Origin of the sequence: Winogradskyella sp. SM1960 (genome assembly GCF_020179375.1) — a bacterium.
GTDB lineage: Bacteria > Bacteroidota > Bacteroidia > Flavobacteriales > Flavobacteriaceae > Winogradskyella > Winogradskyella marina.
In genome coordinates, this window is the sequence record NZ_JAICBG010000007.1 from 1 (window position 1) to 57,671 (window position 57,671).

The 57,671-nt window shown below is 33.7% G+C and carries 49 protein-coding genes (1 of these 49 running past the window's edge); 23 read left to right on the forward strand and 26 right to left on the reverse strand.

The genetic code is table 11. From position 1 onward, the window contains the following. Window positions 1–3,407 (reverse strand): PKD domain-containing protein (locus K1X16_RS14710; RefSeq protein ID WP_225036949.1); only part of this gene is annotated, 3,407 nt, incomplete at its 3' end. A 97-nt stretch (window positions 3,408–3,504) separates the two neighbouring features. Further along, a complete protein-coding gene (locus K1X16_RS14715) occupies window positions 3,505–3,960 on the reverse strand; it encodes a hypothetical protein (protein WP_195871716.1) in 456 nt (151 codons plus the stop codon). A 195-nt stretch (window positions 3,961–4,155) separates the two neighbouring features. Here K1X16_RS14715 and folE point away from each other — a divergent pair, with 195 nt between their 5' ends. The 7 genes from folE to K1X16_RS14750 all read left to right on the forward strand — a co-directional run bounded on the left by folE (window position 4,156) and on the right by K1X16_RS14750 (window position 8,999). Further along, window positions 4,156–4,833: a GTP cyclohydrolase I FolE gene (gene folE, locus K1X16_RS14720; RefSeq protein WP_225036950.1), complete on the forward strand. Its 678-nt coding sequence runs from the start codon at window positions 4,156–4,158 to the stop codon at window positions 4,831–4,833. A 52-nt stretch (window positions 4,834–4,885) separates the two neighbouring features. Continuing rightward, window positions 4,886–5,245 carry a four helix bundle protein gene (locus K1X16_RS14725; RefSeq protein WP_225036951.1) on the forward strand — a complete coding sequence of 120 codons (360 nt, stop codon included), beginning with the start codon at window positions 4,886–4,888 and terminating at the stop codon, window positions 5,243–5,245. 61 nt (window positions 5,246–5,306) lie between these two features. Beyond that, window positions 5,307–6,785, forward strand: a complete 1,479-nt coding sequence (gene cysS / locus K1X16_RS14730; RefSeq protein ID WP_225036952.1) for a cysteine--tRNA ligase — start codon at window positions 5,307–5,309, stop codon at window positions 6,783–6,785. 169 nt (window positions 6,786–6,954) lie between these two features. Continuing rightward, on the forward strand, window positions 6,955–7,323 hold the full coding sequence (locus tag K1X16_RS14735) for a four helix bundle protein (protein ID WP_195871712.1): 369 nt from the start codon (window positions 6,955–6,957) through the stop codon (window positions 7,321–7,323). 51 nt (window positions 7,324–7,374) lie between these two features. After that, window positions 7,375–7,608, forward strand: coding sequence for a membrane protein insertion efficiency factor YidD (gene yidD / locus K1X16_RS14740; RefSeq protein ID WP_195871724.1), 234 nt, complete (start codon window positions 7,375–7,377; stop codon window positions 7,606–7,608). 66 nt (window positions 7,609–7,674) lie between these two features. Beyond that, a complete protein-coding gene (gene lgt / locus K1X16_RS14745; RefSeq protein WP_195871711.1) occupies window positions 7,675–8,499 on the forward strand; it encodes a prolipoprotein diacylglyceryl transferase in 825 nt (274 codons plus the stop codon). Next, entirely contained in the window at window positions 8,499–8,999 is a 501-nt protein-coding gene (locus tag K1X16_RS14750; RefSeq protein WP_195871710.1) for a DUF192 domain-containing protein, read from the forward strand. Before lgt ends, K1X16_RS14750 begins: the two co-directional genes overlap by 1 nt. A 431-nt stretch (window positions 9,000–9,430) precedes the next feature. On the opposite strand, the gene secDF is transcribed toward K1X16_RS14750, so the two are convergent. The 8 genes from secDF to K1X16_RS14790 form a co-directional block, all read right to left on the reverse strand. Continuing rightward, window positions 9,431–12,481, reverse strand: coding sequence for a protein translocase subunit SecDF (gene secDF / locus K1X16_RS14755; RefSeq protein WP_225036953.1), 3,051 nt, complete (start codon window positions 12,479–12,481; stop codon window positions 9,431–9,433). A 156-nt stretch (window positions 12,482–12,637) separates the two neighbouring features. After that, the gene (locus K1X16_RS14760; RefSeq protein ID WP_225036954.1) at window positions 12,638–13,249 is read right to left on the reverse strand and encodes a hypothetical protein; all 612 of its coding nucleotides are present in this window, start codon (window positions 13,247–13,249) and stop codon (window positions 12,638–12,640) included. A gap of 87 nt (window positions 13,250–13,336) precedes the next feature. Further along, window positions 13,337–13,990, reverse strand: a complete 654-nt coding sequence (locus K1X16_RS14765) for a DUF4412 domain-containing protein (RefSeq protein ID WP_225036955.1) — start codon at window positions 13,988–13,990, stop codon at window positions 13,337–13,339. A gap of 94 nt (window positions 13,991–14,084) precedes the next feature. Then, window positions 14,085–15,011 (reverse strand): malate dehydrogenase, encoded by a 927-nt coding sequence (locus K1X16_RS14770; RefSeq protein WP_195871706.1) that lies wholly within the window; start codon window positions 15,009–15,011, stop codon window positions 14,085–14,087. A 222-nt stretch (window positions 15,012–15,233) separates the two neighbouring features. Continuing rightward, entirely contained in the window at window positions 15,234–16,250 is a 1,017-nt protein-coding gene (locus tag K1X16_RS14775; protein WP_225036956.1) for a DUF6588 family protein, read from the reverse strand. Window positions 16,251–16,326: 76 nt separating this feature from the next. After that, window positions 16,327–18,867 (reverse strand): TonB-dependent receptor, encoded by a 2,541-nt coding sequence (locus tag K1X16_RS14780; RefSeq protein WP_225036957.1) that lies wholly within the window; start codon window positions 18,865–18,867, stop codon window positions 16,327–16,329. Continuing rightward, a complete protein-coding gene (locus K1X16_RS14785; RefSeq protein ID WP_225036958.1) occupies window positions 18,854–19,768 on the reverse strand; it encodes a FecR family protein in 915 nt (304 codons plus the stop codon). The genes K1X16_RS14780 and K1X16_RS14785 overlap by 14 nt, the downstream gene beginning before the upstream one ends. A 68-nt stretch (window positions 19,769–19,836) precedes the next feature. Continuing rightward, a complete protein-coding gene (locus tag K1X16_RS14790; protein ID WP_195871702.1) occupies window positions 19,837–20,358 on the reverse strand; it encodes an RNA polymerase sigma factor in 522 nt (173 codons plus the stop codon). Window positions 20,359–20,561: 203 nt separating this feature from the next. On the opposite strand from K1X16_RS14790, the gene K1X16_RS14795 reads away from it, so the two are divergent. From K1X16_RS14795 to K1X16_RS14805, 3 genes are all read left to right on the forward strand, one after another. After that, entirely contained in the window at window positions 20,562–21,614 is a 1,053-nt protein-coding gene (locus tag K1X16_RS14795) for a hypothetical protein (protein ID WP_225036959.1), read from the forward strand. Between the two features lie 80 nt (window positions 21,615–21,694). Then, entirely contained in the window at window positions 21,695–22,474 is a 780-nt protein-coding gene (locus tag K1X16_RS14800; protein WP_225036960.1) for a membrane metalloprotease, read from the forward strand. Window positions 22,475–22,508: 34 nt separating this feature from the next. Continuing rightward, entirely contained in the window at window positions 22,509–23,108 is a 600-nt protein-coding gene (locus K1X16_RS14805; RefSeq protein WP_225036961.1) for a porin family protein, read from the forward strand. Window positions 23,109–23,163: 55 nt separating this feature from the next. Here K1X16_RS14805 and gyrB read toward each other — a convergent pair whose 3' ends face one another. The 6 genes from gyrB to asnB form a co-directional block, all read right to left on the reverse strand. Further along, the gene (gene gyrB / locus K1X16_RS14810; protein WP_195871698.1) at window positions 23,164–25,113 is read right to left on the reverse strand and encodes a DNA topoisomerase (ATP-hydrolyzing) subunit B; all 1,950 of its coding nucleotides are present in this window, start codon (window positions 25,111–25,113) and stop codon (window positions 23,164–23,166) included. 821 nt (window positions 25,114–25,934) lie between these two features. Continuing rightward, entirely contained in the window at window positions 25,935–26,822 is an 888-nt protein-coding gene (locus K1X16_RS14815; RefSeq protein WP_225036962.1) for a pirin family protein, read from the reverse strand. 334 nt (window positions 26,823–27,156) lie between these two features. Further along, complete coding sequence (locus K1X16_RS14820; protein WP_225036963.1) at window positions 27,157–28,038, reverse strand: pirin family protein; 882 nt, start codon at window positions 28,036–28,038, stop codon at window positions 27,157–27,159. A 13-nt stretch (window positions 28,039–28,051) separates the two neighbouring features. Continuing rightward, window positions 28,052–28,396 (reverse strand): hypothetical protein, encoded by a 345-nt coding sequence (locus K1X16_RS14825; RefSeq protein WP_225036964.1) that lies wholly within the window; start codon window positions 28,394–28,396, stop codon window positions 28,052–28,054. Between the two features lie 103 nt (window positions 28,397–28,499). Next, window positions 28,500–29,093 (reverse strand): Crp/Fnr family transcriptional regulator, encoded by a 594-nt coding sequence (locus K1X16_RS14830; protein ID WP_225036965.1) that lies wholly within the window; start codon window positions 29,091–29,093, stop codon window positions 28,500–28,502. Between the two features lie 98 nt (window positions 29,094–29,191). Next, window positions 29,192–30,862, reverse strand: a complete 1,671-nt coding sequence (asnB, locus tag K1X16_RS14835) for an asparagine synthase B (RefSeq protein WP_225036966.1) — start codon at window positions 30,860–30,862, stop codon at window positions 29,192–29,194. A 271-nt stretch (window positions 30,863–31,133) separates the two neighbouring features. Between asnB and K1X16_RS14840 the strand changes: the two genes are divergently transcribed. Then, entirely contained in the window at window positions 31,134–31,679 is a 546-nt protein-coding gene (locus K1X16_RS14840; protein WP_225036967.1) for a DUF2911 domain-containing protein, read from the forward strand. Between the two features lie 100 nt (window positions 31,680–31,779). Here the strand turns inward: K1X16_RS14840 and K1X16_RS14845 are convergent, their stop codons facing one another. Next, window positions 31,780–32,412, reverse strand: a complete 633-nt coding sequence (locus tag K1X16_RS14845) for a 7-carboxy-7-deazaguanine synthase QueE (RefSeq protein ID WP_195871691.1) — start codon at window positions 32,410–32,412, stop codon at window positions 31,780–31,782. A 190-nt stretch (window positions 32,413–32,602) separates the two neighbouring features. Here K1X16_RS14845 and K1X16_RS14850 point away from each other — a divergent pair, with 190 nt between their 5' ends. Genes K1X16_RS14850 through K1X16_RS14875 form a run of 6 tightly spaced genes read left to right on the forward strand, consistent with a single transcriptional unit; the run spans window position 32,603 to window position 37,178 of the window. Beyond that, window positions 32,603–34,141, forward strand: a complete 1,539-nt coding sequence (locus K1X16_RS14850; protein WP_225036968.1) for a helicase HerA-like domain-containing protein — start codon at window positions 32,603–32,605, stop codon at window positions 34,139–34,141. Window positions 34,142–34,157: 16 nt separating this feature from the next. Next, a complete protein-coding gene (locus tag K1X16_RS14855; RefSeq protein ID WP_225036969.1) occupies window positions 34,158–34,715 on the forward strand; it encodes a hypothetical protein in 558 nt (185 codons plus the stop codon). Between the two features lie 42 nt (window positions 34,716–34,757). Then, complete coding sequence (locus K1X16_RS14860; protein ID WP_225036970.1) at window positions 34,758–35,132, forward strand: cupin domain-containing protein; 375 nt, start codon at window positions 34,758–34,760, stop codon at window positions 35,130–35,132. Window position 35,133: 1 nt separating this feature from the next. After that, window positions 35,134–35,961, forward strand: a complete 828-nt coding sequence (locus K1X16_RS14865) for an alpha/beta fold hydrolase (protein WP_225036971.1) — start codon at window positions 35,134–35,136, stop codon at window positions 35,959–35,961. Window positions 35,962–35,982: 21 nt separating this feature from the next. Then, window positions 35,983–36,753 (forward strand): 23S rRNA pseudouridine(2604) synthase RluF, encoded by a 771-nt coding sequence (rluF, locus tag K1X16_RS14870; RefSeq protein WP_225036972.1) that lies wholly within the window; start codon window positions 35,983–35,985, stop codon window positions 36,751–36,753. 2 nt (window positions 36,754–36,755) lie between these two features. Next, window positions 36,756–37,178, forward strand: coding sequence for a VOC family protein (locus K1X16_RS14875; RefSeq protein ID WP_262902582.1), 423 nt, complete (start codon window positions 36,756–36,758; stop codon window positions 37,176–37,178). Window positions 37,179–37,466: 288 nt separating this feature from the next. On the opposite strand, the gene K1X16_RS14880 is transcribed toward K1X16_RS14875, so the two are convergent. From K1X16_RS14880 to K1X16_RS14900, 5 genes are all read right to left on the reverse strand, one after another. Beyond that, window positions 37,467–37,709: a type II toxin-antitoxin system ParD family antitoxin gene (locus tag K1X16_RS14880; protein ID WP_225036973.1), complete on the reverse strand. Its 243-nt coding sequence runs from the start codon at window positions 37,707–37,709 to the stop codon at window positions 37,467–37,469. 49 nt (window positions 37,710–37,758) lie between these two features. Further along, window positions 37,759–38,472, reverse strand: a complete 714-nt coding sequence (locus K1X16_RS14885; RefSeq protein WP_225036974.1) for a TIGR02206 family membrane protein — start codon at window positions 38,470–38,472, stop codon at window positions 37,759–37,761. 9 nt (window positions 38,473–38,481) lie between these two features. Next, the gene (locus K1X16_RS14890; protein ID WP_195871683.1) at window positions 38,482–39,366 is read right to left on the reverse strand and encodes a bifunctional 5,10-methylenetetrahydrofolate dehydrogenase/5,10-methenyltetrahydrofolate cyclohydrolase; all 885 of its coding nucleotides are present in this window, start codon (window positions 39,364–39,366) and stop codon (window positions 38,482–38,484) included. Between the two features lie 124 nt (window positions 39,367–39,490). Further along, window positions 39,491–40,822, reverse strand: coding sequence for a signal recognition particle protein (gene ffh, locus K1X16_RS14895; protein WP_225036975.1), 1,332 nt, complete (start codon window positions 40,820–40,822; stop codon window positions 39,491–39,493). Window positions 40,823–41,094: 272 nt separating this feature from the next. Then, entirely contained in the window at window positions 41,095–43,347 is a 2,253-nt protein-coding gene (locus K1X16_RS14900; protein WP_225036976.1) for a hypothetical protein, read from the reverse strand. A gap of 100 nt (window positions 43,348–43,447) precedes the next feature. Here K1X16_RS14900 and K1X16_RS14905 point away from each other — a divergent pair, with 100 nt between their 5' ends. The 3 genes from K1X16_RS14905 (at window position 43,448) to K1X16_RS14915 (ending at window position 47,229) form a co-directional block, all read left to right on the forward strand. Then, window positions 43,448–43,963 (forward strand): RNA polymerase sigma factor, encoded by a 516-nt coding sequence (locus K1X16_RS14905; protein WP_225036977.1) that lies wholly within the window; start codon window positions 43,448–43,450, stop codon window positions 43,961–43,963. Between the two features lie 61 nt (window positions 43,964–44,024). Next, a complete protein-coding gene (locus K1X16_RS14910) occupies window positions 44,025–44,921 on the forward strand; it encodes a FecR family protein (RefSeq protein WP_195871679.1) in 897 nt (298 codons plus the stop codon). Beyond that, window positions 44,914–47,229: a TonB-dependent receptor domain-containing protein gene (locus tag K1X16_RS14915; protein WP_225036978.1), complete on the forward strand. Its 2,316-nt coding sequence runs from the start codon at window positions 44,914–44,916 to the stop codon at window positions 47,227–47,229. Before K1X16_RS14910 ends, K1X16_RS14915 begins: the two co-directional genes overlap by 8 nt. 55 nt (window positions 47,230–47,284) lie before the next feature. Here the strand turns inward: K1X16_RS14915 and K1X16_RS14920 are convergent, their stop codons facing one another. Together K1X16_RS14920 and argS are read right to left on the reverse strand one after the other, a co-directional pair. After that, on the reverse strand, window positions 47,285–48,571 hold the full coding sequence (locus tag K1X16_RS14920; RefSeq protein WP_225036979.1) for a carboxypeptidase-like regulatory domain-containing protein: 1,287 nt from the start codon (window positions 48,569–48,571) through the stop codon (window positions 47,285–47,287). Between the two features lie 99 nt (window positions 48,572–48,670). Next, a complete protein-coding gene (gene argS, locus K1X16_RS14925; RefSeq protein WP_225036980.1) occupies window positions 48,671–50,452 on the reverse strand; it encodes an arginine--tRNA ligase in 1,782 nt (593 codons plus the stop codon). Between the two features lie 719 nt (window positions 50,453–51,171). Here argS and K1X16_RS14930 point away from each other — a divergent pair. Then, the gene (locus K1X16_RS14930) at window positions 51,172–53,232 is read left to right on the forward strand and encodes a tetratricopeptide repeat-containing sensor histidine kinase (protein ID WP_225036981.1); all 2,061 of its coding nucleotides are present in this window, start codon (window positions 51,172–51,174) and stop codon (window positions 53,230–53,232) included. A gap of 131 nt (window positions 53,233–53,363) precedes the next feature. Here K1X16_RS14930 and ctlX read toward each other — a convergent pair whose 3' ends face one another. Next, window positions 53,364–54,296 carry a citrulline utilization hydrolase CtlX gene (gene ctlX / locus K1X16_RS14935; RefSeq protein WP_225036982.1) on the reverse strand — a complete coding sequence of 311 codons (933 nt, stop codon included), beginning with the start codon at window positions 54,294–54,296 and terminating at the stop codon, window positions 53,364–53,366. Window positions 54,297–54,431: 135 nt separating this feature from the next. On the opposite strand from ctlX, the gene K1X16_RS14940 reads away from it, so the two are divergent. Together K1X16_RS14940 and K1X16_RS14945 are read left to right on the forward strand one after the other, a co-directional pair. Next, on the forward strand, window positions 54,432–56,189 hold the full coding sequence (locus tag K1X16_RS14940) for a M14 family metallopeptidase (RefSeq protein WP_225036983.1): 1,758 nt from the start codon (window positions 54,432–54,434) through the stop codon (window positions 56,187–56,189). Window positions 56,190–56,533: 344 nt separating this feature from the next. Further along, window positions 56,534–57,415: a bile acid:sodium symporter family protein gene (locus K1X16_RS14945; protein WP_225036984.1), complete on the forward strand. Its 882-nt coding sequence runs from the start codon at window positions 56,534–56,536 to the stop codon at window positions 57,413–57,415. Window positions 57,416–57,457: 42 nt separating this feature from the next. On the opposite strand, the gene K1X16_RS14950 is transcribed toward K1X16_RS14945, so the two are convergent. Next, window positions 57,458–57,671: the end of an NUDIX hydrolase gene (locus K1X16_RS14950; protein WP_195871671.1), read on the reverse strand. The gene runs 368 nt beyond the window's last position; 214 of the gene's 582 nt are visible here — the last part of the coding sequence; its start codon lies beyond the right edge, outside the window; the stop codon is at window positions 57,458–57,460.

Below are 57,671 nucleotides of genomic sequence, written 5' to 3' on the forward strand. Positions count from 1 at the left end.
TTAAGGCTTAAATCCATTTCTGTTATACCGTCTGGTGTGCCATCATCACAGACTTCTAATGCCGTTGGTGCGATTACTGTTGGTAAAGGGTTAACTACTAAATCAAAATTTAGACGTGATGTACAACCCGTTATAGTATTAGTAAGAACTGCTGTTATAGTTTGTGGATTGCTGGTATTAGAATAAGATCCTAATATTGGGTTAGTCCCAGTATTTGCATCTGCTGCATTGGCATAATAACTGACAGTAACATTGACTTGCGCTCCTAAAATCTCTGCTGTTTTTGTAGATAAATCGAAAGTCTCTTCTTCGTCTCCTGGTGTATTTTCATCACACAACTCATAGTTGGTGACATCTAAAACTAACGGTTTTGGATTTACAATTAACTGAAGTGGTGTTGTGGCATAACAGCCTGTTGTAGCATTTTCTATACGTGCTATTATTTCTTGAGCACCTGCTTGAGTATTGGTGTAATTGGTTGGTAATGGACTTCCTCCTGCTTCTGCATCGGCTTGGCTATCGTAGTAATTGACGATCATACCTGTCTGAGATCCTATTATTTCTGCATCTTTTACACTAAGGTCAAATTCGGCTATTCCATCTGTATTGTCATCACAAACCTCTAACGGTGTTGTGGTGTTAGCTATTGGGTTTTCTAAAACTTCGAGTATAAGACTATTAACATTATAACAGTTGGTAATGGTGTTTTCTAATCGTACATATATGGTTTGATTGGTTACCGTTGTGTTCATGTAACCATCAAATATCTCAACAGTATCTGTCTCTGCTCCTACTAAGCTTTCATGATAAGACACAGCTACATCTGTTTGTCCGTTTAACAGTTCTGCTTCTTTATCACTTAGTGGAAAGCCTACAAATCCATCAGTATCATCATCACATACTTGCAATGGTGTTACTGCCACAACATCTGGAAGGGCATTTACTATTAAATCGAAGCTTGTAGTGCTATAACAACTTGGGTACGCTGGGTCTTCTACTCTAACATAAATGGTTTCTAAATTAGCTGTTGCGTTTGTATAGTTGGTTGCTAAAGCATCTGCGTTGTCATCAGCGTCATCTTGCGAAATATGAAACGAAACATTATATATTGTAGAATCTTGACCGTTTAAAATAGCTCCTTCTTGACTACTTAAGTCGAAGGTTGCAAAACCATCATTACTCACATCATCACAAACTTCCATATTATCTGGTGTGGTAGCTAGTGCTCTGTCATTTACTACTAAGTTGAAAAGTGCCGTCGCTGAGGCATTGTAACAATCAGAATCTCCTGAACTCTCTACTCTCACGAATATCGGTTGCGGATTTTCTGTATTGGTAAAATCTGATGGTAAAGCTCCATCTCCTGAATCTGCTTCTGCAAAACTTAAATGGTAGGTTACCGTAAAGTCTGTTGATGGTTGAGATCCTAAAATTCCTAAGGTCTGTGAACTCAAATCAAAAGTTGCAGAATCGTCGTTACTTGTATCGTCGCATAACTCTAAGTCTGAAACTGGATTAATAGTAGGTTGACCGGCTACATTTAATGTAAAAGGGAATACTTCATAGCATCCAGTATTTAAATATTCAATTCTAACATAAATCGTTTCACCATCTGTTCCTGTATAATTTCCTGAATCTGCGATAGACGCTGCATCTGTATCTGCATCAGCCTGGGAATTATGATATGTCACCACGAGATTGGAGGCATTTGTGGCACTCGCAAGAACCACAGCTGTATTCGATTCTAAATTAAAAATATAAGGTGGAGTCCCTGTGTCACATACATATAAATCGTTTGGGCTTTCAGTAATAAACTCTGGCAACACATCTATACAAACCTCTTCTGTGTATTCACATCCAAAATCATCAGTAACTCTATAAGTATAGCAAAATTGACCTGCAGTTTGAGGCCGAACTGTAATAATGTTTCCTGCTGTATTTGTTATTGTTGGATCCGTATCCCATGCCTCAGAAGTAATTGTAGGTGTAAATGAAAGTTCTGGAGGTTGAAGATTTGGATCAAACTCAATACTCCATGCAAAAATATGACCGTTATCGGCACTAAGATTATCGATAATTCTAATTGTCCAGTCGCCATTTAAATCTGAACCAATTAAACCATCCAAAGGAGATACTGAACTGTAATTACCTGCAGGCACGAAAGAATCTGTATAAGTATCTGGACCATCTCCATCTACGAACACTCCTCCGCTTTGAATACCTCCAACCAAAGTTGGAAATCCTCCATCTGGCACAAAGCAATATTGATAACCTCTTCCCGGTGTTGTATTGCTACTCTCACCATCAACAGTACCTGTTGCCCAAGGCTCACCTAAATTAGCTGAAGTACCACCTTGGTCATGCAGTCTTACCACTTGTCCGGTAGGTGAAATTATTTCAATATCTAAATCTCCTAAATAGGAATGTTCCATCGTTACACAAATACTTTCTAGTTGACTAAGGTCTGTTAGTGTTTGATCAGAATCATAACAATCTACAGTTATAGACGTTTCATAGCTCACTCCGTTTCCGTCTGGTAAAAACGTTACACCACTCACAGGAGGTGTACAGTCATTAATAAACTCAACGGCTTCAACTTCCCCAATAATATCTGTACTTTCACCAAAACAAAGTATCGAATTGGCCGCTTGAGTACCAGTAAAATCTGGTTCGGTGGCAACTTGAATTACTTGGTTTATTAAATTATTGTTTTCACACCCTAACGGGTTTATTGATGTATTTGCATCGCGTATATTTAAATTCACGATATAAACTCCAGGATCTGGATACGAAAATGTTGCTGTTTGACCTGCTGCCGTAGTGCCATCACCTAAATCCCATTCATACGTCGCACCAGTTCCATCGATAGAAAAATCACCACTTCCCGTTAAAGTAATTTCTTCATTTGGACAAACCCAAATATAGTTATCTGAATTAGGGGTTGGACTCGCTGAATCTAACTGAGCATTAATGGTCTGACATGGTGTTAAACATGAAATATTTGCTTCCCATCCGTCTACACTTCCAGAATCACTTGAAATAAATTGAATTGTAATACAACCAGACGTATTGTCTGGTGTTGCCTGTACTAATCCAGGACTATTTGTACCTGAAAATTGACCAAAAGAATCTGCTGCGACAGAGTCTCCATCAAATATCTCCATTACATCTGGAGTCGCACCTAATTGGGTTGTAAATGTTATAAAGTCAATTTTGATTTTCTGACCTGCTGTTTCAGGACAAATCGTCAAAACAAAATCTTCATCATTGTCATAGTTACCAAATTCACCACCCGAATCATAAAAAACACCACCACATTGGTTAACTGTTGCTGTTTGCATATTTATATCTTGAGCCAATAGAAGCGATGAAAATAATAGAGGGATTAGGGTAAATAAATATTTCATAGGATTAATTTTATTGTTATAAAGGGACAAATGTTTTTCGCAATTAATCATTCCCCCTTTTAATAATAGATATATCACTCGAATTCAGAGTATATTTTTATTGATATTGAGACTTTACAATTATGTAATAATTTGTATCATCAACTTGATACATCGCTGCAGATCGTGAATAAAAATTTAATCCGTATTTTAAAGGATTAAAATTGTTAGGATTAAAAGCTTCTTCTTGACTATAATCTAAACCAACTGCCTCAGCCATCTCCGATAATTTAGGACAAGGCTTCTTTTCATTTTCATTAGTAATCAACTTAATTACGACCCTATTTCTAAGAATGTGTTTTATACTTTTAAGTCGATTTGGTTTACTAAAAACAAGTTTTTCCGCAGAATCCCCATAAGCTTCAATGATTTGAGCTCGCTCAATAGCAGTTAATGGCAATTTAACGTTATCCTCATATTTTGCTAATGGTAATGGATTTTTATGATTTGATTGTTGACTAAAAACACATAAAGGCATCAGTATCAACGCAGAAATAAAGAGTAATTTTTTCATAGGTTATTCAGAATATTAGAATTTCGAAAATTAAGAAAATTTTAGGAAATCGATAGTTAATTCGTCAAGGATATTGGCGTTTTAACGGTTTTACTTATATAACAGCTATAATTATAAAACTCCTACCTTAATGAAACTATTTTTATTGTTTATCTTTGCATCTCGTTTTTAAAAACCGGTAACAACAAATTTGCAATGAAAATCGAAAGTGATTTTAACGATATTGATGCTTTAGGAGATGACCACATAGGATCATCGAGCGAAACTCCTTTGAGACCTGACGCTTTTAAGCTTTCAAACACCCAAAAAATAGAAAGCATCAAAGGTGATGTTAAACATATATTAGAAACATTAGGTTTAGACTTAAATGACGATAGCCTTAAAGGCACGCCAAACCGAGTTGCTAAAATGTTTGTTAATGAGATTTTTGGTGGCTTAGATCCTAACAAAAAACCTAGTGCTTCAACATTTGACAATAAGTATAAATATGGTGAAATGCTTGTTGAAAAAAACATAACAGTGTATTCTACTTGTGAGCACCATTTACTTCCAATTGTAGGAAGAGCTCATATTGCGTATATTTCTAACGGAACCGTAGTAGGTCTTTCTAAAATGAATAGAATTGTAGATTATTACGCTAAACGCCCACAAGTTCAAGAACGATTAACCATTCAAATTGTAAAAGAACTTCAGGAGGTATTAGGGACAGAAGACGTTGCTTGTGTTATTGACGCTAAACACTTGTGTGTTAATTCTCGTGGTATTAGAGATATTGAAAGTAGCACTGTAACTTCAGAATTTGGTGGCCAATTCACAGCGAAAGAAACACGCCGAGAACTTTTAGACTATATTAAGCTGGAAACACATTTCTAACTAGTTTTGTATGACGTTAAGCCGTTTGTTGTTAAGTTGAAATACAATACTTATGCATTTATACTCATTTGAAAAATTAGAAGTTTGGAAAGAAGCTATTCAATTAGCAGTAAAAACGTACAAAACAACAGACCTATTTCCTAAAGAAGAAAAATTTGGATTAATTTCTCAAATGAGACGTAGTTTAGTTTCAGTTTCTTCAAATATAGCTGAAGGCACAGCTAGATTAACAAATAAAGACAAAGCTCATTTTATGACCATGGCATATAGTTCTACTTTAGAATTATTAAATCAGGCTATAATTTCAAAAGAACTAATATTTATTTCTGATGAAAATTATAAAAATATTAGATTAGATGTCGAATCTATAACCAATAAAATTAATGCGTTAAGAAATCATTTTTTAAAGTAATTTAATCAAATGTTCCGCCTATTCAATCGACTTAACACCTTTACATCAAACGACCCACGATATGCACCTATACAGTAATCAGCAAATAAAAATATACAATACACTTACCGGTGAAAAAGAAGTTTTTCAACCTATAACTGACGGTTATGTTGGCATGTACGTTTGTGGACCTACTGTTTACAGCAATGTTCATTTAGGAAATGTGAGAACATTTATGTCTTTTGATATGATTTTTCGCTACCTAAAACATCTCGGCTACAAAGTGCGTTACGTGCGTAATATTACAGATGCTGGACATTTAGAAAACGATGCAGATGTAGGTGAGGATAAAATCACAAAAAAAGCACGATTAGAAGCCATTGAACCTATGGAAATCGTTCAACGCTATACCGTAGATTTTCATAATGTATTAAATACTTTTAATTTTTTACCACCAAGTATTGAGCCAACAGCAACAGGACATATTATTGAGCAGATAGAATTAATACAATCTATTATAGATAATGGTTTTGCTTACGTTGTAAATGGTTCTGTTTATTTTGATGTTCATAAATACAATGAATCTAACGAATATGGTATTTTAAGCAAACGAAAATTAGAAGATTTAATTCATAACACGAGAGCACTTGACGGCCAAAGTGATAAAAGAAACCCACAAGATTTTGCACTTTGGAAAAAAGCGGAACCGACACATATTATGCGTTGGCCTTCTCCATGGAGTGATGGATTTCCTGGTTGGCACTTAGAATGTACAGCCATGAGCACAAAATATTTGGGCGAGTTTTTCGATATTCATGGTGGTGGAATGGATTTAAAATTCCCACATCACGAATGTGAGATTGCTCAAAATCAAGCAGCAAAAGGACAAGCACCAGTTAAATATTGGATGCATGCTAATATGTTAGAACTTAATGGCGCACGCATGAGTAAATCGACCGGAAATTATATTAATCCGGCAGAACTACTTTCTGGCCATAATGATATTATGTCTAAAGCGTATAATCCAAGTGTAGTGCGCTTTTTTATAATGCAAGCATCTTACAGAAGTGTTTTAGATTTAACAGACGATGGTTTAGCTGCTGCCGAAAAAGGGTTTCATAGACTTATGGATGCTATAGGTTTAATTGACAATCTAAAAACGAGTTCGTCATCTTCATTTAATGTATCTGATTGGAAGCAGAAATGCTATGATGCCATGAACGATGATTTTAATACTCCTATTTTAATTGCTTCACTCTTTGAAGCCGTGAAAATAATAAATCAAATTAAAGATGGTAGTGCTAGTATAACAGCAGAAGACTTGGCTACTTTAAAAGAAACCGTAGAAGCTTTTGTATTTGATATCCTCGGTTTGGTAAATATTTCAAAAGAAAGTACAGGTAGTGATAAATTGACTAGTGCTGTTGAAATTTTAATTGCGCTTAGAAAAGAAGCGCGATTAAACAAAGATTTTGCGCTGTCTGATAAAATTAGAGACGAATTAGCTGAAGCAGGAATTCAACTTAAAGATAGTAGGGAGGGAACTACTTTTACTTTTTAAACTGTTAAGTTGTTAAGTTGTTAAGTTGTTAAGTTGTTAAGTTGAAGGTTTACATAAAAACTCAATTCACATATTGAACGGAACAACTTAATACTTAAACAACTAACAGTAGGACTTCTCTCTAAAAAATAATGATTAAATTGATGTTTCTAACCTAAAACCTGAAACCATGCATGTTTATTCATTCGAAAAATTAAAAGTTTGGCAAGAGTCAATTCAATTAGCAATCAAAACCTATAAAACAACTGATTTATTTCCAAAAGAAGAAAAATTTGGATTGACCTCACAAATGAGAAGATGCTCAGTTTCCGTATCTTCAAATTTAGCAGAAGGAACTTCTAGATTAACAAAAAAAGACAAAGCACACTTTATGACTATTTCTTATAGTTCGGCCATTGAACTCTTAAATCAATCTATAATTTCAAAGGAATTAGGATTTATTTCTGAAGATTCATATAAGACTATGAGAAAAGATATCGAATCGATAACAAATAAAATCAATGCACTCCGCAAAAGCTTTTTTACAACTAAACCGTAACCTGTTTTTGCAACAAACGACTCAACAACAAACAAATTAACATACTTTCACATCAAAAAAATCCTAACATATCCTTTCTTATTACTGATTAAAATCTATCAGACCGTAATTTCACCGTTTACACCTGCGACGTGCAGATATCAACCCACTTGTTCTCATTACGCTAAAGAAGCATTAGAAGTTCATGGTTTCTTTAAAGGAGGTTGGTTAGCTGTAAAGCGGATTTTTAGTTGTCATCCATTTGGCGGCAAAGGTTTTGATCCTGTTCCTCCAAAAGAAGATTAATATTACGTTAATCTCATTTTCAATCGGTATCAAAATATTATATTTACGGCATAAAGAGAATTAACTATGTTTTTATTACAGATGGATTGGGATCCTATAAAGTTTATTGATTTAGGATTTTTTAAACTTCACTTTTACAGTCTAATGTGGATAGCAGCCTTTATTTTAGGCTTCTACATTACAAAGCGCATTTATAGAAATGAAGGGGAAACTGATGAATCTTTAGACTCCTTATTTATCTATTCGGTTTTAGGTATTATGCTTGGAGCAAGATTAGGTCATGTAATTTTCTACCAACCAGAATTAATTTCCGAAGACTTTTTTAGCATCTTTTTACCATTCAAGTTTACTGGCGGATTTGAATTTACCGGTTTTCAAGGTTTAGCAAGTCATGGCGCTGCAATAGGAATGATAATTTCTATGTTTCTTTACAATAAAAAGGTATTACACAAAACAGTACTCTGGATTTTAGATCGTGTTGTAATTCCTGTTGCATTAGGTGCTGTATTTGTAAGAATCGGAAATTTCATTAATTCTGAAATTATAGGAAAATATACAGGAAGTGATTTTGGTGTTGTATTTAAACAATTAGGCGAAACTGCACCAAGACATCCGGCGCAATTATATGAAGCCTTTTGCTATGTTTTTGTCTTTTTAATCCTCTTTTATTTCTATTGGAAAACTAAAAAATCGGAACAACAAGGATTTTTATTCGGACTGTTTTTAGTATTGCTTTGGACCGTAAGATTCTTTGTGGAATTTGTAAAAGAAGCACAGAATATAGAGCGTGCGGATTGGGTATTGAATACAGGTCAATGGTTGAGTATTCCGTTTATATTAATAGGATTATACTTTATGTTTATCTATAAACCTAAAACAAAATTGAACTAATGCGTACTCAACTCGTTTTAAAATCTTTATGTATTGTTTTTGCACTAGTGATGTTTTCATCTTGTAAAGAGGAAAAGAAAACAATCTCTACAGACAAAGTTGTTGTTACCTTTAAAAAGGAAGGCACACTGACGTTAAAAAAAGCAGATTCTGATTCTATAATAAAAACTATAGATATTGAAATTGCAGATGACGAATATTCAACCCAAACAGGGTTAATGTATAGAGATAAACTTGAAACTAACCACGGTATGTTGTTTATATTTCCTAATGTACAAATGCGTAGTTTTTATATGAAAAATACTAAAATACCTTTAGACATTATTTATATAGACGAAGCTAAAACCATAGTGAGCTTTCAAAAAAATGCAAAGCCTATGGATGAAACATCACTACCTTCTGAGGCTCCTGCGAAATATGTTTTAGAGATTAACGGAGGATTGTCTGATGCTTGGCAATTGGCAGTTGGTGACAAGATTTCTTTTGAAACTATAGAGTAACGCTCTATTGCACTTTCCTTATTTATTCAATAATTAAGGTATAGAATCTTTTTAATAGTTCTAATTATACAATTTTGTGATACTATTCCTTAACTAGAGGCCTATTCTAGCACATAAGATTAGGACTTATAATTGAATCAAACCGACATTAGAATAGCGACTTACAACCAGTAACCAGCTTCTCATACGCATTGTATTTAAAAAAACAGGATATCGTATGAAGTAGACTTTATCAGGCTTTTATTCAACTCGGAGAATCCAACACTATGGATTTTACACTAAGACATACAAAAACATATCCCTCATTATAACCACGTAACGTTTTAGCATTGTAAACAAAAAAAAATGCCTTCCAATTAAGAAAGGCATTTTTGATATTTAAACTACACTTTGCTTACGCTGAGTGTGTCATTCTAATTATAATTTAAAGCTTAAGCTTCCTCAAGCTCTTCGTCTTTCGCTTTGTCCTTAAGCGCTTCAGTTGCATTACCTTTTTTAGCTGTATCGTACATAATTGGTGTTGCAATAAATACTGAAGAGTACGTACCAACTATAACACCTACGATTAAGGCAAATAATAAATCTTTTAGCGAATCTGCACCAAATAAGAACATGGCTAATAACACTACTAAAGTTGTTAGCGATGTATTTAATGTTCTACTAATAGTACTATTTATAGATTTATTAATGGTTGTATCAAATTTCCAACCTAAGTTTTCATTAAAATACTCTCTAATTCTATCAAATACTACAACGGTATCATTCAGAGAGTAACCAATAACTGTTAAGATTGCCGCAATAAACGTCTGGTCAATCTCCATGCTAAATGGCATAAATCTCCATGTTATAGAATAAATTCCTAATACAATAAATACATCATGGAAAACGGCAGCAACAGCACCAAGAGAGAATTGCCATTTCTTAAATCTAAACAAGATATATAAGAATACAACAACTAACGACCCTAATATAGCCCAAACCGAAGCACTTTTAATATCATCGGCAATAGTTGGACTTACTTTACTAGACATCATTTTACCTATTTTCTCATCACCTGAACCATCTAAAAACTGTTGGTAAGTCATACCTTCTGGTAGATATTTCTGTAATGCCGTAAACAACATTGACTGAACTTCTTCATCTGCTTCAATAGAACTATCCTCAATTTTATACTTTGTAGAAATCTTTAATTGATTTGGTCCTCCAATTGTTTTTACTTCTGCACTTTCAAATACTCCATGAAGATCGGTTTTAACTTCTTCTACACTCATATCTTGTGCAAAACGCACTTGGTATGTTCGTCCTCCAACAAAATCAATACCTTCATCTAATCCAGTTGTAAACAATGATCCTAAACTTCCTACAATCATTATTCCTGAAATCACATAAGCAATCTTACGCTTTTTTAAGAAATCGATATTTACATTTGTAAATAAGTTCTTAGTAATACTTGTTGAGAAATCTAATTTACCTCCTCTATTTACATACCAATCTACTAATAAACGCGTAATAAAAATTGCTGTAAATAGCGATGTTAAAATACCAATGATTAAAGTTGTTGCGAATCCTTTAATTGGTCCTGTACCAAATACAAATAGAATTAAAGCCGTTAAACCTGTTGTAATGTTTGCATCTAAAATTGAAGATAAGGCATTAGAGAAACCATCTTTAATAGATTCTTTTTGCGATTTGCCTTTGGCTAACTCTTCTTTAATCCTCTCAAAGATAAGTACGTTTGCATCGACCGATATACCTATCGTTAATACAATACCTGCAATACCTGGTAAGGTTAATACAGCTCCTAAACTTGCTAAGACACCAAAGATTAATAAGATGTTTAATAACAATGCGATATCTGCAAAACCACCTGCTTTACCATAGTAAAAAATCATCCAAAGTAATACAAATACTAAAGCAATAAGGAAGGATTTCATTCCACTATCAATAGCTTCTTGACCAAGTGATGGTCCAACTTCATCAGCTTGCACAATCTGTGCAGAAGCAGGTAATTTACCAGCTCTTAAAACGTTGGCTAAATCGACCGCTTCAGTTAATGAGAATGATCCAGAAATTTGAGATCTACCTCCTGCAATAGGACCAGATGATACACTTGGTGCAGAATACACTGTATTATCTAAAACAATAGCAATAAACCCTTGAGTTTCGTATGCTTTTTTGGTCATTTCTTCCCAAATTCTAGCTCCTTTAGAATTCATTTGCATACTTACTGCAGGTCTACTTAATTGATCGTAATCTTGATCTGCACTAGTAATTACATCTCCACTTAATTGAGGTTCACCATCTCTGTTACCTTTAATAGCGTACAATTCTGAAAATTCAGAATCTTCATTCTGAAGTCCCCAAACAAACTTTACATATCGCATTTCTGCTGGTAAAGCTGCTCTATTTTTTGAAGAATTTAAATGCTCCATTACCTTATCTCTGTCCTTAGCTAAGAACATACCAACAACAGAACCACCATTTCCGTATCCTTGAATACCTAATGGATTAATATCAGCAACATTAGTAGAATCGGATTCTATTTGCCCTGTTAATTCGTCAATTGCACTAGAGGTTACGCCTTCTTCATTTTCGGTTACATCTGCAACCTCTTCCGTAGCTTCGTTTTTCTTATTTTCTTCAACCAAATTTTGGTTAACTTCCATTAAATAAGGTAAAACTTCTTCCGTTTTATAAGTTTCCCAGAATTCTAATTGAGCTGTAGTTGTTACTAAATCTCTAATACGCTCAATATCCTTAGCTCCAGGTAACTCTAAAAGAATACGACCAGAGTTCCCTAAACGTTGAATGTTTGGAGATGTTACACCAAATTTATCGATACGTTTACGTAATACTTCAAATGCCGAAACGATAGACTCATCAATTTTTGTTTCAAGTATGCCTTTAACTTCATTGTCTGACATATCAAATTTAATCTCGTCACTTAACGTACGATTTGCAAAAATATCTGGCGACGCTAATTTTGTATCTCCTTTAATAGCATCAAAGGCTCTAAAAAAGGACTCCAAGTAAGATTCTTGTGCGTTTGTTTGTAATAATTCAGCATCATCTAACGCTTTATTAAAAATGGGATCTTTACTATTATTTGCTAAGCCTTTTAAGATATCTCTTACTGAAATCTGAAGTATGACATTAATACCACCTTTAAGGTCTAAACCAAGGTTCATAGCATTATTTTCTACATCAGCATAGGTGTATTCTGCAATACCCAAATCGTAAACACCTATAGACTCAAAGTTATCACCAACTTGAACTTTTGACGTTTTTAAAGAATCTAAATAGTTAATCGTTTCTAAATTCCTTTTTGTTTGATAATCTTCTTCTGTATCAGCAATTTTTGAAATTGCTGCTGCTTCTGCGTTATCTTCAATTTGATTGGCTTTGAAAGTAAATGATAATTGATAAATACTTACCAAACCAAATAGAAGTGCAAAAAGCTTAATTATTCCTTTGTTTTGCATTGTTATTTTTATTTAATGTCGAAATTTTTTAATCGCGCAAATATAGAGTTTACGCTATAATCCGACAATGTTTTTTTATAAATTGATTTTTAGCTTTATGATTGATAAAAGCTATGTGAAGTGATGTGGAATTTATTTCAGATGATATAATTCCATTTATACGATTGGTCCTGCTCTAACTTCAGGAATGATATAAGAATTATTGTCTGTTTCGATCGTTGTTGTTCGACTAAAACAAACAGCAAGCTTGATGGTAAAATTATTTTCAATATGTTGAAATTGATTACCAGAACTATGCGTCTTATGGTATAAAAAACGGTCTGTTTTCTGATTAACTTCTACAACCTGAGTTCGCTCAAAATCCCAATTAAGATTATTACTTATCTTAATTTCAGTAATATTAAGTTCGTAATCTTTATGGTTTTTATGATCGGGAAAATTATTGGTATGATTTTCAGTTGAATTGTAGGCAATGTTTACATCTTCAACATTAAAAAGTGCATTCTGAATGTGCTCTACAGCAGTAGTGCTATGGTAAATTATTCTAAGTTCTCCGTCGTTCTTTTGACCTATTTGAATGTGTGTAACACCAATACTTTCGAGTTTATTTTGAATAACTTCAATAGCATTTTCTGTGTCTTTTGTAGAAATATCGTCATCAGAAAATTGAATTACAATCTGTTGATTGGGTAGCGTATTTTGCTCTAAGTACGTTCCTAAAAACGCTAAGAGTAAAATTATTAGCCCAAAATGCAGTTTGGTTTTCATGCGCCAAATATAGACAAAAAAATACTCCCAATAAATATTGAGAGTACTTCAGTTCGTTTAACGTATATATCGTTTAGTATAAACCGATTACATACCTTCCATTTTTGTGTACCCTTCAGGTGGAGTTAGGCTTAACTTATCATCTGAAACCGACTCTTCTTTAATCTCAGTAATTTCTGATGTCACTACAATATTTGCTCCCATTTGGTTTATAGTCATAATGAAATAAAGCGGATATCCATCAATCTTATCTCCCATTGCTGTCGTATTGTGGCTGAATGCAGAAATTTGTTCTGTTGTAAACATTTGCATCTCTACATCTTGTCCGTTTTGTTTCATTTTTACAAAGTATTGTTGACACTCGTAACCCATTACGGTTTTTGTTTCATCTCCCTTTTCTACACTTACGTTCTTTAAATCTACTTCGCTTGGCTCAAAAGATTGCAACATATACTTCTTACCCATCCCTTGATCTAATAACATTAGCATTTGCTTTTCTGTACCATCAACAATTATAGTCATGTCACCAGTCATAGGACTACTTGTTTCACTGCGTGACTTATCATCTTTAAAGTAGGTTGTAGCTTGCGAATCTCCCATAGCTTGTAATTGTGCATTCATCTGCTCGTTATCGCTAGACATCGTTTGCTTTGCAATTAAAACTCCCTCATTAAGTTTGTCTTGTGCTACTGCAACAACACTCAACATTAAAGCTAAACTTAGTAATAATATTTTTTTCATAAATTTTATTTTTATTATTTATTGTAAGTAAACAAAAACCTTACCAACAAAATTATGTCAGTAAGGTTTTCGTGTTTGTTATATATTCAATGGACTATAATTCTAATAAACCATTAGTTTTTTTAACACCTTCAGCACTTGCTTTCATGTGATCTTTTTCAGCATCGCTCAGAGAGACGTCAACAATTCTTTCAATACCATTTCTACCTAATACAACTGGTACACCTATACATAAATCACTTAAGCCATATTCTCCATCTAACAATGTAGAGCAAGGGAATATTTTCTTTTGATCGCATGCAATGGCTTGAACTAATCCACTTACTGCTGCACCTGGTGCATACCAAGCTGAAGTTCCTAATAATTTTGTTAATGTTGCTCCACCTACTTTAGTATCCTCTGCAACTTGAGTTAAACGCTCTTCAGTTAAAAATTCTGATACTTTAATACTGTTTCTTGTCGCATGTGAAGTTAATGGCACCATACCTTTATCACTATGACCACCGATTACCATACCGTCAACATCACTAATTGGAGCTTCTAATGCTTCAGCTAATCTGTATTTAAAACGTGCAGAGTCTAAAGCTCCACCCATTCCGATAATTTTATGCTTTGGTAAATCTGTAGTTTTATGTACCAAATAGGTCATGGTATCCATAGGGTTACTCACTACAATGATAATTGTATTTGGTGAATGCTCTACCAAACTAGATGATACTGTTTTTACAATACCTGCGTTAATTCCAATTAATTCTTCACGTGTCATTCCTGGTTTACGCGGAATACCTGAAGTAATTACACAAATATCACTATCTGCTGTTTTAGAATAATCATTTGTACTTCCTGTGATTTTTGTATCAAAACCATTTAAAGAAGCACATTGCATTAAATCCATGGCCTTTCCTTCAGCATATCCCTCTTTGATATCTAAAATGACAACTTCTGAAGCAAAATTTTTAATTGCAATATACTCTGCACAACTTGCGCCTACTGCGCCTGCGCCTACTACGGTAACTTTCATTTGTTTTTTTTATTTAAATTAATGTCGAATGAAATGTGCTATGCACTATTTTTATTCTTATAAAAAGTAGCACAACAACGCATTTCAAGTTATATAGGTTTTTTTTAATATGAAACTAGGTGTTAAATACGACTGTAAATTTACAAATAAAAATACTGTAAACGAAGAAAGCACAAGGGGAAATCTTGTGCTTTTTTGTTAATTTATAGGCTTATGCTTCAATTATCTAAATCCAAAATTGACACCTACAGAAAATGCATCAAATTCAGATAAATGATATTCTGCATTAAGTCTAAAAAAACCTAGTTTCAATTTTGTGCCAATAGTTCCCCTTACCGCAGAGACATCACTCGACACAGAAAACGGATCTGTTATTGTTTCAGTAAAGAATATACCATCTGTCACTCTATAATCGCCTAATAAATCTGATTCAGACTTCCCTTTAATATAACCAATTCCACCATAAAAATTAATAACTGGTAATTTTGTGGATGCCAGTACCTGAAACAACCACGTATTGGTATTATTTTCTAAACGTTGGTTTTCGCCATCTATCCCAGAAGACTCCAAGAGGTTGTAAGAACCATCTAAATGACTATAAGCTACTAAACCCGAAAGTGCCACTGGCCACATTTTACTCGTTGGAAACCAATCTGTAATTTCCATTTGCAAACCTGCTCCATACATACTTAGACTCACATCTTCATTTTCAAATTTAGGAACAAATCTTGCTTTTAATTCAAGACCACTACTAAGTCCTAAGGCGCCTTGGATAAATGCTGTTGGCAACAGATTTGCACTGTTAGCCCCAATACCTTCTGGCAATTCAACCTGCGTAGTTTGACTTCCAAATACAGGATCTTCGTATTCAATCTCAACAAATATAGGTGGATTATTTTCACCTAAAACTGAAGATACCAACTGTGAACTCGGTCCCTGAACAAATTCTACATTATTGTAATCTGCAGTGTTTAAATTAAACGTTTTATGTTCATCTTTAATCAAAGAGGCGTTAACCATTACTGAAATTTCAAAGCCGCCCAAGGGTTTTACTTTTGCCGAATTAAACCAATTGGCATTCATACTATGCATAATCCCGTTAGTGCCAGGAGCTAAATAATCGTTTGTAAAACGTTGTGCATCTTCAATACCGCCAGCAAGCAATACGTCAATATCGTTTTGTGCTTTAACACTGATGGTACATGCACATAAGATGATAAACAGAGCTAATTTTTTCATAAGGTTAAGATTTTTTTATTGTTAACAAATATATAAAATAACTGATTAACACTAAGTTAAGCAGCCGTCATTCGTCTTAGAAATCACATCTAAAACTAATGTTTGGTGTAAACCCTAATGATTCCTTTTTAATTCGAATAGCACTATTGCTATCATTAGGATCTACCTTATAATATGTATTAATCGTATTCTTCCGATCCAATACATTAATAACCCCGACTTTTATTGAGGTTTGTACATTATCATTCAGCTTAAATGAATAATTCAATGAGGCATCTAAGCGCATAAAATCCTCTAAGTATTCGCTATTTGGGCTGTCATAATTTACAAAAGTACTATTCCCACTTTGCACGGTTTCATTACCTTCCACGGGTTTTGTAAATGGTTGTCCGGATCGCCATAGACCTCCTATTGATGCTTTAAAATTAGGCAACACATCATAATTAAATGCTAAGGACACTGAGTGTCTTAAATCGGCATTATTAGGAAATACAGAAGGCTCTAATGTTTTAAATTCATAATCATTAACACTATAAGTATAACTTAGCCATGTGCTGTACTTATGCGCTGTTTTATTCACTAAGAACTCTACACCTTTTACCGTGTAATTCCCTATAGCATTTATAAACTGGAAATTATTATAAAACCCTTGATTGGATACTGTAATACCTTCCACCGTTTTGTAAAACCCTTCAATATCCACCAAAAAATTATGCTTGTTATACTGAAAACCGAAAGACCCTTGTTTACTTTCTGAAATAGGTATGGTTTGCTCATTCGCTAAAATCCATCGTCTATTTTCTACTCCTAAGAAATCATCTTGAAAATCTATAATTTGTGTTGCAGATTGGTTTTTAAACTCCCCTAAAAATTTAATCGCAAAATTATTAAACAACTGATAGCGCAAATTCAGTCTGGGCTCTATGATAAGCTTACTAAACTTCTGAAAATAATTTGCACGTACGCCGCCTCTAACAAATAAGGTCTTATTTTTAAACTCTATTTCGCTAAAAAAGGCATGATTTAAAAGGACATCCTTTTTGGTACGACTATAAACCGGATTACTTACTGTAGTCGCATTGAGGATACCAACTTCCGTAAATTGATAGCCGTTTAAAACATTTAAATTATCGTGAATCTTATAGTTTGCTTTTAGTTTTATACCTGTCTCAAGCACTTCATTGGCCTGAATTAATTCTTGGTCAGTTTCTACACGATAATCAATAGCATCTACATTATACTGTGAATAATACGAGCTTAAATGGGTTTGAAATCGCGCTCCCCATTGAGCTTCCCAATCGCCACCAAAACCTAAGTTTGTCTGTTTTAAATTACTGGTTTTAGATTCGGTTTCATTACTATTATTGGTGTAACTTTCTTCATAATCGAGGTTATTATTAATCCCAATGACCTGAGCTCTAAACTGATGTTTTTCATTTAAATCATATAACAACTTCGCCGTATAATCGTAAAAATAGAAATCCGAAGCTGTAGCGACCTCATTGATATCTTCGCCATTAGTAGTGAGTTCACTATCTTGAAAACTTCGTTCAAAATAATTTTCATAAGTTGGCGAATTAAACACATCTGTAAATGAACGTCTGCCCGACACATGCAAAGCTATTTTTTTACTAATTGGCACTTCAAAAAACGCATCGGCATGAATAAGATTTGCACCAAAACCTCCAGAGAACGTCTCATTAACCTCATCTTTAGTAAACATATTTACAGTACTAGAAACCCCATCACTAAAAGCACTAGAAGTTCCATTTTTTGTCACGATAACTTTCTCTGTTAAATAGGGATTGTATGCCGAAATAAGACCAAAAAAGTGTCCTGAATGATACATTTTTATACCATCCCACAACATTAAATTTTGGTCATTAGTACCACCACGCACATTTATATTTGCGATACTTTCATTCAAACTTTCTACACCTGGTAAAGCTTGTATAGACTGTAATACATCGGGCTCAGTGAGTCCGGGAAGAATCCCAAATTGTTCCGTGTTTAATTGTGTGCTACCATCTACACGTTGTTGTAAACCGGTCGTTAAAAATTTTGAAATTACAATTTCGTCAAGAACTTCACTTTTGGCCGTCATTGTTATGATAACACAATCTTTTTGCCCTCGTAAGGACAGGGCTTTTAGCTTTTTGGTTTCAAATCCTATATAAGATATAGTAATAGTCGCATCCACCTCAACATCATTCAAGGTAAATTTGCCATTTTCATCAGTGACCACGCCTTTAGTATGGCCTGAAACATATACGGATGCACCGTAAAGCGGTATCGCATCCACTGTTTTTAGAACACCACAAATGTTAATTGTTTTTTCAATGGTAGAAATAGTTATATAACGTTCCGTTAAAAACTTAAAATGTAATAAAGTGGTCGCATTCAGGTTCGAAATAATCGTTGTTAAGGACGCTTCTTCATTTGGTCGTTCTACAACTATATGGTTTACTGCTTCTGAGGTATAAGAAAACTTCACATCAAATTTAGCCTCTAATTCTGGGATTAAATCAGCCAATGCTATTTGTGATTCAGTTTGTGCATTTGTAGCAAAACTGAGGACAAAACAACTTAGAATGCAAAGTACTTTATTGAGACTCATAATTATAGAATTCAACCTTATTCCCCTCTATTTTATAACTCAATTTTAAAGGAATAGTTACCGACTGTAAAGCAATATTTTTATCATTATGTGTAAAACTACCCGAATATAAACTAGAGGTGTTTACAGATTCGGCTGAAATAACCATATTGTATTGAATTTCTAATTCATCTATAACTTGCCAAAGCGGTACATTATCAAAGCTAGACTCTTGGACTAACCAAGCTGGATTCTCAGAATTAAAATCTTTAACCACAATTTGTTCACCTTTAACTACTCTAAACGTTTTCCCAGGTGTTAATATTGTTTTCTTATCCTTATAGGCTACTTGCACCGACCCTTCGTAACATTGCACTTCAAAATAATTGTCACGTTCTTTTACATTAAACTGTGTTCCTAATACTTGTATTGTCCCAACATCGGTATGTACTGTAAATTTATTACCTTTAGTAACCTTAAAAAAAGCTTCACCATCTAAATCTAAATTTCTATTTTTTTCCCAATCTTTTTTATCAAAGCGCAATTGAGATTTCGCATTTAAAATAACTTCGGAATCATCTGGTAGATTTAAAACTTCGGTTTGTGCTATAGCTGTTGAGTAGGTCGTTGTATTATTAAAAAACAACGCATAACCTACCCCAAGCATCACTACTAAAATAGCGGCAATTCTTATAAATGATTTAAAATTTAAAGGTATAACCTTGGTACTATCCTTTCTTAAAGGTCGCTTTTTAAAGTCTTCTAAAGCTTTTTGAGCATCAATTTGAGGAACTTCAAGTTGTTTGGCATAAAACTGTGATTTCTCTAAACTCGAAAAGTCCTCATTAGGGTACCGTTCTTTTATGGTTTCCGTAGAAATTTCACCATTAAACCATTTTAATATGTCGCTTTCTTTATTCATGATTTTGAGCTATTCTATAATAAGACACGCCAACTGATATTTACCCTATAAAAGGTTTCTAATTTTACTCAAATATTTACATCATCCAGTTTTTCTCTTAGGGCTTTAAGTGCGCCTGACATTCGCTTTTCAACGGTTTTTTGAGAAATATTGAGTAACTCGGCGATTTCTCTATATTTTTTATCCTCTATTCGGTTTAATAAAAAAACTTCGCGCTGTTCATCACTCAAACCTGTAATTACAGACTGTAGTTTCTTTTTAAATTCCTCTTCTTCTAAAAGGTATTCTGGGTTTAAATTTGTTTTGTCTAAATATGGCGATGCTTTAGCGTAAGACAAGACTACTTTTTGGTGCCTAACCACATTTAAAAACAAGTTATTTACCGTGGTAAACACATAGGATTTCGCTTTATTAAAATCGACCTGAGCACAATTTTCCCATACTTTTGCAAAAGCATCTTGCACCAAATCTAGGGCCTGTGCTTTGTCGCCACATTTATAGTAGGCAAAATTACTGAGCGCTTGAACGTGATGTAAATAAAATGAATTGAAGTGTTTCTCTTCACAGAGTTTAGACAATGATTTACTCATAAAATAGAATTACAAGACTATAGGTGCAAAAATAAACATAAAAAAACCAAATTATTACACGCTAAAAATCAACCGACTACAACTAAATTAAAAAAATATTAAAAAAAATCATAGGGTAAACAGGCACATAAGGGTCTTAACTATAGAAAGCGTAAAACACGCTATTTAAGTTTTAAAATTTTTAACCCAAAAAAATCAATAGTATGAAAACCTCAAAATTCTTAACCGCATTAGTATGTCTGTTTGCTTTAGCTTTCACTTCTTGTCAAGATGAAATTGACAGTGAAAATGGCGACAACCCAAACACCAATTCTGCCAACTCTACAACCGCAAGTAACCTAGAACGTTCTGCAATGTACGATGGTAGTTTTGACGACTTTTTAGATGGCATGTCTTGTTCGTCCGTATTATTACCTGTAACTGCTACGGTTAATAACACGCAAGTAACCTTGATTACGGAATCAGATTACAGCTTAGTTTTAGATATTATTGGCGAATTTACAAATGATGATGACAGCGTTGTATTTCAATTTCCGATAACAGTTAGATTAAGTAATTATACAGAAGTTATTGTCACCAATCAATCTGAATTTGACGAATTAATGGAAGCTTGTGAAACTGCCGAGGACGAAGCAGAAAGTGCTATAAATTGTTTAGACATTGATTTTCCAATAACCATTTTAACTTATGACGCTAATATAGAGCAAACAGGAAGTGTTGTTATTGAATCTGAACAACAATTATATGCCTACATGAATAATTTTGACGATGCCGCTTTCTTTTCCGTAAACTACCCTATCACTGCGACATTAAATAGCGACACTGTTGTAGAAATTACAAGTGATGCCGATTTAGAAGCGCAAATTATTGAGTGTATTGCTATGGATGACGATATGGAAGATGCCGAGGACCAAGCTGAAGACATAGAATCTATTTTAATTGAAGGTGTGTATACCATTGATGCCTTTGTAACTGCTGGGGTAGATACTGCTAATGAGTTTAGCGACTATACTTTAAATTTCGCTAATGATTTAACAATTACCGCAGTGCACACCACAAACTCAGCAATTTCAGAAGTTAACGGGACTTACGAAGTAGCTTCAGAACTCGATGTTTTTATTTCCTTAACGTTTTCTGAAAACGCTAATTTTGAATTATTAAATAACACTTGGGAAGTAACAAGTTATTCTGAAAATACAATTTCCCTACAGAGTACTACAAATGCTGCAGTAACCTTGGTTTTAGCCCAAATATAAATCCAATGATGCATTAGTTTCGTACATGTTATGGTAAAGCAGCTACATTAGGTGTAGCTGCTTTTATAAAATTAAATACAATGAAAAATTACAACTATTTAGTCGCATTTTTAGTATTCGTTTTGGTAGCGAGCTGCTCTAAAGAAAACGCTGAGACCGCCTCAGAAAACCAAAATACAGAGGTTAACCTCAACAGGCAGTCCACAGGAAGTTCTGCGCATGATTTTTTATCAGACAACACGTTTACAAGCCTTCTTATAGAACTTGTTTATGTAGACGGCTTTGAACCTAATGATGCGAGTATTGCGAATTTTATTTCTTTTATAGACGACAGAACTTATAAGCCTAATGGAATTACGGTTGAAAAAAGAGCAATTACATCCCCAGGTTTTGAAAATTATACGGTTCAAGATATTGCGGATATTGAAATTGCGCATCGTAACAATTACAATACCGAAAACCAATTGACGCTTTGGGTCTTTTTTGCCGATGGCCAATCTGCCTCTAATACGGATAGTAATTCGGTTTTAGGTACCGCGTATTGGAATACCTCGTTTGTAATTTATGAAGCCACTATTCAGAATCTTAGTAATAGTCCTTTTGACCCCGACCGAACGCTATTAGAAACCACTGTAATCACTCATGAGTTTGGGCATATTCTCGGCCTCACCAATCTAGGTACACCAATGGAAACTGCGCATGAAGATGCCGAACATCCTAAGCATTGTGACGATGAAGGTTGTCTTATGTTTTGGGCTACGGAATCTTCAACAGGGCTAGATGCTATGGTTACTATGAGCTCTGCCCCAGAACTAGATAGCGCTTGCATAGATGATTTAAGAGCTAACGGCGGAAAATAAGAATTAACAAACTAATGTTTAAAATAACACAATCATGAAAAATACAATTTTAACCCTATTTACAGCTTTGTGTATCGTGAGCACACTACAGGCACAAGATAGTACGGACACTTATAAAAACAAATCTAATGCCGGCTTAAAGTTTGGCTATAATTTAGCTGCTGTAAGTTTTGATGAAGATAGCGAAACTGGTCAACGCCATGGTTTTCACGTTGGTTTTTATGGCGAATCTTTTGCCTCTAAGCATATCGCCATTCAAGTGGAATTACTGTATTCGCAACAAGGGTATGAGGTAAAAGACAACAGTGGCACATTTACACAGAAATTAAACTACATTAACTTGCCCTTAGTTTTAAAAATCTACCCTTCAGACAATTTCTTTTTAGAAGCAGGACCGCAGGTTGGATTCGCCATCTCTCATAAAGAAGAATTTGATAGTAGCTTTAACCTTTTTGATACCGAACAAGAATTTGAACCCAGCCGTTTTGATTGGGGAATGAACTTTGGTGGCGGATTTAAAACCGATTCGGGTGTAAGTTTAGGCGTGCGATACCATCTTGGATTAGGTGATATTTACGACGAAGGAAGTCCTAAAAATAGAGTTTGGCAATTCTCACTAGGATTTGATTTTTAAGCAAAAAAAAACGCATTTTAAAAATGCGTTTTTTTTTGTTTATAAATGAACTGATTTAAGCATCAATATTAGCATAAACAGCATTCTTTTCAATAAACTCTCTACGAGGCGGCACTTCGTCTCCCATTAACATAGAGAATACGCGGTCTGCTTCTACTCCATTATCAATATGGATTTGACGTAATGTTCTAAACTCAGGGTTCATAGTCGTATCCCAAAGTTGCTCGGCATTCATCTCTCCAAGACCCTTATAACGTTGTATTTTTGCTCCATCACCATACTGCTCCATTAAAGCAAATCGCTCTTCATCATTCCATGCATATTCTTTTTTCGCTCCCTTCTTCACCAAGTATAAAGGCGGTGTAGCAATATAAATATGCCCTTTTTCAATTAACTCCTTCATGTATCGGAAAAAGAAGGTTAAGATTAAAGTTTCAATATGCGCACCATCGATATCGGCATCACACATAATCACAATTTTATGATATCTTAATTTTGAAAGGTTTAAAGCTTTACTATCTTCTTCGGTACCAATGGTTACTCCCAAAGCCGTAAACATGTTTTTAATTTCTTCATTTTCGAACACTTTATGCGTCATCGCTTTTTCTACATTAAGAATCTTACCTCTTAATGGTAAAATGGCTTGAAAATTTCTATCTCTTCCCATTTTTGCTGTTCCACCTGCAGAATCTCCCTCTACTAGATAGATTTCACATTTTTCAGGATCTTGCTCAGAACAATCTGATAATTTCCCAGGTAAACCACCGATACTCATTACGGTTTTACGCTGCACCATTTCACGAGCTTTTTGAGCTGCATGACGTGCTTGAGCAGCCAAAATCACTTTCTGAACTATGGTTTTAGCATCCTCAGGATTTTCTTCTAAATAATCTGTTAGCATTTCAGAAACCGACTGACTTACAGCGGCTGAAACTTCACGGTTTCCTAATTTGGTTTTGGTCTGCCCTTCAAACTGTGGTTCTTGAACTTTTACCGATACAATAGCAGTTAAACCTTCGCGGAAATCATCACCAGACACATCAAATTTTAACTTGTCTAACATACCAGATTCGTCAGCATATTTTTTAAGTGTATGCGTTAAACCACGACGAAAACCAGAAAGGTGTGTTCCTCCTTCATGGGTATTAATATTATTTACATACGAGTGTAAATTTTCTGCATAAGAGGTATTATAAACCATAGCAACTTCTACAGGCACACCATTTTTCTCACCTTCAAAAGAAATAACATCTTTCATTAAAGGCTCACGGTTGCCATCGAGAAACTTGATAAATTCACTTAATCCTTCTTCAGAATGAAATGTTTCGCCTTCAAACTCTCCATCTTCCTTCTTATGACGTTTATCTATTAAATGAATTGTAATCCCTTTATTAAGGTAAGCTAATTCACGTAAACGACTTGCTAATGTATCATAGCTATACTCTAATATTTGTGTAAAAATCGTTGGATCTGGTTTAAAGGTTACAATCGTACCTCTTTTATCGGTATCACCAACCTTTTTTACGGGGTACATGGCCTTTCCACGTTCATATTCTTGCTCCCAAATCTCTCCTTTTCTGTAAACCGTAGCTTTTAAATGCTCAGATAATGCATTTACACAACTAACACCAACACCGTGTAATCCACCAGAAACTTTATAAGAATCTTTATCAAATTTACCACCTGCACCAATCTTAGTCATTACAACCTCTAATGCAGAGACGCCTTCTTTTTTATGTAAATCTACAGGAATACCACGACCATCATCTTCTGTGGTAATAGAATTGTCCTCATTAATAATTACGGAAATATTATCACAGTGACCAGCTAAAGCTTCATCGATAGAGTTATCAACCACCTCATAAACTAAATGGTGTAAACCACGTACGCCTACATCTCCAATATACATGGAAGGACGCATACGCACATGCTCCATACCTTCTAAAGCCTGAATACTGTCTGCGGAATAATTATCCTTGTTAAATTCTTCTCTTTTTTCGCTCATTATCTTGAATAAATTTTAGTTCTTTTTTGTCATTTTTAATGAGACCTCGTTCTTCAACGGGATCGATTCGGCCTAATAAACTTTCTCACATAGTGTCTTGAAAATTCTAAACCTAATTGACATAAAAAAAATGACACGTTTGTATCATTTTTGAATACTAACAAATATACGATTTTAAAGTGCTTTTTAAAAGCTTTTTACGGAATGAAGACGATAATTATCAACATTTGTTAATTACCTAAAACAGCCTTAGAAGTGCTAAAAAGTAGCTTAAATTTGATTTAGACGATTTAAAACTCATCTCAGAGTCCCTAAAATCAGAAAACGCCTTACAAGTGAGATTTTGAAGTTAAAATTATAGTAAAAAATTACACATTTCGTCTTTTCTAAGCGTTTCAAGAGAACAAAATTGTCCTGTAATAGCAAGTCATGTCTTTACAAAAGCTGAAGGAATAGCTGATATGTAGCCACAGGTATTGCCTCAATATAATATTCATTTTCGCCCAACCAGCCTGTAGTAGAAGGAATTAAAGACAACCATACCAACTAATGCTAGTTCGCTCACGGTTTGCTCCCGTTTATCTTCTGAGTAATTTGAACTGAATGATGATGATTTTTCCAATAAACATCGATATAAATAGAGCTTAACAAGTAACTTATAAATATTAGAACTACAGCTAATAAACTTCAAAAAGCGGTATCTTCTAGAGCTTTCAACTCTAACACCATAATAGTAATTACAATCGTTAAAACACCATTGCTAAATGCCGCTTTTCCTGCTTTAATAACTTTATTTTTTCTATGATTTTTTCAAACCATAACTAACTGCCAAACCGCTTAGGTGTTGGCAAAGGAATACGGACCGTTTCATTGATCACTTTCGGAAACCTATCGGCTTTCCAGTCTTGCTTTGCTTTTTCAATAAACGCTTTGTCTGATGCTACAAAATTCCATTCAATAAAACGCTCTTCTGGAAATGCATCTCCACCAAAAATATAAATGATTGAATTGGCTTGAATTTCAAAGGCACACAAAGTACTGTCTTTTGCTACTAATAATTGTTTTGACTCATAAGTATGCCCATCACTTTTAATACTTCCTTCTAAAATGTATAGAGCACTTTCTCCATATAAATATTCACCGATTGAAACGGTTTTAGTTTCACTAGATTTTATTTCAATAAAATAAAGAGGACTATATACAGGCACTGGTGATTTTTTGCCAAAAGCTTTACCTGCAATAAGTTTAAAACTAACCTTATTATCTTCCCAACTCGGAATGTCATCTGCAGAAACATGTGTAAAGGATGGTTCGCATTGCTCATCTGCTTTGGGTAAGGCTACCCAAATTTGTAAACCATGAAGCATTTTTTTTGAATGGCGCAAATAGTCTGGAGTTCGCTCTGTATGTACTACGCCTTTTCCTGCTGTCATCCAATTTACGGCTCCTGGTTTTATTTCAATTTCCGTTCCTAAACTATCACGATGCATAATAGAACCTTCAAACAAAAATGTTAAGGTAGATAAGCCAATATGTGGATGCATAGCAATATCCATGTTTTCAGAATCACTTAGACAAGCCGGCCCCATGTGATCTATAAAAATGAAAGGCCCAACCATACGTTTTTGTCGAAATGGCAATAAACGCCCAACCATAAAATTACCAATATTGGCAGCGCGTTCTTCTATAATAAATTTAGTGTTAGACATAATTACAGGTTGTTGTCCCCTTTTAAACGCATATCTATTCTGCGTTTATAATCCGGATGTTTTTTATCTTGATTTTCAATATATTTTAGCGTTTTGTCAACTACAGTGCTTGCAGCTCCTGTATCAATTTAAACCAGATTGCACTTTGGTATGAAAATAACGCTACTCAATGACTCTTCTCTTTATATTGGATAAAAGCCACGTTAGTATCAATCTCTAATTAGAAACACTTATTGTCTTCGTTTTTGCGAAGTAGAATGTTTTAAATTCGTCTCTCAATTCTTAAAGATATAAAAAAAGTAGTTCAAAAAAAATGAACTACTTTTTATAATTACTAATCCTCTAAATACCCAAATTTACCAGTATTAAAGTCTTGAAATGCCTCAATAAGCTCCTCTTGTGTATTCATCACAAAAGGACCATGTGCTGCAATGGGTTCATTAATAGGCTCACCACTTAACACTAAAATTACGGTATCATTTAATGCTTCTACAGTAAAGGTCTCGCCATTATTGCTAAACATCACAAAATGATCTTGAGGTGCATTGGTATCTCCATTCACTTTAGCATCTCCTTCTACCATTAACAAGGCTGTTGTATAGTTTTCAGGAAAAGACAATTGCGTCTTTGCACCTTTTTTGAGCTTTACATTAAACATATTTATAGGCGAAAATGTAGATGCCGACCCTTTATGACCTTCATAGTTTCCTGCAATCACTTCTACTTCTCCACCATTGTCCGGTAAAGCGACTTTGGTTATCTCTGAATTTACGATGGCTTGGTATTTTGGAGAGCTCATTTTATCCTTTGCTGGCAAATTCACCCATAATTGAACCATTTGAAACTCGCCACCTCTTTTACTCCATTCGGTTTCATGAAATTCTTTGTGTAAAACTCCTGAAGCGGCTGTCATCCATTGCACATCACCTTCACCAATAATACCTCCACCTCCAGAACTATCATCGTGTTCAACGCGACCTCTATATGCAATGGTAACCGTTTCAAAACCTCTGTGAGGATGCACACCAACACCTTTTGGTTGGTTTGTTGGTGGAAAATTATACTTTGAATTATAATCTAGCATAATAAACGGATCCATACGTTGCATGGTTGATGTTCCTGGAATGAAATTATGGACTCTAAATCCATCACCAACAAAATGTGGTGTTCCTGGTTGGGTTACTTTTTCTATACTTCTTAATTTATTAGTTTTCATAGTTCTATTTTTTTTAATTAATACTATTTGCCAATTTTATTTCGAATGAATTGTCTAAATAGTTACTTTGTGTGTTTGGCTTGTTTTTTCTCCAATAGGACGTCTTAACAGTTTCAGATATCGTCTTATTATCAGTATATTCTACCAAAGTGGCATCGTCATATAAAATGGATATCACCTGACTTAATTTACTTTTATCTTCGATATTAAATGTGTTAGATATTGCAACCACATTATAAGCTTGTTGTTGTAATTTTTCAATGGCAATTTCTACAGCATTTACAGTAGAAACTTTCCAGTTTAAAACTTTTGGAATAGTCGTGTCTCTAGTGACCACTAGTACTTTTAAATGTCTCATAATTTATCCTTTCTATTATTTACTGTAAAACTACAGCAACAATAAGAGGCGTGCATTGACATTTGATAAGAAGCAAAACCTTTAAACTAGTAAAGTCGAATTTCTAGGGTTTAAAGTTTTCGTTTGCTAATGCTTTGCGCACTCTACTCAAACTTTCTGGTGTGATTCCTAAGTAAGAAGCAATCATCCATTGTGGCACCCGCAACATAATATCTGGATACATATTTACAAATTCTAAGTATCTAGCTTTTGCTGTTGCTCCAATTAATAAAGTAACTCGTTTATATAAATGCCGAATATGATTTTGTAGTAATTTTTCGTTTTGAATTCTAAAATTTGAATTGACCTTTACAACTTCACTAATAAAGGCATCGTCTAATACGACTGTTAATGTATCCTCAATAGCATCAATATAATAGGTTGAAGGCTCTTGAAAAAACACACTTCCACGATCACTAACAATCCAACTCTCCGTAGCGAACTGTAGAATATTTTCTTTTCCTTCTTCATTTAAAGCATAAAACCGAAGCACTCCTTGTTCTACAAAGAATGAGTGCGAACAAACCTCACCAGCTTTTAATAAAAACTCATAACTGGTAACTGATTTCGTTTTTATGAAAGGTTCTACTTGTGCAAATTCTTCTTCAGACAAGCCTCCTTTTTCGATAAGAAATTTTCTAAAATTTGGTAACGACATTATTTCAAACTAAGATTATGAAATTACGACAATACTGCGTAAAAAAAAAGACCTACCTTATTAAAAGATTGGTCTTTTTTCTAATTAGCTTTTTTAATCTAAGCTTTTACATAAGAATCTGAATGCACATTAGCAATTGCTCTACCAGAAGGATCGTTCATGTTTTTAAAGGCTTCATCCCATTCTAAAGCAGTTGCTGTACTACATGCTACACTTGCTTCTTGTGGCACACTCAAGGCTGCTGCATCACTTGGAAAATGCCCTTCAAAAATAGTTCTGTAATAATACTCTTCCTTGTTCAAAGGTGTGTTAATTGGAAAACGGAATTTCGCATTTTCTATTTGCTCGTCTGTTACTTCTTTTTCAACGAGTTCTTTTAAGGTATCAATCCAACTGTAACCGACTCCATCACTAAATTGTTCTTTTTGTCTCCAAGCGACACTTTCTGGAATGTAGTCTTCAAATGCTTTTCTAATTACCCATTTTTCCATACGTTCTCCATTGATCATTTTATCTTTTGGGTTAATACGCATAGCCACATCCATAAATTCTTTATCTAAAAATGGTACACGACCTTCAATTCCCCAAGCCGCTAAACTTTTGTTTGCTCTTAAACAATCGTACATGTGTAATTTATCTAATTTACGCACCGTTTCTTCATGAAACTCTTGTGCATTTGGTGCTTTATGAAAATACAAATAGCCTCCAAATAACTCATCGGCACCTTCACCAGACAATACCATTTTAATTCCCATCGACTTAATAACTCTCGCCATTAAATACATAGGTGTTGACGAACGGATTGTGGTAATATCGTAAGTTTCTATATTGTGAATAACATCTTTAATCGCATCTAAACCTTCTTGAATGGTAAATTTTATTTCATGATGCACAGTTCCAATATGATCGGCTACTTTTTTAGCAGCTGCTAAGTCTGGAGATCCTTCTAATCCTACAGAAAAAGAGTGTAATTGTGGCCACCATGCTTTTTCTTTATCATCGGCTTCTACACGTCGTTCAGAATATTTTTTAGCTATAGCCGAAGTTACAGATGAATCCAAGCCACCAGATAATAACACTCCATAAGGTACATCACTCATTAATTGTCTGTGTACAGCATCTTCTAAGGCTTGTTTTACTTCAGCAACACTGGTTTCGTTTTCCTTTACGGCTTCGTATTCTGACCAGTCGCGTTTGTACCATTTTACAAATTCACCATCTTTACTAGACATATAATGTCCTGGAGGAAATAATTCAATTTTAGTACAAATACCTTCTAAAGCTTTTAATTCTGAAGCGACATAAAACGTTCCGTTTTTATCCCATCCTATATATAAAGGAATAATTCCCATATGATCTCTAGCCACAAAATATTCATCTTTTTCTGCATCATAGATAGCAAAACCGAATATTCCATTCATATCATCTACAAAGTCAACTCCTTTTTCTTGGTATAAGGCTAAAATGACTTCGCAGTCACTTTCAGTTTGAAAGTCATAATCTGGAAACTGAGATCGTAATGCCTTATGGTTGTAGATTTCCCCATTTGCTGCTAAGATTAATTTTTTATCTGGACTGAACAAGGGTTGTTTTCCAGAAGCTGGATCTACAATCGCCAAACGCTCATGAGCCATAATCACTTTATCATCACTATAGATTCCGCTCCAGTCTGGTCCACGATGACGGATTGTTTTTGCCATCTCTAAAACCTGTGGTCTTAAATCATCTACTTTTTGCTTTATATCGAACGCACATACTATTCCGCACATAACTTTTTATCTTTTTTTATTAGGCTATACTTAAATTCAGCCTTCCATTATTAATTACAGGACAAATATGAACTTAAACTTTCATATTAAAAACACAAACACGTTTAATAGTTTCATTTTGTAATTTTATTAGCCATATTAACACTAAACTAAAACCAACCCATCTTAATATTATTAGTTTTACTATGAATTTGTAAATTTTAATATTTAATTACGACTATTCGCTGAATTAAAAACTATTTTTAACAAAACCAAAAACACATTATTTCTTATGAAAACATCAAACGTATTGACTTCGATTACTTTCGCATTTTTAATGGTATTGACATTAAATGTTGGTGCGCAAGAATTTAAGGGTTTAGACAAAAGCCCTATGGATGCTGCTTCTTTTCCTGCCGATTATAAAGACTCAAACAAGCTAATTAAAATTACTTATAGTCGTCCACAGTTAAAAGACCGTTCTGTAAGTGAATTAGCAAAAGAAGGTGAAGTGTGGAGAACAGGTGCTAACGAAGCTGCTGAACTTACACTTTATAAAGACATGAAAGTAGGAGGTACTGAAGTAAAAGCAGGAACTTATACATTTTACGTTATTCCTGGACAAAAAGAATGGACAGCTATCATCAGTACTGACCTTAATGTTTGGGGAAGTTACTTCTACAACAAAGAGAATGATGTAGCACGCGTAACTGTACCTGTAACTAAAGGAAAAGAGTCACTAGATGCTTTTTCTATTGCTTTTGACAAGGGTGACGACGCCTTAGAAATGCATTTAGGTTGGGGAACTGTTAGAGTTGCCGTTCCTTTTAAGATGTAATTGTTAGACGTTAGACAAAAATCAAAAAAGTTCCGAGAATTATAAATCTTCTCGGAACTTTTTTATTTAATTCTTATTCGAATCGCGCTAATACCTAAACTTACGGTATATTCAAATATTTATGCGTCTGTAATGATACTTTCCATTTAGGATTTGCCATCACATAATCTACAATCAATGGCATCATCTTATCGCGCTTACTCCACTCTGGTTGTAAATACAAAATGCAATCCTTATTTACTTTTGCTGCTTGTTCTTCCGCAAATCTAAAATCGTCTTTATTAAAAATAATACATTTTAATTCGTGTGCTTTTTCAAAAACTTCATCTGTTGGTAACTTCATTTTTTTAGGCGACAAACAAATCCAATCCCACTCACCTGTTAACTTATAAGCACCAGACGTTTCAATATGCGTTTGCACACCTTTTGCTTTTAATTGCGCTGTTAACGGTCCCATATCCCAAGTTAATGGCTCTCCACCTGTCACAATAATGGTATCACTATACTTTACGGCATTTTCAACAATTTTTTCAGTTTCAGTAGGAGGATGCAATTCTGCCAACCAACTTTCTTTAACGTCGCACCAATGGCAACCCACATCACAACCACCAATTCTCACAAAATACGCTGCTGTTCCTTTGTGGAAACCTTCACCTTGAATGGTATAAAACTCTTCCATTAAAGGCAGCAATAATCCTTTATCTATTAACTCTTGTCGTTCTCGTCTTGTCATAAGGATGCAAATATATTAATAAGTATGCAGTATTTAGTTGCAGTGAACAGTAAACTCTACGCAATACTTCAACATTTATTCATAGAGACTTAATATTTTGTCATATTTACTTTGCAATACGAAGACTGTGACTGAAAACAATTTCATACTTGATTAAAATTACATTATTTTTATCCAAATTTTCTGATTAATGAAAAACTCTGAAGCTTTTATAAAAGACATTAACGATGGAAACACGTTTAAAGGCGAATTTATTACCTTAGGTTCTGCCATGTTAGATGGTGAAACTAAGACCAATACTTTTGTAAAGGTTCCATTAAAAACCATGAACAGACATGGACTTATTGCTGGTGCAACTGGTACAGGAAAAACAAAAACGCTTCAGGTTTTAGCCGAAAATTTATCTGAAAAAGGTGTACCTGTTTTATTAATGGACATCAAAGGAGACTTAAGTGGCTTAGCAAAGGCAAGTGATGGACATGCAAAAATTGATGAACGACACGAACAAATAGGCTTACCTTTTGAACCTAAAGCTTTTCCTGTTGAAGTTATGACCTTGTCCGAACAAGATGGAGTTCGCTTAAGAGCAACGATCAGTGAGTTTGGTCCTGTTTTAATTTCAAGAATATTAGATGTTACTGAAACCCAAGCGGGAATTATTTCTGTAATTTTTAAATATTGTGACGACAACCATTTGCCTTTATTGGATCTTAAAGATTTTAAGAAAATCCTACAATATGCTACAAATGAAGGCAAAGAGGAGTTTCAGGAGTCTTATGGTCGTATTTCAACAGCATCAACAGGAGCTATTTTAAGAAAAATAATAGAAATTGAACAACAAGGTGGTGATTTGTTTTTTGGCGAAACCTCTTTCGATACTCAAGATCTATTACGAATTGATGAAAACGGTCGCGGTTTTATTAATATAATAAGACTAACAGATATTCAAGATAAGCCAAAATTATTCTCAACATTTATGTTGAGTTTATTGGCTGAGATTTATTCAACGTTTCCCGAACAAGGAGATAGTGGAAGACCAGAGTTAATTATGTTTATTGACGAGGCGCATTTAATATTTAATGAAGCTTCGGACGCCTTATTAAATCAGATTGAAAGTATTGTAAAACTCATTCGAAGTAAAGGAGTTGGTTTGTATTTTGTAACTCAGAATCCAACCGATGTTCCAGAAGCCGTTTTAGGACAGTTGGGACTAAAAATACAACATGCCTTAAGAGCATTTACTGCAAAAGACAGAAAAGCGATTAAATTAACGGCTCAGAATTATCCTGACACAGAGTATTATGATACAGCAGAAGTTTTAACATCCTTAGGAATTGGAGAAGCCTTAGTTTCAGCATTAGATGAAAAAGGAAAACCGACACCATTAGCGGCGACAATGTTGCGTGCACCAATGAGCCGAATGGATATTTTAACGGAAGCTGAATTAGGCGGATTGTTATCGCAATCTCAACTGGCCAAAAAATACAATCAAGAGATTGACCGAGAAAGTGCTTACGAAATGCTAAATGAAAAAATTAAGCAAGCCGAAGCCGAAGAAGCGAAACAAAAAGCCAAAGAAGAAAAAGAAGCTTTAAAACGCGCAGAAAGCAAAAAACAAACCCGATCTACTAGAGCTCGAAGTAACAGAATGAATCCAATTGTAAAGGTTCTAACTAGTGCAACCGTAATCCGAGGAGTTTTGGGAATAATAAGTAAAATGATTAAATAGACACTAACTTTTTGAAATGAAAAACACCTTATTTACTGTAATTATATGTGCACTTTTAATAACTAGCTGCACAAAAGACAAAGCGCAAAATCCGTTTGAAATTGCTAAAAACCACATTGGTTTATTAACAGATTCTACTCAGGTAAAAGAATTAGATGCTATTTATAGTAAGGACTCTATTGTTAGATACGTTTCTGGCGATGATTACATAGGATCGGTAAACACCATTGAAGTTTATGAAAAAGGAGGCAAAAAACTCTTAGACCTAACACCTAGAAAAGCCAAAGATTCTACTTCTGTTATTAAGAGTGTAAACATTATTGATTCGCGTTACAGCACCAATAAAAAGATATCAAACTTAAGTACATTTAAAGATATTAAGGCTGCTTATAAAATTTCAAAAATTGACAATTTAATTAATGTGATTGTGGTATCGGTTAATGAAATAAACGCCTCTTTTACAATTGATAAAAAAGAATTACCGGCAAGTATGCGTTTTGATATGGATATGGCCATTGATCCTATTCAAATTCCTGAAAAAGCGAAGATTAAATACTTTATGATTCATTGGTAAGCGACGTTTAGCAGTCTTCAATTAATAGCAAACATTTAAAATATGCCTAAAAAACAAAACTATACTATTCAAAATACCCCTTTTTTATTCCCAACAGAAGATGGTAAAATTATAAAAGAACATTTTGGAAATGCAACCGATGGCAATTCAGAAATAAGTATTGCTCATATGGTTGCACCTGCTGGCTGGTCTGAACCTTTTCAGACCCCAGAGTTCGACGAATACACATTTATAATAAAAGGAAAAAAGCAATTTATTATAGATGGAGACACGATTATTTTAGAAGCTGGCCAATCTATTAAAGTAAACAAAAACGTACGTGTTCAATATTCTAATCCGTTTACAGAACCTTGTGAATATTTAGCAATTTGTCGTCCAGCATTTTCTATTGAAGCCGTTAAAAGAGAAGACCAATAGCATGAGTAGTTTTGTAATTAAATCCATTGGTAGTGCACTTAATGCAACGAGCTTAATATCAAGCAAATTTGCAGCAAAAAGAGCAATAAATTTATTCTCATCACCGAGAAAAGGGCGTTACAACGACGACCAAAAACGTATTATTGAATCTGCTTTTTTTGAAGAAGTTACCTATAACAATTTTGATATTGCAACCTACCGTTGGGTTGGGAAAGGTAAAACCATTTTATTAGTACATGGTTGGGAAAGCAATACATCGCGATGGGACTATATTTTAAAAGATTTTAAAGATCAAGATTATAACATTGTTGCTTTAGATGCTCCTGCACATGGCAGATCCGATGGCAAACGATTTACGTCAATTTTATATGCTGAGTTTATAAATGTTGCTATTAAAAAATTTAAACCAGAAGTTGTAATTGGACATTCCGTTGGCGGCATGGCTAGTGTTTTTAGTGTCTATCAAAACCAGTTACCATCAGTAGAAAAACTCATATTATTGGGAGCTCCTGCTAATTCAATTGGTGTATTTGATAGATATAAAAAAATGATGGGTTACAATAGTCGCATTTCAAAAGGCATAGACTCTATTATTTTAGAAAGTTATGGACAACCTATCACCTATTTTTCAACAGCTGAATTTACAACTTCTATTGAAGCAAAGGGTTTAATTATTCATGATAAAGAAGACCGAATCATTCCTTATGAAGATGCGCTTCTTCTTAAGAATCGTTATAAAAATTCAAAATTAATTTCTACATCTGGATTTGGACATGGATTAAAAGATGCATCCTTAACACCTCAGATTATTGAGTTTATAAATGAGTAATCTTTATTGTATTTTTACACTATGTCAGAAGATTTAAAACGCCTAAACAAATACCTCAGCGAAGCTGGTTATTGCTCTCGTAGAGCAGCCGACCGATTAATCGAAGCAGGAAGAGTAACCATTAACGATGTTGTGCCAGAAATGGGAACCAAAGTCGCATCGGGAGATGTGGTAAAAGTAGATGGTGAAATTATTGGAGAACGTAAGCAAGACTTTGTGTATTTGGCCTTTAATAAGCCAATAGGAATTGTTTGCACTACAGATACACGTGTTGAAAAAGACAATATCATTGATTACATTAACTACCCAAAACGTATTTTTCCTATTGGAAGATTAGACAAACCAAGTGAAGGTTTAATTCTACTTACGGACGATGGAGATATTGTAAACAAGATTTTAAGGGCGAGTAATAATCACGAAAAAGAATACATCGTAACTGTAGACCAGCCCATTTCTCAAACGTTTATTGAACGTATGGCTGGCGGTATTTATTTAGAAGAATTAGATAAGCACACCAATAAATGTGAGGTTAAAAAGATAGATAAATTTACCTTTAGTATTATTTTAACCCAAGGTTTAAACAGGCAAATTCGTAGAATGTGTGAGTACTGCAATTATGAAGTACAAGCCTTAAAACGAATTCGGATAATGAATATTAAACTCGATATTCCTGTTGGAAAGCATAGAGAACTAACTAAAGCCGAATTTAAAACGTTGAATCAATTAATTAGTGATTCTACAAAAACGTATGAGGCTAAGCACAACTACACAACAAGAAAAAACAGGCGCTAATTATGGCTGTATTACCATTTCATCTTGCCATCCCTGTTCATGATTTAGCTTTATGCAGAGATTTCTACACCAACACACTTCAACTTGAAGAAGGACGAAGTAGCGACCATTGGGTAGATTATAATTTCTTTGGGCATCAGTTAGTAATTCACTACAAAGCAAAACAGACTGAAGAGGATTCTCATACAAATGCTGTTGATGGCAAGGCTGTTCCTGTGCCACATTTTGGTGTGGTTTTAGATTGGGAAGCGTTTCAAAAATTTGCAGAATTATTAAAATCGAAAGGCATAAAATTCATCATTGAACCTTATATTAGGTTTGAAGGCCAAGTTGGAGAACAAGCAACGATGTTTTTTAAAGATCCTTCTGGAAATGCTCTAGAGTTTAAAGCTTTTAAAGATATGAGTCAGTTATTTGCAAAGTAAAAAATTCAATTCATAGATGCTGAATAAACATTCGCTTTCCTAAAACTCTAATAACAAAAATTTTGTTGTCATCTGAAAACTGATAAAAAATTACTTAGGCTTTATACCTATAGTAGTATAGGTTATGAGCAAATGTAGAAGCGTCTCTTGCCAATTCCAGTCGTATTGCTAGTTCAGTTAAAAACAATTCTAAATTATTTAAATAAGACCTAGCTGGTTCTGCACCAAAAATATTATTTTCCCAATCTATAAATAGAGACAATATCTAATGAAGCTGCACCAGATAATTTATATGTTACCATCATCTACATCATTCATTAAGTCTGAAATAGATTTCTGACTTACTCCACTATTAAAACCTTCATCTATTGCCATTTTTAGTTCTAATAACTTTTCATTTTGAATCTGGTCTTTTCGTACTAAATCTCTAATATATTCACTATCATTGGTGAAATTTCCAGATTTAATTTTCAACTTAATCCATTCATTTTGCTGCTCTGTAAATGTTATTGTTTTCCTAATCGTTTCCATAAATAAACAATTTGGATGTAAAATAACGTAAAATTGCACCTTTTCCTATTTAGCTATTTTTCTTCTTTAATCTAAAAGGCAAATAAATCAATAAAAACAAAGGAATTACAATTAACTGCACTACTAATATATAAAACGGCCATTCACCAAAATAATCTAATATTGATGCTGATTTTGGCTTTTCATTTAAGTAGAAATAATTCGCATCTAGTATATAATTTAGTCCAACCATAATAAGCACATACACTTGAAGTGCTAAAAAAGATTTAAAAACACTTTTTAGCGTTGGCTTCATTTTTAATTCGAATATGAAATAGAAAATAATGGCTAACAAGCCTAAATGAACCATCCAATATCTAAAGTAATCGAAGCTTGGAAATCCTTTCGTAATATCTGGTGTAATTACGGCTTGTAAAGTTCCGCCAATGATCCAAAACACTAAAATCTCAAACATCCAATATTTACGATAATATGTAAAAATGGGAATCAGCAATGCCATTAAACTACAGAGATAAAGTGGTAAATCGGTTTTAAAATTATAGTTATCGCATGCTATTCGATAGATATGAAAACAAATCAGTGTAGCCGAAACAAGCCAACCCAAATAATGAACGGCTTTTTGTTTTTGAAGTAAACTGAAATTTTTCCTAGAATATTTTATTAGATATATCGTAAAACCTAAAGCAAAAAGAATAGGTGTTAAATGTTGAAAACTACCAATCGTTACTTTTGTCTTAACGATTAATGGTAATACTATTTCCACCTTAGAAGATTACCTTTTATGTTGTCTATGTTGCTCTCTAGCCAACAAGGTATTCTTTAATAACATTGCAATAGTCATTGGTCCTACTCCACCAGGAACTGGTGTAATAAAGCTTGCTTTTTTACTTACGTTTTCAAAATCAACATCACCTGTAATTCGATAACCTTTATCAGAATCATCGGTAACACGTGTAATACCAACATCAATAATAACGGCATCATCTTTTACCATTTCTGCCTTTAAAAAATTTGGTATTCCTAAAGCTGAAATAATAATATCTGCTTGCGATGTAATCTGTGTTATGTTTTTAGTGTGACTATGCGTTAGGGTAACAGTAGAGTTTCCTGGAAAACCTTTTCGACCCATTAAAATACTCATTGGGCGGCCAACAATATGCGAACGACCAATTATAACTGTATGCTTTCCGTCTGTATCAACTTTGTAGCGCTCTAACAATTCTAAAATTCCAAAAGGTGTTGCAGGTATAAAAGTAGACATGTCTAATGCCATTTTACCAAAATTCATTGGGTGAAACCCATCGACATCTTTATCTGGATTTACCGCCATTAATACCTTTTGTGTATTAATTTGGCGCGGTAATGGTAATTGAATTATAAATCCATCAATATCGCTATTTTCATTTAACTCTTCAATTTTATCTAATAACTCTATTTCACTTGTTGTACTAGATAAACGCACCATTGTAGATTCGAAACCAACACGCTCACATGCTCTAACTTTACTACCAACGTATGTTAAACTTGCACCATCATTACCAACTATTACAGCCGCTAAGTGTGGTACTTTTTCATCATTAGCTTTCATCTTATCGACTTCGGCTTTGATTTCGTTTTTAATGTCGTTGCTTACTTTTTTTCCGTCTAAAATTGTCATGCTTTTGGTTATTGTTTTCTCGCAAAGACGCTATGGCGCAAAGCTATAATTGATTAAATATTTATTATTAATGTCAACTGAAGACTGAGTAAGAGACTGCCAACTGAAGACTGAATACTGTAAACTATTTAGGCATATTCTGCATCATCTGCATCATACGTTTTCCGCCTCCACCTTGCATCATTTTCATCATTTTACTCATTTGCGTAAATTGCTTTAAAAGCTGATTCACTTCTTGAACAGAAGTTCCTGAACCTTTTCCAATTCGTTTTTTACGACTTGAGTTTATCACTGCTGGATTAGCGCGCTCTTCTGGTGTCATTGAATGAATAATAGCTTCTATACCTTTAAATGCATCATCATCAATATCTATATCTTTCATCATTTTGCCTGCTCCAGGAATCATGCCTACTAAATCCTTCATGTTACCCATTTTCTTAATTTGCTGAATCTGTTTTAAGAAATCATCAAACCCAAACTGGTTTTTGGCAATCTTCTTCTGTAATTTTCTAGCTTCAACTTCATCAAACTGTTCTTGAGCACGCTCTACAAGAGAAACCACATCTCCCATCCCAAGAATACGATCTGCCATACGCGATGGATAGAAAACATCAATCGCTTCCATCTTTTCACCTGTACCAATAAATTTAATCGGTTTGTTAACTACAGATTTAATTGAAATTGCAGCTCCACCTCTAGTATCACCATCTAATTTGGTTAGGATAACACCGTCAAAATTTAAAATATCATTAAAGGCTTTCGCTGTATTCACCGCATCTTGACCTGTCATAGAATCGACAACAAACAAGGTTTCTTGTGGCTCAATGGCTTTGTGAATGTTAGAGATTTCAGTCATCATGGCTTCATCTACAGCCAAACGACCAGCAGTATCAATAATTACCACATTATGACCATTTGCTTTGGCATGTGCAATACCAGCTTGCGAAATTGCCACAGGATCATTATTCCCTTTATCACTAAAAACCTCAACACCTATTTGATCTCCTACAACATGTAATTGATCTATCGCAGCAGGACGATATACATCACAAGCTACTAATAAAGGTTTCTTTGTTTTTTTATTTTTTAAATAATTAGCAAGTTTACCAGAAAACGTTGTTTTACCAGAACCTTGCAAACCAGACATTAAAATCACACTTGGATTACCAGAAAGATTAATTCCTTCGGCATCTCCACCCATGAGTTCGGTTAATTCGTCTTTAACGAGTTTTACCATTAACTGACCTGGTTGTAATGTGGTTAATACATCTTGACCAAGTGCTTTTTCTTTTACACGAACGGTAAATTCTTTTGCAATTTTAAAGTTAACATCGGCATCTAAAAGCGCACGTCTTACTTCTTTTAAGGTTTCTGCAACATTGACTTCTGTAATGCTACCATGACCTTTTAATACGTGTAACGCTTTATCTAACTTATCACTTAAATTATTGAACATGTTTTTAGTCTTCAGTTTTTAATAAGTTGCAAATTTAAGAATTTATGAGGGAATTATGAATGGGTTTATAAATTAGTTTACAGTTGGGTTTGAGGCTAGAAGTTGGAAGTACGAAGCAGGAAGCTGGAAGATTGATATATTGGCAGAAAGCAAACTGAAAACTGAATACTGAGGACTGAGAACTGAGGACTGAGGACTGAGGACTAAAAAAAAGAGCCACTCATGACAAATGACCCTTTTCAATCAACTTAACTTACTATCTCATTGTTTCTTTATTCACAGGTTCTATCTAGAACAATTTCAATACTACTATCATTAACATTGTGCAACACTAATTGGTTTGCTGTACATTCTACAACCAACCAGCTTCCATTAATGGCTTGGATATTTGGTTCTGCTACATTAGAAAAATCTATAACAACGCCATTATTGGTTTGTGCTGTTGACCAACCAGCATTGATGGTAATTGTATCTGTATAAATCACTACAATTTCTGTGTCTTGTTCAAAGGCAAGATTATAATTGACTAGGTTGTCACTTCCATTGTAGCTTGTGATATTCCATTGACATTCTGCTAAAATTCCTGAGACATCTCCTTCTGTACAAGAACCAGCATTACAGTTAACCACATTTAATTGAATTGGAAATATTTCAACCATGCCATTGATTTCTACTCTTGTATAAATAGTCGTATTCAATTCTGCAGTATTATAACTAACAGGATTTGCAATAGGATTTATGTCTGCTGTAGCATTAGATTGTGTTTCATAATACGATACCACATCTGCACTTGGTGTACAGTTTGAAAATGCTATTGGAAGATTGAAATCGTAAAGCACTGTTGCATCAGAATAACACGTTTCTAAAACGGCATCAAAACTTTGGAAACATTCAAAATAATTACATTCGATGGTATTTAAAAAGATAGAAAATATTTCAAAATCACCATTACTAGCTTCAATTCTCAAAAATATTTCACTACCTGTTGCTTCATACGCTTCTGTATTTGTCAATGCATTTACATTGGTTTCCGCATCAATTAGGGTTTCATGAAAAGACGGAATATAGGATGCCATACAATCTACCAAACCAATAGTTTCTGCATTTAAATTAAAAACAGCAGAACCGCTCTGATTGGCACATTCCACTAATTCATAATTGTCAAAACAATTAAAAAGATCACTATTACAGTCCTGCTCCAACACTAACATTTGGTCACCTTTAACAAGTACAATGCTATCCGCATCACATTCAACTATTACCCAATCTCCTTCAAGAGCATCTTGAAACGCTGTTAATTCTGAAAAATTTAATATTACGCCTTCTTCATCAACAGATAGATTCCACCCTCCGCCAATAGCAGATGTTGCCATGCCTTCGGAAATTTGTAAATCTCCATTGGTGTTGAATATCATACTATTATTTTCAAAATTGCCTGTTCCATCACTAAAATCCCACGGACATTCTTGCAGAATAGTACTAATATCAGAAAGTGAACAATTTAAATCATCTTCACAAACCTGATTAAGAACCATAGTTTGTTCACCTTTTATAAATTGAATGGTCTCATCATCACATTCTACAATTTTCCAGTCGCCACCTAAATCTTCGAAACCTGAATCTAAGTTAAGAAACGTTTCTCCGTCTGTTGAACTTACAGACCAGTCACCAACAACATTATAAGTACTACCATCTTGAAAAACAGCAAACGTGTTATCTAAATAAAATACTAATTCAATACCAACAAACTCAGGAAAACTAGAATAAGTCGAAATTTTCCATTGGCAGTCTTCTAACTGTGATGCTACAGAATCTTCGGTACAATTATTATCGTAACAATCATCACCAGCTACCTCAATAGCATCAGATAACTCCTGGTTGGTATTTACCTCAGTGGTTTCTCCATTTGCGTACTCTAAAGATACTGGGAAGTTTAAACTAACCACAACAGCATTTTCATCGTCTTCTAAACCATCTAAAAAACCGTATAAGCTTTCATCATTTTCAATGATTACAGTATCAATAAGATTAAACTCAGCATTAAATACTGAAAACGACATCGGATAAACAAAGTCTACACAGTCTATAGCATTAGTTTCATCTTCAACACAGGCGTTTATAAAACTTTCTAACGCTTCTTCATTTGCAATCACAGTTTCGCTGTAATCACTAAAAATAATAGTAATTGGAAATATAAAATCTAAGACATTATCTTCACTAGTAGTATAATTTAATAAATTTTCAAGTTCGTCTAAATCAGATTGTGTTTCAATAGTAAAAGTAATATCACTGATTACAATTGTAACAGGTAATTCTACAGAAAAGCAGCTTGATTCATCTAAAATATCGTCAGCAGCACCATAATTAGCAGTAGTTCTGCCCATTAGGTTAGCTAAGGTAGAATTGGCGACAATAGTTTCTTGATCATTCGGAGTATTTACTTCAGTAATCTCGTCTTGACAAGAGGTCAAGTAAAACAGGGCAAAAAGGACATAAATAAATAGGTGCTTTGATTTGGTTTTCATGGTTTTACGCTTTCCGTTTATTATACAACAATTAGTCTTCTATATTCCCTACCTCAATTATCTAAAATATTATTTATAATTTGTGAACCTATAAAACTCCATGAGTAAACCTATACAAGATAATATTTGCGAATCGCAGTTATTTGAGCGTTTATATAAAAAGCACGCCAAAAACCTGCATGATTTTTTGCACTACAAGTTTGGAGATCAGCTATGTCCACAAGATAAAGTTCAAGAAGCTTTTATAAAATTATGGCAAAACTGTGGTAAAGTTTCTCCAAACAAAGCCAAAAGTTATCTGTTTACAACCGCAAATAACCTAATGCTTAATGCTTACACACATCAAAAAGTGGTTTTAAAATACAGTAAGCAACCACAAAATCACATCAGTAATGAAACACCCGAATTTGTATTAGAAGAAAAAGAGTATCATCTAAAATTACAAAAAGCGTTGAGCAAATTAACGGAAGCACAACGTGTGGCGTTTTTAATGAATAGAGTTGAAGGCAAACGATTTAAAGAAATAGCAGAAGTTTTAAATATCTCTGTTAAAGGTGTAGAAAAGCGTATTTACGGAGCTTTGAAAAAATTACGTGAAGACATTGATGAACTATAACATGTTATGAAAGTAGGGATTTTTAAATTTAAGCTGTTATATAGTTGAATTCATATTATTTATGCAAAGAGAAAACCTCATAAAAAAATGGTTAGATAATAATCTAAATACTGAAGAGCAAAATGCTTTTGAGCAATTAGAGGATTATAATGAATTAATAAAAATGGACACTGCTTTAAAAGATTTTAAAGCACCAGAATTTTCTAGTGACCAAAACTACCAAGCTTTAAAACCACATCTCAAACCTAAATCATCAACTGCAAATCAATGGTTAAAACCGTTACTAAGAATTGCCGCAATTTTAGCCTTAGGATTTAGTGTATATTATTATACAACAACTTTAGATACTACAGTTGAGACACGTATTGCGCAACATACAACCATTGAATTACCCGATAATTCCACTGTAGACCTTAATGCCAACTCTACTATTACGTTTAATAAAAATCAATGGACCAAAACCCGAGAAGTTTCCTTAGAAGGAGAAGCTTTTTTTAAAGTCGCAAAAGGTCAAAAATTTGATGTGATTACTACAGACGGAATCGTGAGTGTTTTAGGCACACAATTTAATGTAAAACAACGTAAATCATACTTTGAAGTAACATGCTACGAAGGCTTAGTCGCCGTAACGCATAACAACAAGACGACTCAACTAGAGCCAGGACACACCTTCTTAATAAGAGATGGGAAACTACTTGCAAATGAAAAAGAAAACGCTGTGCAACCGCAATGGTTGCATGGAGAAAGTAGCTTTACGAGCGTACCTCTTAAACATGTTATTGCTGAATTTGAAAACCAATACAACCAAACTGTAGTGACCAAAGATATTGATCTTTCTCGATTGTTCACGGGAAGTTTCACACATAATAATTTAGATTTAGCACTGAAATCTGTCACAATACCATTAAATTTAGGCTACAGCAAATCAGGAAAATCTATTTTACTAAAGCGTGAATAAAACATTACTCTGTTTAGTTTTCTACATTGTATCAATTGCCTTTTGTAACCTAACGTTCTGTCAGGAACCAAGCGGAGAAAAACCACTTGCCCAAATTCTGCTAAAATTAGAAGCGACATATGATGTTAAATTTTCGTTTGAAACCAAAACTATTGAAGGGATTTTAATTCGCCCACTACCTGATGAACTTTCCTTAAAACAAGTATTAAATCATTTAAACAGCATAACACATCTTAGTTTTGAAATGCTGAATAGTCGCTTTATCGCGATCACACAAAAAGAGACCGAAGAACCACAAAGCCAAATACAACGATTAGAAGAAGTTGTCATTACAAACTACCTTACCAAAGGTATTTCTAAAACCAATAACGGAACTATAAAAACCAATACAAAAGCTTTTGATATTCTACCAGGATTAATTGAACCAGATGTGTTGCAAATAGTACAAAATCTACCTGGAATAATGAGTGTAGATGAACGGATTTCTAACATCAATGTTAGAGGTGGTACCAATGACCAAAATTTAATCTTATATGAAGGTATAAGAATGTATCAATCTGGTCATTTTTTTGGATTAATATCAGCTTTTAACCCTTACTTATCGGAAGATATTACAATTTCTAAAAATGGAACCAGTGCTAAATTTGGCAATGCAGTTTCTAGCACTATAACCATACAAAATTCAGACAAAATAGATAAAAACAGAAGTGGAGGACTCGGTGGTAATATGCTAAGTGTTGATGGTTTTGCAAAAGTACCTTTATCTGAAAAAACAGAATTACAAGTCTCTGCAAGACGTTCTTTTACTGATATCTTGGTGTCTAAAACTTACGATGCTTATTTTGATCGTATTTTTAGTGATTCAGAACTAAATACGTCTACACCTACCAATACCCTTTTAGCCCAAGACGAACGATTTCTTTTTTACGATTTTAACGCTCGCTTTCTATATGATATTAGTTCAACATCTAAGCTTCGCATTAATGTGATAAACATTTCGAACGACTTAGATTACAGCCAAGTGTTTACGACCACAGACAATAATTTTCAAGAAACCAAAAGTGAATTAAACCAAACAAGTTATGGTGGAAGTGTATCGTATTCAAAACTTCTAAACCAGGATCTAAACTTATCTGCTCAAGTCTATTTTTCTAATTATGATTTAGATGCTAAAAACAACAATATTAGCAATAATCAGCTGTTAACTCAAGAGAATAAAGTTGAAGATTTTGGTTTTCGGTTTGACGCGTCTAAAATAGTAAACGAAAGCATTAATTTTAATTTAGGTTATCAATTTAATGAGGTTGGTGTTACTAATTTTGAAGATGTTACTAATCCTGATTACACGAGTTTTGTAAAAGAAATTATAAGAACGCATGCCTTATTTGGAGAGGTTGAATGGTACTCAACATCTCGTGACACCTATATCCGCTTAGGTTCTCGAATTAGCTATTTTGGAAAGTTATCGGAATTTTTAATTGAGCCTAGATTTACAGTAAACTATAAGTTTCTAGATTATTTTAGACTTGAAGTTTTAGGAGAATTAAAAAGTCAATCTATTACGCAGATTATAGATTTACAACAAGATTTTTTCGGCATAGAAAAACGGCGATGGCAACTCGCCAATGGTAATGATGTTCCTTTGATTACAAGTGAACAGACCTCGATTGGTCTTAGTTATAATAAAAATAATTTGCTAGTTTCTGTTGAAGGCTATTACAAAGGTGTACATAATATTACCGCACGTAGCCAAGGGTTTCAAAACCAGTTTCAATTTACTGAAGATATTGGCCATTATACTGTTAGTGGTATAGACTTTCTTATTAATAAGCGTTTTAATGATTTTAGTACATGGCTGAGTTATACCTATAGTAAAAATGATTATAAGTTTAATCAATTACATAACGGTAAATCATTCCCTAACACCATAGATTTAAGACACGTGTTTAATACGTCTCTTACTTATAATCGCGATAAATTTAAAATAGGTATTGGTTTTAATTGGCATTCTGGAAGACCTTTCACACCTCCAAAAGACCTTCAAGACAATAGTAATTTTACCATAGAATATAATGCTCCTAACAGCTCTAGGTTAAGTGACTATTTTAGAACTGATATTTCTGCCATCTATAAATTTAAACCATCCAAAGGCATTTCTGCAGAAGTTGGGGCTTCAATCTGGAACATCTTTAATCAAACTAATATCGTTAATCGTTATTATACATTTGATTCGGATAATAACATATTAGACATTAAAAATAAATCCTTAAAACTAACACCAAACCTAAGCTTTAGAATGAATTTCTAAAATGGACTTCATAAAAAAACCTGAATAAAAATTCAGGTTTTTTTAAAATGTTGGACTAACCATTAACCGTTTTGTCTCTTTCTTTTTGTTTTTCTATGTTTTTCTTTATTTTATTTATAGCAGACTCAATTGATTTATCTGGTTCTATTAGATTATATTCTCCCCAAAAATCAGGATCTGAAAACCCAGAAATAGCATCCGTAATTATTACAGAAGGCCTAAGTTTATCTTTGTTTTTTATCTTTTTATCTGTGCTATTTTCCACCCAATCAGTTACTGCCATTTCGCTAGATAATGTATAAACTTTATTGAAGAGTTGACGTTTTTTATTCACCTTAAACGTTAAGCTTAAATTAGAATAACTATAGTACCATTTATCTCCCTTTTCTTTATAATCTACCTTATAAATAGCTTCTAAAGGATACACTTCAACATCACTAGGCTTCCTTTTAACTAAAAGATTTTTAGTCTTTTTCATATCACTAACATCTAAGACATAATTAGCGCTTACTAAAGCTAGCGTTTGTACATCTATAAATAGTTTTCCGTTGTAATTTACTCTAAGTTGATTTGCTTTTGGACTAAAATTAACTACATAAACAGTTCTATTATTTATAGTCGTTGGGTTGTCAAAAACATAATTATAGCTCCCAATACTTTCGTCTGTAAAAATATACTCAGGATATTTCATAATATCCAAAAACATAGTTGAAAATGGACCACCTTGTAACTTCACAGAAACGGTATCTAAACGTTTGTAATCTGTACTTTTTCTAGCTTTCCAAAGTTGAATAGCATCGCGTTGTTTTGATAAGTTTGGTTGCTTTAAAATATTAACAACAGCTTCTGTTAAGGACACATTTCTATTTCTACGCTTAATAGTTTCTCTGTAAAATGCCGTCATAAAAACAGATCCTTCACTTACATTTTTACTTTTATCACTAAGTACTTTTCGTATTAAACTTTCCGCGTTTTTAAAAGCTGCAATATTAACAGCAGACAACTTTGTGACGGCTTCATATAGCGTTACAACATAGTTATTGTCGGCTAATTGAGATAATGGAACAACGAAAGTATTATACCCTAAAAAAGTCACCACCACTTTTGAATCTAAATATTGGTTTGGTACTTTTAAAGTGAATTCACCTTCGGAATTTGTTATCGTACTAATATTGGTGTTATTAATATTAAGACTAGCAGCTTCAATTACTTTATTTGTTCTACCATCAATAACTTTACCTTGATACTCCTTAAAACCGGTTTGAGCATTTAAAGAAAATAGTACAAACACTAGCAAAAGAAGTGTACTAGTGTAACGTTTTAAAGTGTGAGAATTTTCCATAACAAAAAGATTTAATGAACGTATTAACTCTTCCTAAGATACGAAAAAAACAATAAACTACTTTATATCAGCATGTTAAAATTCAAGGTGTAAATTAAACTACATACGTTCTGGAACGCCGATACCTAAAAGCTGAAATGCGTTTTTTATAGTTTGGCTAACCGACTTAGATAAACCGACTCTAAAATTCTTTTCTTCGTCTGAATCTGCTCCTAAAATGGATACATTTTGATAGAATGAATTAAACTCCTTTACCAAATCATAGGTATAATTAGCAATCAATGCCGGACTATGTTGCTCTGCTGCATTTTGAATCACTTCTGGAAACAATTCTAATTGCTTAATGAGTTGTTTTTCTTTGTCGTGTAGAGACACGTCGACTGTGCTCAGTGTGACATTTTTATCCACATTAGCCTTTCTTAAAATAGACTGAATTCTGGCGTAGGTATACTGAATAAATGGCCCTGTATTTCCTTGAAAATCGATAGACTCCTTTGGATCGAATAAAATTCGTTTTTTAGGGTCTACTTTTAAGATGTAGTATTTTAAAGCCCCTAACCCAATGGTTTTATAAAGTGTTTGTTTTTCGTCAGTTGAATAGTCTTCAAGCTTTCCTAATTCATTAGAAATCTCTTCAGCTGTATCTGCCATTTCTTGCACTAAATCATCGGCATCTACAACTGTTCCTTCTCTACTTTTCATTTTTCCACTTGGCAAATCAACCATTCCATAACTTAAATGAAATAAATTTTTTGCCCATTCGAAACCTAATTTCTTCAAGATTAAGAATAGCACTTTAAAATGGTAGTCTTGCTCATTTCCAACAGTATAAACCATACCACCAACATCTGGATAATCTTTTATTCGCTGAATGGCTGTACCAATATCTTGTGTCATATAAACAGCAGTTCCATCGCTACGTAATACGATTTTTTCGTCTAAGCCATCGTCTGTTAAATCGCACCAAACCGAACCATCTTCCTTTTTGAAAAAGACCCCTGAATTTAACCCTTCTGCTACAAATTCTTTTCCTAACAAATAGGTATCACTTTCGTAGTAATAGGTATCAAAATCGACTCCGATGTTTTTGTAGGTCACATCGAAACCATCATAAACCCATTGGTTCATTTTTTTCCAAAGTGCAACAACGTCTTCATCTCCTGCTTCCCATTTAATGAGCATTTGTTGTGCTTCTAATAATAGTGGTGCGTTCTTTTTAGCCTCTTCTTCAGATTGACCTTGAGCTACTAATTTTGCAATTTCAGACTTGTATTCTTGATCAAATTTCACATAATAATTTCCAACTAATTTGTCACCTTTTAAACCTGTTGAGCTTGGTGTTTCGCCATTACCAAAACGTTGCCACGCCAACATACTTTTACAAATATGAATGCCTCTGTCGTTTATAATCTGAGTTTTGTAAACTTTCTTTCCAGAAGCTTTTAAAATTTCTGCGACAGAATAACCTAAAAGTACATTTCTAACATGTCCTAAGTGCAATGGCTTATTTGTGTTTGGCGATGAATATTCTACCATTATGGCTGTATCATCCTTTTGATCTGCAAATCCGAAATTCGATTTATCTTTTATAGATTGAAAGAACTCTAAATAATACGAATCACTAATTTCTATATTTAAAAAGCCTTTTACAACATTAAAGCCTTTAACCACTTCTACATTATCTAAAAGATACTGACCAACCTGCTCTCCAATAACAGCCGGATTCCCTTTTACAACACGCAACATAGGAAACACAACAACTGTAACATCTCCTGCAAACTCTTTGCGAGTGGCTTGAAATTCTACCGTTTTTAATTCCGATTGAAACAACGCTTTAATCGCTGCTTTTACCTGTAATTCTAATGTCTCTTGAAGGGTCATAATTCTACTTTATTTTCATGTTTTAAAACCTTGGCAAAGATAGACGATTTATTGTTTTATTAGAGTACTATACAGACATAATTGCGTAACTTTATAGACTTTGAAAAAGTGTAAAGTAATCTCAAGAAAGAAAATGACACGACTTAAATACTACTTTTTAAGTGTTATTATAATTACCACAACGATTACATAGATGCCAACGCTAATTATTTAGCGTTCTTTAAGCGACGTAACTTCTAAAGACATCAAATTTTTCTACTAGGCTCCAGATTAGATGGCTTTTATAGTAATAAAAATTTATCGACGAATGGAACGTCCTAGGTAAACCAACATGTTTTCGATTTTAATCTAAAAACCTTACCTGTGTTGGGCACATTTAACCATAACTACCTTATTATCTGCTATTTAACTAAATAACGTATTTCGTCGATGAACATGTATTACTACCGTTATTTTTGCTTTTTATCGATATGTAGTTTTTTTAAAATATTATATTTGTCACTTCAACTAATAAATTGGTATTAAATCCTAAATATTAGCATATTTGTTTTCATAATAGCATTTTTGAAAGGCTATTAATCAATGTCCCAAACATTAATGAGGCTTAATAATCAAACATTAACCAAGTTGTTATTGTTTTGTATTAACTTACTTTTTTCGTCCCTCCCTAAAAGTTTTCTAATCCAAAACAGCACAATTCGTTTTAACGCTATTTTAAGATGAAACAGTTATTTATACTAGCTGTATGTCTTATATCGTTTTCAGTTTTTTCTCAGAATGAAAAAATTGATAAACTTACGGTACAAATAGCATATCTAAACGCAGACTCTACGAAGGTGGATATGTCTTTGGTGCTTATTAATGAACTTTATAAAAATAAGGACTTTGGGAAGGCCTTACTTTATGTTAATGAAACGTCTAAACTTTCTGAAGACCTTAACTACATAAAAGGATTAGCAGAAAGCAGTTATTATAGAGCATTGATCTATACAGAGCGCAATGATTATTTTAATGCTATAGACAACTACAAAAAATCTAGAAATTTATATTTAAAAATAAGCGACACTGTTGGAGTGGCTAAAGTGAGTAATAGTATAGGCCTCATTGAAATTAAAAGAGGAAATTATAAGCTAGGTTTACAAAACTCGTTATCTGCAATATCTATTTTTGAAAAACAACATCTAAATGATGAGTTAAGTTTAGCATATAACAATCTAGCTGAAGCTTATCATAAAACCAATCAAATTGATAAAGCAATAGAATATAATTTTAAAACTTTACAAGTCCGCAAAGAAATTAACGACAAAGAAGGTATTAAAATATCTACTAAAAACATTGCCGGACTTTATTCTGAATTTAAAGAACATCGCAAGGCTATAGAATATTACGAAAAAGCATTAGATATCCTTAATCCTAATACAGATCAAGATTTACGAGGTGAAATACTACCTAAACTAGGTAGTGAGTATTTGCGTTTTAAAGAGTATGATAAAGCAGCAGAATACCTAATAGAAGGTTTAAAATACAATAGAGAACAAAATAATAGCGAAGGTATTTTAAGAGCTTTAAATGCTATTGGACACTTAAATCTTCAAAAGAAAAAGGTTAAGCTAGCCGAAAGACAATTAAGCGAAGCGTATAAAATTGCACAAAAAATAGATGATAAAACCGAGCTTTTAGAAAACTATAAACTACGTATTGCTTTAGATTCTACAAGAGGATATTATCAAAATGCATTTTTCTGGCAGAATAAATTTTATGATTTAAAAGACTCACTTTCCAAGGTAGATCAACCTGTATTTCCAACAGTCACAGACTTAGCCCCTTTAGATTTCACTAAGAACGCCACTACGAATAACGATACTACGCCTAACGATAAACAACAGATTAATGAACCGTTTAATTTGTTTAACAATCCTTATATTTTATACGGAATTTTAGCTGCGTTTGTGTTGGTATTAGCTGTTTTAATTTATAGCCTTATAAATTCTAAATCGCATAAAGAAGCATTAGAAAAACAAAAAGACATTTTAGCTGAAGAACAAATAAGAACCGAAGCCATTTTAGAACAAACGCATCATTTGGAAGAGGTTAACCAAGTAAAAGACAAGTTGTTTTCTATTGTATCTCACGATTTAAAAGATTCTATTTCCTCTATTAAAGCATTTTTAGATTTACTAAAAGAAGACAGTATTTCTAAAGATGAATTTTACGAGCTCATACCAGAATTAAGCGAAAATGCCAATAATGCATCTTCACTTTTATTTAATTTATTGAATTGGTCTAAGTCGCAAATGCAAAATTTAGAACCAAATCCAGAGCACTTTAATATACAAGATGTATTTCATTCTAAAATAGCCTTAGTAGAACAAAAAGTTGAAGACAAAAGCATTGTTTTAATTGATGAATCTCAAAACGATTTTATTTATGCAGATCGCAGCATGGTAGAAATTGTGATTCAAAATTTAATTACCAATGCCGTAAAGTTTAGTAGAACCGGAGATGTCATTACGATTTCTAATCAAGATGTAAATGGTAAATCTCTAATTTGTATAGAGGATACTGGTGTTGGTATTTCTAAAAACAATATCGATAAGTTATTTGCTGCACATAAAAACTTTACAACGGCTGGTACCAAAAATGAAAAAGGAACTGGCTTAGGCTTATCTATCGCTATGGATTTAGTAGAACTGAATAATGGTAGAATTTGGGTAGAAAGCACTGAAAATGTTGGAAGTAAATTCTTTGTTGAGCTACCAAAATCAGAGTCTAAGGCTTAATTTCAAGATTCAAGATTCAAGATTCAAGATTCAAGATTCAAGATTCTTAAGTAAAAAGGTTAAAGTGAGTGCACGACTTAACAACAAACAACTTAACAACAAACACATTTAACAACAAACACATTTACGATTTATCCTTTCGGCAAAAACACCTCAGCCATCATACAACGCGCACTTCCACCACCACAGGTTTCTATAGTTTCTAAAGAACTCGAAATAATAGGACCATACTTTTCTATAGTTGTCACTTGATTTGGCGTTAAACTTTTATGTGCTGCTTCACTCATTATTAAAAAGAGCTGGTCATTTTTTCCACGTAACTGCAACATGTTTCCTGCAAAATGATGCATCTGCTTTTCGGTAATTGAAATAATCGCTTTGCCATCTTGCTTTAAATGTTTAACGACATTTTTTCGTTCTTTTTTATCATCAATACAATCTAAGCAAATCACCACAAAATTCTCTGCAACACACATCATCACATTGGTATGATAAATTGGCAACCGCTTGTCGTTAACAGATTGATAGGCTGTAAAAATCACTGGACTATATTCAAAATCCTCACAAAATTCTATAAATAAATCCTCATCTGCTCTTGGAGACAGCGCACAATAAGCTTTTCTATTAACACGGTCTAGAATAACGCTACCTGTACCTTCTAAAAACACACCTTCGTGTTCTGCAGAAGTATAATCTATAATGTTTTCTATCTTAAAGCCTTCTTCTTCTAGCCTTATAAAAATTTCATCTCTACGCTCGCGTCGTCTATTCTCTGCAAACATAGGATACTTTGCTACATCACCATTAGCATGAAAACTCACCCAATTATTCGGGAATATAGAATCTGGAGTGTCATTAACTTTCTCGTCGTCTTCTACGATGACGTTAATACCTGCCGCTTTTAGTTTTTCAACAAAAGCATCAAATTCCACTTGTGCCTTTGCATTAATTTCCGCATTTTTTCCATCTAAATCTTCCTGAAAATAATTATTAACAGCCGTTTGCTCATTCATCCTAAAGTTTACAGGACGAATCATTAAAATAGTATTTGTTGTTTGTTGCATAATATGACATCTAAAAAGTGTTGCAAAATTAGGCATTTTTATGACTTGAAAAAGCCTAAGGAGACAACTTTGTTTTGTATAAATTCATTAAGTTTGAAACATAATGCCCAATTTATTATCAATCATAATTTTATCATGAAGAAACTATTCATCCTATTCTTAATTATTTGTTCTTGTGCTGAGAAAACAGAAGAGCAAAAATCAGAAAATAAGGTCATTGCTATTGACTTTACCACAACTTTTGAAAAAACCGAAGGATTAGGAACTGCAACCTACAACGAGACCATAAAGTATTACCAAGATTTAGCGACTAGTTATCCGGAAATATCAATACAAGACATTGGAGAAACAGACTCTGGCAAACCACTTCATATTGTAACATTAAACATGAATGGATCTGGTGATAATTTTGAAACCATAAGACAAAACAACAGAATTTTATTAGTAAATAATGGTATTCATCCTGGTGAATCTGATGGCATTGATGCCACAATGATGCTTTTTAGAGATATTGTACAAGGTAAAATTGAAGCACCAAAAAACACCGTTATCGTTACCATTCCTGTGTATAATATTGGTGGTAGCTTAAACCGAAATTCCACAACACGAACCAACCAAAATGGTCCAAAATCTTACGGTTTTAGAGGAAACGCAAGAAACTATGATTTGAATCGTGATTTCATAAAATCTGACACCAAAAATGCCAAAGCCTTTGCGCAGGTTTTTCATTTAGTGCAACCAGACGTTTTTATCGACAATCACGTAAGCAACGGAGCAGATTACCAATACACCTTAACACATTTGCTTACGCAGCACAATAAATTAGGTGGTGACCTTGGAAACTTTTTACACACCAAAATGATGCCAAGTCTAGAGCAAAAACTCGCAGCTAAATCTTGGGACATCACACCTTATGTTAACGTCTTTAATCGTACACCAGATTCTGGATTTACGCAATTTTTAGACTCGCCACGTTACTCTACAGGGTACACAACTTTGTTTAACACCTTAGGTATGATGATAGAAACTCACATGCTAAAACCCTATAAACAACGTGTTGAAGGTACTTATGAGTTAATGAAAACGATGATTGAAATCACTGAAGAACAAGGTGAAACCATCTCAAAATTAAGAAAAGAACAAGCTAAATTATGGTCAGCAGGACAAAGCTATCCATTAGCTTGGGCTGTAGATACCGTAAAAACATCAACCCTAAAATTTAAAGGCTACGAAGGCGAAATGATTCCAAGTGAATTAACAGGATCTAAACGTTTAAAATACGATAGATCAAAACCATTTACCAAAGACATTACTTATAAAAACTATTATAAAGCAACAGACTCAATTACAATTCCGGAAGCTTATATTATTCCTCAAGGTTGGCATAAGGTCATCAATTTGTTAAAGTTGAATAATGTCGAATTCACACAATTTAAAACCGACACAACTCTAACCGTTGAGTCTTATAAAATCGGAAGTTTTGAAACTCGAAAATCTCCTTACGAAGGCCATTATGCACATTACAAAACAACCGTAAATACATCTGAAGTTAACGTTACATTTAGAAAGGGTGATTATATGATATCTACTAATCAAAACGCACTCCGCTATCTTTTAGAGACTTTAGAACCAGCTGCACCTGATTCCTTTTTTAACTGGAATTTCTTTGATACTATTCTTCAGCAAAAAGAAGGTTTTTCACCTTACGTGTGGGAAGATAGAGCAGCAGAATTGCTAAAAAACAATCCAAAACTTCAAATTGAATACAATGTAAAAGTTAGTTATGACGAGGAGTTTGCTAATAGTTGGTATGCACAATTAGATTGGTTACACAAACAAAGTAAACATTATGAGACGGCTCATATGCAATACCCTATTTACCGTTTAAATTAGACTTGATTTTCTAAGTTTTCTACAGACTTCATTTAACCACTAAAGTAAATCACATTATAAAAACATTTAACTTTTATGCGAGCATGAGTCTTTACATAATCATTAGCAATGGCTTTGCCAATTGTTTCTTACACAACAAGTGCAAAACTCAAAACTAGAATTAAAGACACTGAAGCTGCTGAGATCTTACCAATATATCGTACTGAGTATGCCGGCTTCAAATTACATCCTTTAATGCCCACCTTTACTACTATAGTTTTTATAACTGTAAAAGCTAAGGTTTCAGAAACTTGAGGTTTTAGCATTAAAAGGTTAAATTCGTCTCAATTATATAAAACCGAACTATGTCTATAGCCGAACTTATTAGTAATGTATTTTTACCATTATCATTAGCTATTATTATGCTAGGAATGGGAATGACCTTAATTCCTGCAGATTTCACCAGACTAGTTAAGTTTCCTAAAGCTATTTTAATAGGGTTAACAAACCAACTCATACTGTTACCACTTATAGGGTTTTCTTTAGCTATTGCCTTTAATTTAAGTCCAATTATGGCTGTAGGCTTAATGATTTTGTCAACCTGCCCAGGTGGACCAACAAGCAACTTAATAACTCAAGTTTGTAAAGGAAATATAGCACTATCAGTGACCTTAACCGCTATTGCAAGTTTTGTGAGTATTTTAACCATTCCTTTTATATTATCCTTTGCCTTAGACTATTTTGGAACAGACGAAACCGTTACAATAAAGTTACCAATTCTTGATACCATCATTCAAATTATGGGCATAACAGTTATTCCTATTTCTATAGGTATGCTTATCAGGAAGTATAAAATTAAATTTGCATTACGAATGGAAAAACCCATGCGCATCGCTTCTACAGTCATTTTTATTTTAGTGTTTATCGCAGTTATTTTGGCTAATTTCGATATTCTAAGCACAGCGATGAAAGAAGTTGGTCTGGTTACTTTACTATTAAATATTATTACCATGGGATTAGGGTATTTAACCGCACGATTATTTAAGCTAAAATTAAAGAATGTTATTTCTATTACGGTTGAAAGTGGTATACAAAACGGCACACTTGCCTTTGTCATTGCAACGTCAATATTGCACAATGTAGAAATGGGAATTCCAACAGGTGCTTACGCCATATGGATGTTTATAACAGGTGGAATTTTAATGTGGCAACTTGGAAAAAGGCCAGAACCAGCTTCTAAAAGCTAATTCTAAACCTGAAAGCGTTTTGAAAACTAAAACAAAAGCATCTTAAACCAAAATTTTAATATTAGCATAGCTATTTTCTAATGCTTTTTGAGATGCCTTAGCATCCAACCATTCTACTTTAGTAATGCCTTCTTTTTCTTGGGGAATCAATTCACCGTCATACTTAGTTTTCATTTCAAACCAATAGGTGATTTTAATTTTATGTTTCCCGTTACGCTTAAAAATGTGATAGGTTGTTGGTAACGGTTTGGTAATT

Coding starts and splice junctions, on each gene's coding strand:
- K1X16_RS14875 (WP_262902582.1), top strand. CDS start 36,756: ATGGCTGTATTACCATTTCATCTTGCCATCCCTGTTCATGATTTAGCT.
- K1X16_RS14860 (WP_225036970.1), top strand. CDS start 34,758: ATGCCTAAAAAACAAAACTATACTATTCAAAATACCCCTTTTTTATTC.
- K1X16_RS14845 (WP_195871691.1), bottom strand. CDS start 32,412: ATGACAAGACGAGAACGACAAGAGTTAATAGATAAAGGATTATTGCTG.
- cysS (WP_225036952.1), top strand. CDS start 5,307: ATGCACCTATACAGTAATCAGCAAATAAAAATATACAATACACTTACC.
- K1X16_RS14880 (WP_225036973.1), bottom strand. CDS start 37,709: ATGGAAACGATTAGGAAAACAATAACATTTACAGAGCAGCAAAATGAA.
- secDF (WP_225036953.1), bottom strand. CDS start 12,481: ATGCAAAACAAAGGAATAATTAAGCTTTTTGCACTTCTATTTGGTTTG.
- K1X16_RS14760 (WP_225036954.1), bottom strand. CDS start 13,249: ATGAAAACCAAACTGCATTTTGGGCTAATAATTTTACTCTTAGCGTTT.
- ffh (WP_225036975.1), bottom strand. CDS start 40,822: ATGTTCAATAATTTAAGTGATAAGTTAGATAAAGCGTTACACGTATTA.
- K1X16_RS14900 (WP_225036976.1), bottom strand. CDS start 43,347: ATGAAAACCAAATCAAAGCACCTATTTATTTATGTCCTTTTTGCCCTG.
- K1X16_RS14750 (WP_195871710.1), top strand. CDS start 8,499: ATGCGTACTCAACTCGTTTTAAAATCTTTATGTATTGTTTTTGCACTA.
- K1X16_RS14905 (WP_225036977.1), top strand. CDS start 43,448: ATGAGTAAACCTATACAAGATAATATTTGCGAATCGCAGTTATTTGAG.
- K1X16_RS14920 (WP_225036979.1), bottom strand. CDS start 48,571: ATGGAAAATTCTCACACTTTAAAACGTTACACTAGTACACTTCTTTTG.
- K1X16_RS14930 (WP_225036981.1), top strand. CDS start 51,172: ATGAAACAGTTATTTATACTAGCTGTATGTCTTATATCGTTTTCAGTT.
- asnB (WP_225036966.1), bottom strand. CDS start 30,862: ATGTGCGGAATAGTATGTGCGTTCGATATAAAGCAAAAAGTAGATGAT.
- K1X16_RS14830 (WP_225036965.1), bottom strand. CDS start 29,093: ATGTCGTTACCAAATTTTAGAAAATTTCTTATCGAAAAAGGAGGCTTG.
- K1X16_RS14770 (WP_195871706.1), bottom strand. CDS start 15,011: ATGAAAGTTACCGTAGTAGGCGCAGGCGCAGTAGGCGCAAGTTGTGCA.
- K1X16_RS14825 (WP_225036964.1), bottom strand. CDS start 28,396: ATGAGACATTTAAAAGTACTAGTGGTCACTAGAGACACGACTATTCCA.
- K1X16_RS14820 (WP_225036963.1), bottom strand. CDS start 28,038: ATGAAAACTAATAAATTAAGAAGTATAGAAAAAGTAACCCAACCAGGA.
- K1X16_RS14785 (WP_225036958.1), bottom strand. CDS start 19,768: ATGAATAAAGAAAGCGACATATTAAAATGGTTTAATGGTGAAATTTCT.
- K1X16_RS14715 (WP_195871716.1), bottom strand. CDS start 3,960: ATGAAAAAATTACTCTTTATTTCTGCGTTGATACTGATGCCTTTATGT.
- K1X16_RS14840 (WP_225036967.1), top strand. CDS start 31,134: ATGAAAACATCAAACGTATTGACTTCGATTACTTTCGCATTTTTAATG.
- K1X16_RS14865 (WP_225036971.1), top strand. CDS start 35,134: ATGAGTAGTTTTGTAATTAAATCCATTGGTAGTGCACTTAATGCAACG.
- gyrB (WP_195871698.1), bottom strand. CDS start 25,113: ATGAGCGAAAAAAGAGAAGAATTTAACAAGGATAATTATTCCGCAGAC.
- folE (WP_225036950.1), top strand. CDS start 4,156: ATGAAAATCGAAAGTGATTTTAACGATATTGATGCTTTAGGAGATGAC.
- K1X16_RS14850 (WP_225036968.1), top strand. CDS start 32,603: ATGAAAAACTCTGAAGCTTTTATAAAAGACATTAACGATGGAAACACG.
- ctlX (WP_225036982.1), bottom strand. CDS start 54,296: ATGCAACAAACAACAAATACTATTTTAATGATTCGTCCTGTAAACTTT.
- rluF (WP_225036972.1), top strand. CDS start 35,983: ATGTCAGAAGATTTAAAACGCCTAAACAAATACCTCAGCGAAGCTGGT.
- K1X16_RS14855 (WP_225036969.1), top strand. CDS start 34,158: ATGAAAAACACCTTATTTACTGTAATTATATGTGCACTTTTAATAACT.
- K1X16_RS14780 (WP_225036957.1), bottom strand. CDS start 18,867: ATGAGTCTCAATAAAGTACTTTGCATTCTAAGTTGTTTTGTCCTCAGT.
- argS (WP_225036980.1), bottom strand. CDS start 50,452: ATGACCCTTCAAGAGACATTAGAATTACAGGTAAAAGCAGCGATTAAA.
- K1X16_RS14725 (WP_225036951.1), top strand. CDS start 4,886: ATGCATTTATACTCATTTGAAAAATTAGAAGTTTGGAAAGAAGCTATT.
- lgt (WP_195871711.1), top strand. CDS start 7,675: ATGTTTTTATTACAGATGGATTGGGATCCTATAAAGTTTATTGATTTA.
- K1X16_RS14890 (WP_195871683.1), bottom strand. CDS start 39,366: ATGACAATTTTAGACGGAAAAAAAGTAAGCAACGACATTAAAAACGAA.
- K1X16_RS14775 (WP_225036956.1), bottom strand. CDS start 16,250: ATGAAAAAATTAGCTCTGTTTATCATCTTATGTGCATGTACCATCAGT.
- K1X16_RS14735 (WP_195871712.1), top strand. CDS start 6,955: ATGCATGTTTATTCATTCGAAAAATTAAAAGTTTGGCAAGAGTCAATT.
- K1X16_RS14815 (WP_225036962.1), bottom strand. CDS start 26,822: ATGTCTAACACTAAATTTATTATAGAAGAACGCGCTGCCAATATTGGT.
- K1X16_RS14805 (WP_225036961.1), top strand. CDS start 22,509: ATGAAAAATACAATTTTAACCCTATTTACAGCTTTGTGTATCGTGAGC.
- K1X16_RS14910 (WP_195871679.1), top strand. CDS start 44,025: ATGCAAAGAGAAAACCTCATAAAAAAATGGTTAGATAATAATCTAAAT.
- K1X16_RS14795 (WP_225036959.1), top strand. CDS start 20,562: ATGAAAACCTCAAAATTCTTAACCGCATTAGTATGTCTGTTTGCTTTA.
- K1X16_RS14790 (WP_195871702.1), bottom strand. CDS start 20,358: ATGAGTAAATCATTGTCTAAACTCTGTGAAGAGAAACACTTCAATTCA.
- K1X16_RS14940 (WP_225036983.1), top strand. CDS start 54,432: ATGAAGAAACTATTCATCCTATTCTTAATTATTTGTTCTTGTGCTGAG.
- K1X16_RS14800 (WP_225036960.1), top strand. CDS start 21,695: ATGAAAAATTACAACTATTTAGTCGCATTTTTAGTATTCGTTTTGGTA.
- K1X16_RS14765 (WP_225036955.1), bottom strand. CDS start 13,990: ATGAAAAAAATATTATTACTAAGTTTAGCTTTAATGTTGAGTGTTGTT.
- K1X16_RS14945 (WP_225036984.1), top strand. CDS start 56,534: ATGTCTATAGCCGAACTTATTAGTAATGTATTTTTACCATTATCATTA.